Annotated in this window: 63 protein-coding genes and 1 pseudogene (2 of these 64 only partly in view); 27 read left to right on the forward strand and 37 right to left on the reverse strand. The window is 39.6% G+C overall.

Features of this window, described 5'->3' with window-relative positions:
• The 4 genes from ACVHUV_RS02430 to ACVHUV_RS02445 form a co-directional block, all read right to left on the reverse strand.
• Positions 1-356, reverse strand: partial view of a DUF4956 domain-containing protein gene (locus ACVHUV_RS02430; RefSeq protein ID WP_462086022.1) — the 5' portion only. The gene continues 316 nt to the left of window position 1, outside the view; 356 of the gene's 672 nt are visible here — the first part of the coding sequence; the start codon lies at positions 354-356; the stop codon falls past the left edge of the window.
• Positions 325-1116 carry a polyphosphate polymerase domain-containing protein gene (locus ACVHUV_RS02435; protein WP_462086023.1) on the reverse strand — a complete coding sequence of 264 codons (792 nt, stop codon included), beginning with the start codon at positions 1114-1116 and terminating at the stop codon, positions 325-327. The genes ACVHUV_RS02430 and ACVHUV_RS02435 overlap by 32 nt, the downstream gene beginning before the upstream one ends.
• Before the next feature lie 245 nt (positions 1117-1361).
• Positions 1362-1937 (reverse strand): nucleotidyltransferase domain-containing protein, encoded by a 576-nt coding sequence (locus tag ACVHUV_RS02440; protein ID WP_462086024.1) that lies wholly within the window; start codon positions 1935-1937, stop codon positions 1362-1364.
• A 128-nt stretch (positions 1938-2065) separates the two neighbouring features.
• Positions 2066-2569 (reverse strand): GNAT family N-acetyltransferase, encoded by a 504-nt coding sequence (locus ACVHUV_RS02445; protein WP_462086025.1) that lies wholly within the window; start codon positions 2567-2569, stop codon positions 2066-2068.
• 265 nt (positions 2570-2834) lie between these two features.
• On the opposite strand from ACVHUV_RS02445, the gene ACVHUV_RS02450 reads away from it, so the two are divergent.
• The 3 genes from ACVHUV_RS02450 to ACVHUV_RS02460 all read left to right on the forward strand — a co-directional run bounded on the left by ACVHUV_RS02450 (position 2835) and on the right by ACVHUV_RS02460 (position 5541).
• Positions 2835-3629 carry a sodium:solute symporter family protein gene (locus ACVHUV_RS02450; RefSeq protein ID WP_462086026.1) on the forward strand — a complete coding sequence of 265 codons (795 nt, stop codon included), beginning with the start codon at positions 2835-2837 and terminating at the stop codon, positions 3627-3629.
• A 31-nt stretch (positions 3630-3660) separates the two neighbouring features.
• Entirely contained in the window at positions 3661-4458 is a 798-nt protein-coding gene (locus ACVHUV_RS02455; protein WP_462086027.1) for a sodium:solute symporter family transporter, read from the forward strand.
• Between the two features lie 210 nt (positions 4459-4668).
• A complete protein-coding gene (locus ACVHUV_RS02460) occupies positions 4669-5541 on the forward strand; it encodes an alpha/beta fold hydrolase (protein WP_462086028.1) in 873 nt (290 codons plus the stop codon).
• A gap of 389 nt (positions 5542-5930) precedes the next feature.
• Here ACVHUV_RS02460 and ACVHUV_RS02465 read toward each other — a convergent pair whose 3' ends face one another.
• The 5 genes from ACVHUV_RS02465 to ACVHUV_RS02485 form a co-directional block, all read right to left on the reverse strand.
• On the reverse strand, positions 5931-6329 hold the full coding sequence (locus tag ACVHUV_RS02465) for a hypothetical protein (RefSeq protein WP_462086029.1): 399 nt from the start codon (positions 6327-6329) through the stop codon (positions 5931-5933).
• A gap of 32 nt (positions 6330-6361) precedes the next feature.
• Positions 6362-6688 (reverse strand): hypothetical protein, encoded by a 327-nt coding sequence (locus ACVHUV_RS02470; protein ID WP_462086957.1) that lies wholly within the window; start codon positions 6686-6688, stop codon positions 6362-6364.
• The gene (locus ACVHUV_RS02475) at positions 6592-7203 is read right to left on the reverse strand and encodes an RHS repeat domain-containing protein (protein ID WP_514132983.1); all 612 of its coding nucleotides are present in this window, start codon (positions 7201-7203) and stop codon (positions 6592-6594) included. The genes ACVHUV_RS02470 and ACVHUV_RS02475 overlap by 97 nt, the downstream gene beginning before the upstream one ends.
• Before the next feature lie 82 nt (positions 7204-7285).
• Complete coding sequence (locus ACVHUV_RS02480) at positions 7286-7591, reverse strand: hypothetical protein (protein WP_462086030.1); 306 nt, start codon at positions 7589-7591, stop codon at positions 7286-7288.
• A 21-nt stretch (positions 7592-7612) separates the two neighbouring features.
• Positions 7613-8125 carry a hypothetical protein gene (locus ACVHUV_RS02485; RefSeq protein WP_462086031.1) on the reverse strand — a complete coding sequence of 171 codons (513 nt, stop codon included), beginning with the start codon at positions 8123-8125 and terminating at the stop codon, positions 7613-7615.
• Between the two features lie 48 nt (positions 8126-8173).
• Between ACVHUV_RS02485 and ACVHUV_RS02490 the strand changes: the two genes are divergently transcribed.
• Positions 8174-8440: a tyrosine-type recombinase/integrase gene (locus ACVHUV_RS02490; protein ID WP_462086032.1), complete on the forward strand. Its 267-nt coding sequence runs from the start codon at positions 8174-8176 to the stop codon at positions 8438-8440.
• Here the strand turns inward: ACVHUV_RS02490 and ACVHUV_RS02495 are convergent.
• Positions 8372-8869: a hypothetical protein gene (locus ACVHUV_RS02495; RefSeq protein ID WP_462086033.1), complete on the reverse strand. Its 498-nt coding sequence runs from the start codon at positions 8867-8869 to the stop codon at positions 8372-8374. The genes ACVHUV_RS02490 and ACVHUV_RS02495 overlap by 69 nt on opposite strands.
• A 145-nt stretch (positions 8870-9014) precedes the next feature.
• Between ACVHUV_RS02495 and ACVHUV_RS02500 the strand changes: the two genes are divergently transcribed.
• Positions 9015-9149 carry a hypothetical protein gene (locus ACVHUV_RS02500; protein WP_317945667.1) on the forward strand — a complete coding sequence of 45 codons (135 nt, stop codon included), beginning with the start codon at positions 9015-9017 and terminating at the stop codon, positions 9147-9149.
• A 165-nt stretch (positions 9150-9314) separates the two neighbouring features.
• Here ACVHUV_RS02500 and ACVHUV_RS02505 read toward each other — a convergent pair whose 3' ends face one another.
• Positions 9315-9611, reverse strand: a complete 297-nt coding sequence (locus tag ACVHUV_RS02505; protein WP_462086034.1) for a hypothetical protein — start codon at positions 9609-9611, stop codon at positions 9315-9317.
• 594 nt (positions 9612-10205) lie between these two features.
• Between ACVHUV_RS02505 and ACVHUV_RS02510 the strand changes: the two genes are divergently transcribed.
• Entirely contained in the window at positions 10206-10706 is a 501-nt protein-coding gene (locus tag ACVHUV_RS02510) for an FtsB family cell division protein (protein WP_462086035.1), read from the forward strand.
• Positions 10707-11056: 350 nt separating this feature from the next.
• On the forward strand, positions 11057-12703 hold the full coding sequence (locus tag ACVHUV_RS02515; protein WP_462086036.1) for an SLC13 family permease: 1647 nt from the start codon (positions 11057-11059) through the stop codon (positions 12701-12703).
• 55 nt (positions 12704-12758) lie between these two features.
• Here the strand turns inward: ACVHUV_RS02515 and ACVHUV_RS02520 are convergent, their stop codons facing one another.
• Positions 12759-12944: a hypothetical protein gene (locus ACVHUV_RS02520; RefSeq protein WP_317945675.1), complete on the reverse strand. Its 186-nt coding sequence runs from the start codon at positions 12942-12944 to the stop codon at positions 12759-12761.
• 21 nt (positions 12945-12965) lie between these two features.
• Complete coding sequence (locus ACVHUV_RS02525) at positions 12966-14165, reverse strand: MFS transporter (protein ID WP_462086037.1); 1200 nt, start codon at positions 14163-14165, stop codon at positions 12966-12968.
• Positions 14166-14344: 179 nt separating this feature from the next.
• Here ACVHUV_RS02525 and ACVHUV_RS02530 point away from each other — a divergent pair, with 179 nt between their 5' ends.
• On the forward strand, positions 14345-14812 hold the full coding sequence (locus ACVHUV_RS02530; RefSeq protein WP_462086038.1) for a GyrI-like domain-containing protein: 468 nt from the start codon (positions 14345-14347) through the stop codon (positions 14810-14812).
• A 66-nt stretch (positions 14813-14878) separates the two neighbouring features.
• Here the strand turns inward: ACVHUV_RS02530 and tatC are convergent, their stop codons facing one another.
• Both tatC and tatA read right to left on the reverse strand, forming a co-directional pair.
• Positions 14879-15802 (reverse strand): twin-arginine translocase subunit TatC, encoded by a 924-nt coding sequence (tatC, locus tag ACVHUV_RS02535; RefSeq protein ID WP_462086039.1) that lies wholly within the window; start codon positions 15800-15802, stop codon positions 14879-14881.
• On the reverse strand, positions 15741-15938 hold the full coding sequence (gene tatA, locus ACVHUV_RS02540; RefSeq protein WP_317945682.1) for a twin-arginine translocase TatA/TatE family subunit: 198 nt from the start codon (positions 15936-15938) through the stop codon (positions 15741-15743). Before tatA ends, tatC begins: the two co-directional genes overlap by 62 nt.
• Before the next feature lie 248 nt (positions 15939-16186).
• Between tatA and ACVHUV_RS02545 the strand changes: the two genes are divergently transcribed.
• The gene (locus tag ACVHUV_RS02545; RefSeq protein WP_462086040.1) at positions 16187-17200 is read left to right on the forward strand and encodes a PQQ-dependent sugar dehydrogenase; all 1014 of its coding nucleotides are present in this window, start codon (positions 16187-16189) and stop codon (positions 17198-17200) included.
• A gap of 71 nt (positions 17201-17271) precedes the next feature.
• Positions 17272-18093, forward strand: a complete 822-nt coding sequence (locus ACVHUV_RS02550) for a flagellin N-terminal helical domain-containing protein (RefSeq protein ID WP_462086041.1) — start codon at positions 17272-17274, stop codon at positions 18091-18093.
• 68 nt (positions 18094-18161) lie between these two features.
• Here ACVHUV_RS02550 and ACVHUV_RS02555 read toward each other — a convergent pair whose 3' ends face one another.
• The gene (locus ACVHUV_RS02555; protein ID WP_317945685.1) at positions 18162-18557 is read right to left on the reverse strand and encodes a UCP033725 family protein; all 396 of its coding nucleotides are present in this window, start codon (positions 18555-18557) and stop codon (positions 18162-18164) included.
• A 205-nt stretch (positions 18558-18762) separates the two neighbouring features.
• On the opposite strand from ACVHUV_RS02555, the gene ACVHUV_RS02560 reads away from it, so the two are divergent.
• Positions 18763-18960 carry a CsbD family protein gene (locus ACVHUV_RS02560; protein WP_317945686.1) on the forward strand — a complete coding sequence of 66 codons (198 nt, stop codon included), beginning with the start codon at positions 18763-18765 and terminating at the stop codon, positions 18958-18960.
• Positions 18961-19026: 66 nt separating this feature from the next.
• On the opposite strand, the gene ACVHUV_RS02565 is transcribed toward ACVHUV_RS02560, so the two are convergent.
• On the reverse strand, positions 19027-19371 hold the full coding sequence (locus tag ACVHUV_RS02565; protein WP_371391303.1) for a hypothetical protein: 345 nt from the start codon (positions 19369-19371) through the stop codon (positions 19027-19029).
• A gap of 134 nt (positions 19372-19505) precedes the next feature.
• Here ACVHUV_RS02565 and ACVHUV_RS02570 point away from each other — a divergent pair, with 134 nt between their 5' ends.
• Positions 19506-19739 carry a YczO family protein gene (locus ACVHUV_RS02570; protein WP_371391302.1) on the forward strand — a complete coding sequence of 78 codons (234 nt, stop codon included), beginning with the start codon at positions 19506-19508 and terminating at the stop codon, positions 19737-19739.
• Between the two features lie 621 nt (positions 19740-20360).
• Here the strand turns inward: ACVHUV_RS02570 and ACVHUV_RS02575 are convergent.
• The 3 genes from ACVHUV_RS02575 to ACVHUV_RS02585 are packed head-to-tail and all read right to left on the reverse strand — an operon-like array spanning position 20361 to position 22242.
• The gene (locus tag ACVHUV_RS02575; RefSeq protein WP_462086042.1) at positions 20361-21146 is read right to left on the reverse strand and encodes an ABC transporter permease; all 786 of its coding nucleotides are present in this window, start codon (positions 21144-21146) and stop codon (positions 20361-20363) included.
• The gene (locus ACVHUV_RS02580; RefSeq protein WP_462086043.1) at positions 21143-22045 is read right to left on the reverse strand and encodes an ABC transporter ATP-binding protein; all 903 of its coding nucleotides are present in this window, start codon (positions 22043-22045) and stop codon (positions 21143-21145) included. Before ACVHUV_RS02580 ends, ACVHUV_RS02575 begins: the two co-directional genes overlap by 4 nt.
• Positions 22042-22242: a PLDc N-terminal domain-containing protein gene (locus ACVHUV_RS02585; RefSeq protein WP_317945693.1), complete on the reverse strand. Its 201-nt coding sequence runs from the start codon at positions 22240-22242 to the stop codon at positions 22042-22044. The genes ACVHUV_RS02580 and ACVHUV_RS02585 overlap by 4 nt, the downstream gene beginning before the upstream one ends.
• A 141-nt stretch (positions 22243-22383) precedes the next feature.
• Between ACVHUV_RS02585 and ACVHUV_RS02590 the strand changes: the two genes are divergently transcribed.
• The 5 genes from ACVHUV_RS02590 to ACVHUV_RS02610 all read left to right on the forward strand — a co-directional run bounded on the left by ACVHUV_RS02590 (position 22384) and on the right by ACVHUV_RS02610 (position 27113).
• Positions 22384-23271: an EamA family transporter gene (locus ACVHUV_RS02590; RefSeq protein WP_317945695.1), complete on the forward strand. Its 888-nt coding sequence runs from the start codon at positions 22384-22386 to the stop codon at positions 23269-23271.
• Positions 23272-23400: 129 nt separating this feature from the next.
• A complete protein-coding gene (locus ACVHUV_RS02595) occupies positions 23401-23940 on the forward strand; it encodes an RNA polymerase sigma factor (protein WP_462086044.1) in 540 nt (179 codons plus the stop codon).
• Positions 23933-24667: a hypothetical protein gene (locus ACVHUV_RS02600; protein WP_462086045.1), complete on the forward strand. Its 735-nt coding sequence runs from the start codon at positions 23933-23935 to the stop codon at positions 24665-24667. Before ACVHUV_RS02595 ends, ACVHUV_RS02600 begins: the two co-directional genes overlap by 8 nt.
• 791 nt (positions 24668-25458) lie before the next feature.
• The gene (locus ACVHUV_RS02605; protein ID WP_371391297.1) at positions 25459-25818 is read left to right on the forward strand and encodes a hypothetical protein; all 360 of its coding nucleotides are present in this window, start codon (positions 25459-25461) and stop codon (positions 25816-25818) included.
• A 107-nt stretch (positions 25819-25925) separates the two neighbouring features.
• The gene (locus tag ACVHUV_RS02610) at positions 25926-27113 is read left to right on the forward strand and encodes an alanyl-tRNA editing protein (RefSeq protein WP_462086046.1); all 1188 of its coding nucleotides are present in this window, start codon (positions 25926-25928) and stop codon (positions 27111-27113) included.
• Between the two features lie 53 nt (positions 27114-27166).
• Here the strand turns inward: ACVHUV_RS02610 and ACVHUV_RS02615 are convergent, their stop codons facing one another.
• The gene (locus ACVHUV_RS02615; protein WP_462086047.1) at positions 27167-28135 is read right to left on the reverse strand and encodes a c-type cytochrome; all 969 of its coding nucleotides are present in this window, start codon (positions 28133-28135) and stop codon (positions 27167-27169) included.
• 467 nt (positions 28136-28602) lie between these two features.
• The gene (gene proS / locus ACVHUV_RS02620; protein ID WP_462086048.1) at positions 28603-30039 is read right to left on the reverse strand and encodes a proline--tRNA ligase; all 1437 of its coding nucleotides are present in this window, start codon (positions 30037-30039) and stop codon (positions 28603-28605) included.
• Between the two features lie 939 nt (positions 30040-30978).
• Here proS and ACVHUV_RS02625 point away from each other — a divergent pair.
• On the forward strand, positions 30979-31317 hold the full coding sequence (locus ACVHUV_RS02625) for a zinc ribbon domain-containing protein YjdM (RefSeq protein ID WP_462086049.1): 339 nt from the start codon (positions 30979-30981) through the stop codon (positions 31315-31317).
• 18 nt (positions 31318-31335) lie between these two features.
• On the opposite strand, the gene ACVHUV_RS02630 is transcribed toward ACVHUV_RS02625, so the two are convergent.
• The 3 genes from ACVHUV_RS02630 to ACVHUV_RS02640 form a co-directional block, all read right to left on the reverse strand.
• Positions 31336-32160, reverse strand: coding sequence for a cytochrome c oxidase assembly protein (locus tag ACVHUV_RS02630; protein ID WP_462086050.1), 825 nt, complete (start codon positions 32158-32160; stop codon positions 31336-31338).
• Positions 32161-32317: 157 nt separating this feature from the next.
• Entirely contained in the window at positions 32318-34069 is a 1752-nt protein-coding gene (locus tag ACVHUV_RS02635; RefSeq protein WP_462086051.1) for a GMC family oxidoreductase, read from the reverse strand.
• A 15-nt stretch (positions 34070-34084) separates the two neighbouring features.
• Positions 34085-34915, reverse strand: a complete 831-nt coding sequence (locus ACVHUV_RS02640; protein WP_317945713.1) for a gluconate 2-dehydrogenase subunit 3 family protein — start codon at positions 34913-34915, stop codon at positions 34085-34087.
• A gap of 182 nt (positions 34916-35097) precedes the next feature.
• Between ACVHUV_RS02640 and ACVHUV_RS02645 the strand changes: the two genes are divergently transcribed.
• The 3 genes from ACVHUV_RS02645 (at position 35098) to ACVHUV_RS02655 (ending at position 38232) form a co-directional block, all read left to right on the forward strand.
• Positions 35098-35523, forward strand: a complete 426-nt coding sequence (locus ACVHUV_RS02645; protein ID WP_462086052.1) for a GatB/YqeY domain-containing protein — start codon at positions 35098-35100, stop codon at positions 35521-35523.
• A gap of 380 nt (positions 35524-35903) precedes the next feature.
• A complete protein-coding gene (locus ACVHUV_RS02650; RefSeq protein WP_462086053.1) occupies positions 35904-37439 on the forward strand; it encodes an AbgT family transporter in 1536 nt (511 codons plus the stop codon).
• 328 nt (positions 37440-37767) lie between these two features.
• Complete coding sequence (locus ACVHUV_RS02655; protein WP_462086054.1) at positions 37768-38232, forward strand: SRPBCC family protein; 465 nt, start codon at positions 37768-37770, stop codon at positions 38230-38232.
• A gap of 30 nt (positions 38233-38262) precedes the next feature.
• Here the strand turns inward: ACVHUV_RS02655 and ACVHUV_RS02660 are convergent, their stop codons facing one another.
• Complete coding sequence (locus ACVHUV_RS02660; RefSeq protein WP_462086055.1) at positions 38263-38796, reverse strand: hypothetical protein; 534 nt, start codon at positions 38794-38796, stop codon at positions 38263-38265.
• 397 nt (positions 38797-39193) lie between these two features.
• Between ACVHUV_RS02660 and ACVHUV_RS02665 the strand changes: the two genes are divergently transcribed.
• A complete protein-coding gene (locus ACVHUV_RS02665) occupies positions 39194-39898 on the forward strand; it encodes a class I SAM-dependent methyltransferase (protein ID WP_462086056.1) in 705 nt (234 codons plus the stop codon).
• 187 nt (positions 39899-40085) lie between these two features.
• Here the strand turns inward: ACVHUV_RS02665 and ACVHUV_RS02670 are convergent, their stop codons facing one another.
• A complete protein-coding gene (locus ACVHUV_RS02670) occupies positions 40086-40499 on the reverse strand; it encodes a universal stress protein (RefSeq protein ID WP_462086057.1) in 414 nt (137 codons plus the stop codon).
• A 35-nt stretch (positions 40500-40534) separates the two neighbouring features.
• Positions 40535-41944 (reverse strand): SulP family inorganic anion transporter, encoded by a 1410-nt coding sequence (locus ACVHUV_RS02675; protein ID WP_371391285.1) that lies wholly within the window; start codon positions 41942-41944, stop codon positions 40535-40537.
• Positions 41945-42068: 124 nt separating this feature from the next.
• Here ACVHUV_RS02675 and ACVHUV_RS02680 point away from each other — a divergent pair, with 124 nt between their 5' ends.
• A complete protein-coding gene (locus ACVHUV_RS02680; protein WP_371391284.1) occupies positions 42069-42617 on the forward strand; it encodes a recombinase family protein in 549 nt (182 codons plus the stop codon).
• 261 nt (positions 42618-42878) lie between these two features.
• On the opposite strand, the gene ACVHUV_RS02685 is transcribed toward ACVHUV_RS02680, so the two are convergent.
• From ACVHUV_RS02685 to ACVHUV_RS02695, 3 genes and pseudogenes are all read right to left on the reverse strand, one after another.
• On the reverse strand, positions 42879-43460 hold the full coding sequence (locus tag ACVHUV_RS02685; protein ID WP_371391283.1) for a DUF6434 domain-containing protein: 582 nt from the start codon (positions 43458-43460) through the stop codon (positions 42879-42881).
• A 233-nt stretch (positions 43461-43693) separates the two neighbouring features.
• The gene (locus tag ACVHUV_RS02690; protein ID WP_462086844.1) at positions 43694-46783 is read right to left on the reverse strand and encodes an ATP-binding response regulator; all 3090 of its coding nucleotides are present in this window, start codon (positions 46781-46783) and stop codon (positions 43694-43696) included.
• Positions 46784-46977: 194 nt separating this feature from the next.
• Positions 46978-48506, reverse strand: a pseudogene (locus ACVHUV_RS02695) (histidine kinase N-terminal 7TM domain-containing diguanylate cyclase).
• A gap of 398 nt (positions 48507-48904) precedes the next feature.
• On the opposite strand from ACVHUV_RS02695, the gene ACVHUV_RS02700 reads away from it, so the two are divergent.
• Positions 48905-49150 (forward strand): cold-shock protein, encoded by a 246-nt coding sequence (locus ACVHUV_RS02700; protein WP_371391278.1) that lies wholly within the window; start codon positions 48905-48907, stop codon positions 49148-49150.
• Positions 49151-49575: 425 nt separating this feature from the next.
• Here ACVHUV_RS02700 and ACVHUV_RS02705 read toward each other — a convergent pair whose 3' ends face one another.
• Positions 49576-49686, reverse strand: coding sequence for a putative holin-like toxin (locus ACVHUV_RS02705; RefSeq protein ID WP_462086058.1), 111 nt, complete (start codon positions 49684-49686; stop codon positions 49576-49578).
• Positions 49687-49882: 196 nt separating this feature from the next.
• On the opposite strand from ACVHUV_RS02705, the gene ACVHUV_RS02710 reads away from it, so the two are divergent.
• Positions 49883-50224, forward strand: coding sequence for a toprim domain-containing protein (locus ACVHUV_RS02710; protein ID WP_371391277.1), 342 nt, complete (start codon positions 49883-49885; stop codon positions 50222-50224).
• Between the two features lie 351 nt (positions 50225-50575).
• On the opposite strand, the gene ACVHUV_RS02715 is transcribed toward ACVHUV_RS02710, so the two are convergent.
• A complete protein-coding gene (locus ACVHUV_RS02715) occupies positions 50576-51046 on the reverse strand; it encodes a hypothetical protein (RefSeq protein ID WP_371391275.1) in 471 nt (156 codons plus the stop codon).
• 312 nt (positions 51047-51358) lie between these two features.
• Between ACVHUV_RS02715 and ACVHUV_RS02720 the strand changes: the two genes are divergently transcribed.
• Positions 51359-51658 (forward strand): PIN domain-containing protein, encoded by a 300-nt coding sequence (locus tag ACVHUV_RS02720; RefSeq protein WP_371391274.1) that lies wholly within the window; start codon positions 51359-51361, stop codon positions 51656-51658.
• Positions 51659-51906: 248 nt separating this feature from the next.
• On the opposite strand, the gene ACVHUV_RS02725 is transcribed toward ACVHUV_RS02720, so the two are convergent.
• The 4 genes from ACVHUV_RS02725 to ACVHUV_RS02740 form a co-directional block, all read right to left on the reverse strand.
• Positions 51907-53019 carry a hypothetical protein gene (locus tag ACVHUV_RS02725; protein WP_462086059.1) on the reverse strand — a complete coding sequence of 371 codons (1113 nt, stop codon included), beginning with the start codon at positions 53017-53019 and terminating at the stop codon, positions 51907-51909.
• Positions 53020-53075: 56 nt separating this feature from the next.
• On the reverse strand, positions 53076-53879 hold the full coding sequence (locus ACVHUV_RS02730; RefSeq protein WP_371391272.1) for a hypothetical protein: 804 nt from the start codon (positions 53877-53879) through the stop codon (positions 53076-53078).
• Between the two features lies 1 nt (position 53880).
• Positions 53881-54429, reverse strand: coding sequence for a hypothetical protein (locus ACVHUV_RS02735; RefSeq protein WP_371391270.1), 549 nt, complete (start codon positions 54427-54429; stop codon positions 53881-53883).
• A 98-nt stretch (positions 54430-54527) separates the two neighbouring features.
• Complete coding sequence (locus ACVHUV_RS02740; protein ID WP_371391269.1) at positions 54528-55706, reverse strand: nucleotidyltransferase domain-containing protein; 1179 nt, start codon at positions 55704-55706, stop codon at positions 54528-54530.
• A gap of 624 nt (positions 55707-56330) precedes the next feature.
• Here ACVHUV_RS02740 and ACVHUV_RS02745 point away from each other — a divergent pair.
• Positions 56331-57111 carry the 5' portion of a DNA topoisomerase gene (locus tag ACVHUV_RS02745; RefSeq protein ID WP_462086060.1) on the forward strand. It continues 359 nt past the right edge of the window, so the window shows 781 of its 1140 coding nt (coding positions 1-781); the start codon lies at positions 56331-56333; the stop codon falls past the right edge of the window.

Raw genomic sequence — 57111 nt, forward strand, 5'->3', positions numbered from 1 at the left:
TCAAATTGAAATAATCCCGCCGTCATACCGACACAAAGACCAAAGAAAATATAGGCAATATCCTTGGCATTCGTTACCGCACTTCTAAAACGAATTAACGAAAATACGGCGAATAAACCAAATGCCACACCTGCATTTCCACTAACCACATTCATGACGACAGATACGACGACAGACATCATAATAATCGTATGCACGAATGCTTGCGAATACCGTTCCCCTGTAAATGTTGATATGTACACCTTTGTAATGATTAAACTTAATACTGCAGCTAAAGCCATTGCCGCGATACTCATTAAAATCGTTGGCTGCCCTTCTAATCCGTTAAATGAAAACAAGTTGTTGATCTGATGCATCTTCCATTCCTCCAATTGTTGTTTTTTCTCGAACTACCTGTGGTGTCACAACACCCTTTAATAATTCTGTACTCGTGCAAAACTTCGAAGCACTTCGTTGTTCGCACTCCAAACTTTGTAGTATTCGTGCGAGCCATAAAGGCACACTGTGTTCAACCTTCACTTCCAATACGACGAGATCTTCGTCAATGAAATATTCACCATATGGACCGTGTTCAAGCGTCAAGTCGTCTCTTCTACAACGCAAGTCAAAGTCAAACGTCATTCGTAAATCTGCGTTGTCGACACCATGCAATGCGTGTCTGTTGTAGCTAACAATCATTTCTGGTTGCAACTCGTAATACCTACGAAAATAATCAATTTCTTTTAGCACTTGATAATTCGTCGTATCATACTGACTCAAGTCTGAATCAGTATCCGCAGACAAATAGCGATATGCTTCTTTTAGCGGCAAGAGCATACGCCTCTTATTCACTACTTTGTTATGCTTTTGCTTCACTTCAAAAAAAGCAGTGCTTTCTGAAGTTGCCTCATCGTATACGCGCAATCTCAACTTCTGGCGATACTTCAACTTGTTCTTTGTTTCGAAATAAATCGTCCGATCTGGATTATCGAAGTAGAAGCTTGTAACGGTATACCTACCTTCCTGACCGTTTTTGTCATTTCTCATTCTCGGTCCAATTTGTTCGACTAACTGTTCATATTGGTTTCGGGTAATCAAATATTTTTGTTCTTTCCGACAAAATATCTCAATTGCCATTAGACCGTCCCCTTTTCTCTTTTAGTAACTTACTTAACCGATAGCTATAATCATAGACTCACTGAATTTGAATTCACTGTGAGATAGATTAGAAATCGGTGAGGAAATATATAGAAATTTAAAGTTTCATATGCATAAAAAAACCGATTGCAATCATGCAATCGGCTTCTAATAAGTAGAACTGTATGGCACTCGTCTATGTTAATTGAGAAAACCATTTTAACGCTTCATTATCATCATTCGATTCATGCCAGCTCTCCTTGCAACTCAGAAATCCACAAATGACCAGGAACATGAACCTTAAGTGCATCACAAAGCCATTCTTGATCCTCTTTGCCAATCAAATCTTTTACCGCAAGAAAGTCTGCATGATCTTTCGCACGTGCATTTTTAGCCTTATACAAGAGCACGATAGCCGGATGTAAAAAAGGGATTCCATGTGGAGACTTTAAGAATAGCGCTGAACTTGGAAAGCTGATCCTCGGGTCCCTTCTAAAAATCCATTGATCATTGACCACTTCATTCAACAGCAGCTCCAATTCACCATAACCTTGATGCGTTCCATGCAATTCATGAATCGGCAATTCCAATGTCTCTGGACCCCAGTCAACAAACTGATGCTTTACAACTTTTTTGAAAGACCAGTTATGCAGCAATCTTTTTAGTCTATGCTGATCCTCCCGAAGTATGGCAATTTCAATATCTGAATGCTCTCGGGTTACCTGTCCAACAAAAAGATCAATTGCCCACCCACCTGCAATTCCCCACGGTCGGTCGTAGGCCTCCATCCATTTCGCTACTTTTTCACATGGACTTAGCATTATCTAACTCCCTCCAGTTCAAGGCTTTTTTCTCTGACACAATAGCGTGAAACAAAAGTAAGAACTCACTTGAACAAAGATTGATCAAAATGAGTTCTTCATGTCGTTTATTGCACTCAGATTTGTCCTTATTCAGCAAGAAATAAAACCATCAAATCTTCGTCATAGTACTCATCACCTAGTTGTAATGCTCGCTTCTCTGTTCCATAACATGCAAAACCCATTAAAGAATAGAGTTTTTTAGCCGGCTCATTTGTCGATACGACTGTTAAATAAACCTGCTCGACATTTTCTACTTCTTTTGCCTTCGCAATCACTTCTTCTAGTAAAGCTTTTCCAATCCCCATGCCGCGTTTTTCAGGCGAAACATACATAGCTACAATTGTTGCTCGATGACGGAGTTTAATGAGTTTTTCTTGTATGAGCGTAACGACTCCTACAAGTTTCCCCTTGTCAAAAGCTCCAAATGTAAACGACTCTTCGGATTGAAACCGCATTATGTATTTTTCAATAGGTTGTTCTTTTTCTTCATCAAAGCTAGCTGCAAATGCCTCAGGATTTTTTTGTAAAGCTTCTAGCCGTAGATTAAAGTATTCTTCAGCATCAAGTGCTTGTAAAAGTCTTATCTCCATAGTATCGCGCCCCCACGTGTTCGATTTTCTGCTTCTCTACTTCTTATTTTAGTTTACAGCAATTCAAGAAATAATCTAACACCTATATTTCCGACAAAAATATTTAAGTTCATGTAAGGGATTTCATTGTTTTAACAAAGACTTTTATCTAACTATTACATTTATTTACTGTTTTATATTTACTCAGATTACTATTGATATATTGTATACTAGCTGATAGGATTTACACTATTAAATTTAGTAATGGATTTGGAGGGGAAACATCATGGAATGGCACACATATTATTTAATCCCTATTCTCTATTTAATTGCAATGATTGTAATTGGAGTTATGCTTTCCGGGAAACAAGAATCGCGAGCAGATTTCTATGTTGCAGATAACAAGATGAATTCTGCTGTGCTGTTTAGTACCGTGCTTGCTACAGTAGTTGGAGCGAACACATATATGGGTTTTAGTGGATTGGTTTACACGGGAGGATTTTCTCTCATTTGGATGTTGATTGCAGCAAGCACATCTTATTTTGTTTTGTTCTTTATTTCAGGGAAGATCCGGAAAATCGCAGAACATTACGATGTTTTTACGCTGCCAGATTTGATGGCAGTCAGGTATAATCGACCGGTTGCTACCTTGACAACAATCTGTTCACTCATTGCACTGATTGGGAGTGCAGGGGGGAGTATTCTCGGCATTGGAATGATTCTTAATACAATTCTTGGTATAGATCCGATTGTTGCAATAGTTGTTACAGCTGCTATCACGATTGCTTACACTACATTTGGTGGGTTAATGGGGGTTGCTCTTACAGACTGGGTTCAAACAATTATTATGTTAATTGGTCTTATATTAGTTATCTTATTCGGCTTCAAAGCAATGGATCCAACTAGTTCACTATTCTCTGCGTCTCTAAACGGAGGAGAATTACTACACAATGTTCTTGGTAGCCAATTTATGAACACGACTGAAACCGTTACATTTATGTTGGTAATTGGCTGGGTTATTACGTTTATGCCTTTAAACACGGTCAGTCAAACGCAAATCCAGCGCGTATCAGCGAATTAGTTTACTCATTGCATTGTTTATGGGTGTATCGATGGCTTTTGGACTTACATTGATCGGTGGTATTGGTAAATCGTTATTGCCTAATTTAGCAAATCCAGAAACCGTTTTACCTGTTTTATCAATGGAGATCATTAATCCTTGGGTTGGCATGGTAATTGTTACCGGTATTCTAGGTGCTTGTATGTCGACTATTGACTCAAATTTGCTTGGAGCAAGCATACATGTCACGAGAGATTTATATGAACATCGCCTAAAATCGAAAGGTTTACCGATCGACGATAAAAGAACAATTACGCTAGCACGATGGACGCTCGTCATCATCGGCGCAATCTCAACTGTTGCAGCTATTTTAACTCCATCCATCATGGGACTTTTGCTCTTCACCTTAAAAATATTTGCGGGAGCCACTTTTGTACCTATAATGCTCGGACTTTTTTGGCCAAAAGCAAACTCATATGGAGCTATTGCGGGTATTATCGGCGGTGGGTTAACAACTATTCTCTGTAATATTATGCAAACGAATATTGACCCTGTTATTTTAGGATTACTCGTGTCACTCGTAGGAACTGTTCTATTCAGTATCTTATTTAAAGAAGATGGTGACAAAGGACAACAATTTGTATTTAAGACCGTTACGAAAAAAGACTATGGCATTTTCGCAGGAAGCGTAATAATCTATGCGACATTTTTGATTTCCATTAACTTCATCAGCTTATGGCCGTTCTTAATCGCATGTTCATTAATCGGCTTATGTGTTGGTGTCATCGCATTATTTGCTTTCATTCTACCGAAAAGAACGGAAAAAGTAGCTACCGATCAAGTTGAATAACTGGATAATAGCTGCGTTCTAAGTTTGAATGGGTATCTGATGTAAGTGAAATCTAACGATAAGGCAATATCCTAGCATCTAGCTTTTCGTATTCAATGGACGACTTAGTTTGTCCGATAGATAGAAAGACGTGATAAGCTATGCGTCTTCTTTTAGATCTCTTGCACAACCAATGAACATGGATTTATAAAAAAATGGAGGTTAGTGAAGATGTATGCACATATTAACGGTACAAAGATTTTCTATGACGTAGATGGACAAAGCATTGAAATCGACGGAGACCAACTGAAAGAAAAACCTGTGGTATTTGTTATTCATGGAGGGCCTGGTGGCTGCCACATAACATTTAAGCCCTATTTGGATGAACTGACAAAAACCGCTCAACTCGTATATATCGATCAACGCGGTTGTGGGTTTTCCGAAAAGGATCGACCTGAAAACTATACGTTGACACAAAACGTAGAAGATGTGGAAGCACTTCGACAACATCTAGGTTTGAATAAAATATGGATCCTAGGTCATTCCTATGGTGGCATAGTTGCAATGAGTTATGCCGTAAAATATGAAGATCATCTTGCAGGCCTCATCTTAGCGGCTACTGCACCTTCCTATAGCTTCTTGGAAAAAGCGAAAAAGCATATGGAAGACGTTGGTACTCAAGAACAAATAGCAATGGCTGATCGATTGTGGGAAGGCAAATTTGAAACAATTGAAGAGCTCCAAGAATACGATAGAATTATGGCTCCATTATATTCAAAAGCAGTCGCTACATTGGATACACGTGCAACGCCACCTAAGAGACCTACTATTAAACGCAACGTCGAAGCAATAAACAAAGGTTTTGGAGATTTCCTTCGCACGTATGATGTACGAGATGAGTTAAAGGATCTACATGTGCCTACATTAATTTTAGCTGGCTATCATGATTGGATTACTTCTTGTTCAGAAAGCGAAGAAATGAATGCACTTATTCCAAATAGTGAACTACACATCCTAGCAAATAGCAGCCATAACTTATTTTCTGACGAAAACACGTTATCAAATCAATTAATGAAAGATTTTTTAAACAAACATACTAACTAAATCATCCTTTGCTATTTGGTTCTGGCCGAATAGCAAAGGATTTTTTAATCGAAAGTAACTCGTGAAAAATTATGTACAGACAATCCTAACGGGTTCGGTTGATGGGGAGATAAGTGCAACTAACCTGAATCAAAAGTGAAATAACGTAAGCTCAAATAGCCCCCAGCCTTACAAGAGACGGGGGCTATTTGACGCTTACGATCATCGGGACACCATTAAACGTTGAAGCCGAAGCCATAAGACTGGCAGTGGTTTTCTGCCTGGCTTATGGCGGGAGGCATCCGCAAGCGCCGAAGCGTGTTTATGGAAATCACTTTGGACGTCCTGGACTTTTTCAGTGGCCTCGATTTATTAAAAGGGGGAATAGTATAGTTTCCATAAAACAGCAGTTACCTTATTACAACACTTGGAGTGTATGTTGTTAGTATTTCGATTATATCATTTGGTGTAAAAAACACATAATGTTCAACTTGGTTTTGCTCATAAATACCAGAGCATTCATCAAGAAACCAATTTATATACTCAGAGTTTGTTACTTTAAATAAAGTCCATTCGCTATAAAAATCTGTACCGTATTGTTGGTCTAAATAATTAAGTTTCTTCAATAATGAGCCTTCATCTGTATTCCTATAGGATAATACTCCATCTTCAAACTTGACTACAAATTTATTTTTATCTTTTTTGTCGCTAAACTCTAATATTATTCCTTCTTTACTATCAATAAATGTATCATTATATAATTTTGAGGGTACTCCATTTATTGGTGTCCATCTTTCCCAATGTTCCAATTCTCTTCCTCCTATTCAATTAATATCGAAACTTATTTTTTCTTTCCATCTTGAATTTCAATTGTTGGACGTCCGTCACTACTTTTCTTTCTTACTATTACTGTTCTTCCATCTTTCAATGTACCAACTTTTAATTCAGGAGTATTCTTTGTAATCTTTGGTTGTAATGAGCCAAAATCTTTTAATGCTTTATCAAATCCTCCAGATAAGTCATACTGAGAAGTTCTACCCTTAGTAGCTCTCCCTGGTATTGCATTTTTAATTAAATCATCAACAGTTTTAACTTTACCCTTAGTAACAAACCCAACAGCCTTCCCAACACCTTTAAGTTTTCCGGTTGGAAGCAACCCCATTCCCACTGCCGCAGCAACTTCTTTTTGCTGCCGCCTACGCTGTATACTTTGTATCCATCATAGTCAGCCAAAGAGAGATTGATTATAAGAAGTGGGTTTTCACCATCGTGATCGGCAAACATCACTGGATTATTGTCTGCATAGGCATAACTATTTTGAGATATCGGGCTGGTCACTGATCCACTTTGCGGGTCCCGTGATAAAAAGACTCCTGTCGTGGGTTCGTAATAGCGTGCGACTAAATAGTAAAAGTTAACTTCCGTATCGTAACGATAGCCCTTATATCGAAGTGGGTTTTCTTCCGCCATCGGACCGCTTTGTTGTAGAATATTTCCCCACGCATCATACATATATGAAGCAACTGTTGTGCCGGATGAATCCGTCAGGGCAACAATTTCCTTACTTCCATTAACAATATAGTAGTAAGTCTGACCATTTTGGGTCATTGTTAACGGCATGCCGTCATGATCATACGTATAGTAGGCTGTGATTGCGGCCAAAGCGAAGCGCGCTATACACACATAGAGGATTAGTTACCTAACACCGTTCGCTCCACTAAAATAGCCTTAAAAGAAAATAAAACTCTTTTAAGGCTTCTCATTACTAGATGTTATTGATTTTGTCTTTATAAACTTTTAAAATTGTTGTGTTTAAATCACTGATTTCAGAGAAATGCCATTCAAACGTTGTTAGAATTCTATGAAGTTCAAATAGCATTTTCTCTATTTCATCACCATCTTTTTTATTAAAAGAACCAAAATTGTTTAATATAATATCCAAGTCTTTAGTTAACAACCTAAAATCCTCAAGATTCTTGTACTGTACATCTAAATCTTCTTTATTAACAATATTAATACTTGAATTAAGTTTATTTAGTATGTCCAATATTCCCTCTAACTTTTTATCCATATAAAAATTCCTCCACTATTATTACCACCCCTTAACTACTCGTCCAAGGGCTTTCTTAGTTTTGTCAGGGTTTAAAGTACCGTCTAAATTCAATACGTATTTCAAATTTCCCTTCTTATCTATTACTTCTAAATGGTCTTTGTGTAATGCGTCAAGATAAACTCCATAACCCTTTTTCAGATATTGGTTATCTGTTTTCTTTTCTACCTTATAAAGTGATTGGCCATCGTACTTTACTTTTGATTTTGATAAGGAACTACTTATCGTTTTTCCAAATTCCATACCAAAAAATTCATTCATATTTGAAACCTGTTTAACATGGCCTTTAGTAACAAACCCAACAGCCTTTCCAATACCCTTAAGCTTTCCGGTCGGAAGCAAGCCCATCCCGACTGCCGCGGCAACTTCTTTTTTACTGCCGCCTGCGCTGTATACTTTGTATCCATCATAGAGAGCCAAAGAGATATTGATTATAAGAAGTGGGTTTTCACCATCGTGATCGGCAAGCATCACTGGATTATTGTCAGACAGCAACTTACGCTTCTCCAAGAGTTGACCAGGCCAGATCCAAAGGAGCGCGCAATGGTGGAGGCCCTTTATACAACAGGGTGCAGGATAAGTGAATTCCTGAATATTAAGCTCTCGGATGTGAAATGGGATACCCGACAAATTTGGATACGAGAAGGGAAAGGAAACAAAGAACGATTCGTTTTGTTTACGCATGAATGCGCTGGCCGCCTAAAAAAATACCTGGCAACACGAAAGATAGTGAGCGACTATTTATTCTGTAATGAAAAAGGTGATCGGTTTCGTAATTTTAGAAACAGGAATTTCATACTTTGTTTCTAATACGTCATCTAAATCCAAGGAAAAATTAGCAATAGCTTCAAATTCATAAGTACCTGTCTTTAATTTAAGTTTTTCTATCCCTTCAAATTTTACTATGTGAGGTTCATTCTGAATCAGAGTTGTTGTTATTAATGGTTGAGTCATAGCACCAAAATATTCAAAATCACCATCTTGTTGATAGATATTAAAGAAAAAAATACTTCCACCATGATATATATCTTTTTCTGCTGCTTCTCCTATATAAGTAATTGTGGCGTAAACATTAAGGTCTTTTTCAACATTTATTGTTACTTTGAAATCATCTACCTGTTTAGAGTCATTGGTAATTTTCGGTTCACCACTTACATTTTCTTCGTTGTTATTTTTCACACAGCCAAATAGTCCAAAAATCAAAATTATAGAAACAACGATAAATAATCTTCTAATCATTCCCACCCCCTTTTACGATTAGACGGAATCCTAGTCGGTTTGTTTCATGCTTCAATCATAAAAATGAAGTGAATATGGATAACTTCAACCTTTTAGGGCACCTTAACAGAGATCCACAATCCACAGTGAGAAAGGTGGCTTTTTAATGAAGAAAATGGCGATTGCGGCATTAGGCATTGGAGCGGCCTATCTGATGCGAAATAAAGATGCCAGAGGAAAGCTGATGAAACAGTTTGAATCCCTCGCAGAACCATTCACCTCGAAAAACGGATCAGCATAAAAAGTCTTTCTCACAGATAAACGGCATCCTTCAACGGGGTGCCGTTTTTTCGTTAGCGTCTGTTTAGTTTCTCCTCTATTTGAATTTCTATGTGAATTGAGGTTACTTTCACTCAAGATAAATCCTTAGATTGGCCATCTGACGTCTTCTTCCATTTACTATTTGTCATACAGTAGCTACATCACGAGCTATTCCTATAAGATACCATTCTCCGTCTCTTTCTTGGTAGATGAACCGCAGTGATTGGAATAAATGCTCGGTTTCTCCTGGCGAATAGTATTCTACGTATTTAGCATCGGGGTAAAATTCATGGACGGTATTGATAACACCCGCAAAATTCTCTGCTGGTTCATTAAAAGTAACAATACTATAATCTACATCTCTCCATCCCCATCTTCGTAAGAGGAACTGCTGAACATATTCATCTAAAGACATTTGAAATTCTTTTTCTGATTCATCCATTCCCCATACATACTTTGTATCATTTTTTTTACTTATGTCCTTCTTTGATAAGTTGACATATTTCCCTCCATAGCCATTGGGATGACCAAAATCCGCATAAAAATCAAAGGTAACACCATGTTCTGGATCAACCTTTTCAGCTATTTTTTCGTAGTTGGACTCCTTTAACAGGGAAAAAAAGCTAACCGCAATAGAGACTCTCCATATTCATCTAGAATGCTCCCGAAATCATTGTTATTTTGCATGATTAACTGTTAACACCTCCCTGACTTTATCTGTTAGACGGAGTGGAGCAACTTTCGGATTCAAAAAAATATGCTCAACTCTTAGCTCTTGTAGAAATATACTAAAATACATATTTAACAGCATGTCGATACTCAACCAAAGCAACTTACCCAATAGATGGAAGGAAATAAATATTTTTCAGTTTCAATTTCCAGAACAAATTATGACTTGATCATCATTTAAAAATCTTTTCCAGGAGAACGAATTGTTGAAACTTTCAATCCTTTCATACCGTCTAATGTCTACCTACGCTAGAGCAGGTAGAAAAAGATTCACCCTATTATCATAAAATTGAAAGGTTGGATTTACTTGAAAAGAATATGGGCGTTTGCTTTTATTTTGTTGTTTGTAGTCGGTTGCTCGAATGATGATAAATTGAATCAAACAGTTAAAAAATACGAGAATAAAATTGAAAATCAAGAAAAGGAAATCCAGGAGTTGAAAGAAGAGAATGAACAACTTAAAACGGATATTGCAGAATATAGTAGTTACTTACAGGTTGCTGATCGCCAATCGAGAAATATTATGGGCTATATTTCGGATGGAAAGTTCGAAGAGCTAAAAAAGGAATACAACGTAGAGTTTAATCTAAAGGATGATAAAATTGATTTTGGCGTACCAGAGAGCAACCTTCCATTTCCTATTAAACTAGCTGGATATCCTATGCATATAGCTAGTTTTTCTATGCACCCTGAAGGTGTGAATATCAATTACTTTATTTATGATCTTGAGAAAGAAGAAAGCCATTTAATTAATATGTCTTTTGACAAAGACAGAGAGTTTGAATTCATATTCTTTGGAGGTAGATAAAGTAAGCACAAAATATCGGAAGGGTTAAAAGACGACATAAGAACAGCAAAACATGAAGTGGAGAAATAAAAGAAAGATTTATCTTCTTTTAAATCTACATTAACACTTTTAGATGAATATGCTCAAACAACGATGGATTATAAATTTCTACTGCAATTGCTTCCCCTACTATTTTTTGAACGCCCTCTGTTTCCAAACGAGAAGAAGGGTCTTTAAGCAACCAACCGATTGGTTCCCACCTCCTATAATCGACAGCATTTTACTAATTCCAGCTTGATTCAACAATGATAGATTAGTATACTTACTAAAAACAGAATTTAAAATTATCTAACAAAAGGGAGGAATTTAAAGTGTTGTCGTCTACTTGGAACCGTTTATGGGACATGCATGACCAAGCAAAAGGTTTATTTCGGTTTTTCTTTCAGCCAAATTCGTCTGAAGTTGCTTCAGGGGGAGGGGGTGGACAGGCGGTTGGTGTAGGAAATGCCGGTGGCGGCAAAGATTCACGAAGCTATTCTCCAGCACAATTGGTTGGTCTCATTGTAGGACCGCTATTATTTTTCATAACGTTATTGTTTTTCAAACCAGAAGGGCTATCTCTAGAAGGCGTCGCTATTTTAGCAAGTACAATGTGGATTGCGACTTGGTGGATTACTGAAGCCATTCCAATCCCCGTTACATCACTGTTGCCGCTCGTATTATTCCCACTTTCAGGTGGGTTGGACGTGAAGGCGACTGCATCTGCTTATGGAGATGAAACCATCTTCTTATTCATGGGTGGATTCATGATTGCGCTAGCAATGGAGAAATGGAATTTACACCGACGGATTGCGTTGACGATTATTTCTGCAATCGGTACGAATATGGACCGTATTGTTCTCGGATTCATGGTGGCTACAGGGTTTTTATCGATGTGGATTTCCAATACAGCAACGGCCATGATGATGGTACCGATTGGACTTGCCATTATTTATCAAATTTCTGATGCTTTACGTGATGACCCTTCCGTTGATACGTCGAAAGAAAATTTCGGTTTTGGTAAAGCACTCATGCTTGGGATTGCCTACTCCGCATCGCTTGGAGGTGTGGCAACATTAATCGGTACGCCGCCAAATACTTTACTCGCTGGAGCGATTGATAAATTGTATGGCATAGAATTATCCTTTGCAAAATGGATGCTGTTTGGCGTGCCTCTCGCATGGACCTTCATATTTATCGCGTGGTTTTATCTTGTTAAGTTTGCGTATCCGTCCAAATTGAAAACGTTACCTGGTGGGCGTGCAGTCATTGATAATGAAAAGAAAAAGTTAGGTAGCGCATCTGCTGAAGAGATACTGGTTCTTATTATTTTCATCTTGGCCGCTTTCGCCTGGATTTCGAGAACGTTCCTTCTGTCTAAGTTCATCGACGGGATTAGTGACGGTGTCATTGCAATGGTTTTTGCCATTTTGCTTTTCATTGTTCCATCCGTAAACAAGAAGGGCGACCACCTGCTTGACTGGAACACCGCAGTCAAATTACCGTGGGGCATCTTATTGTTATTTGGTGGAGGACTAGCAATTGCTGCTGGTTTCGTCAGTTCGGAATTATCGGTATGGATCGGCTCTCAATTATCGGGATTGCAAGGCGTTCATATTCTCGTCGTCATTTTAATTGTCGCGACACTTGTTATCTTCTTAACGGAAATTACATCGAACACTGCGACGGCATCCATGATGTACCCAATTATGGCTGCACTCGCTGTTGCACTCGGTTTTCACCCATACGCATTAATGATTGCGGCAGGGGTTGCTGCATCTTGTGCATTCATGTTACCGGTTGCAACGCCGCCAAACGCCGTTGTATTCGGCTCCGGCTATTTACGCATTCCGGATATGGCAAAAGCCGGTTTGGTACTCAATATTATCGGCGTTCTGTTAGTAACTGCTGCCATCTATTTCTTACTCCCGGCTGTATGGGGCATTGACCTCCATAGCATTCCGGAAACCTTTCAGTAAAATCAAATGAAGAAACCGCATGGAATCAAAGATTTGGCTCCATGCGGTTTGTTTATTAAAATGCAACGAAGGCAGGCAGTAACAAGCTTGCAGCAAGTAAAATAACCGCAGCAACTTTCGACTGTTGAGCAAGCCGTTCATCACCCGACTTTATATGCTGAAAAAACGTCAAGGTGAAATAAAAACAAAGTACAATGAGGGCGGTGGATAGTATAGATAGCCCGAATAATGCGCTCGTCAATTCCTCACTCCTTCCTACAAATCAACGCACTCCATGCGCTTTCTTTCTTTTATTAAACCGAATAATACTGACATATACGACGGGTAAGATTGCTGTGAATGCAATAAGAACACTCCATCCTCCCGCTTCAAAAAGTGGACTGAGCAACGTACTTCCCATTGCTACACCGATGTAATAGGAGACGAGATACAAACTGGATGCGCTCCCCTTATGATGTGTCGCTTCTTTGCTGACAGAAGCTGCTGTCAATGAATGCGCTGTGAAAAATCCAAGGCAAATGATACATAAGCCGATAACAATCAATTCAAGCGGGGCAAACAAAGTCATTGCAATACCCGTTGATAACAGGATGACACCGACTAATCGTACATTTCTAAGCCCATACTTGCCCGCCAACCAACCTGCAAGCGGTGCACCAACTACTCCAAACCCATACGCTAAATACATATATGAAATGGTGTCTAGTGATAGTGAATAAGGCGGCTCCATGAGATGAAACGGCAAAAACGTCCATACACCTGTGAATGCTAATTGGAGCACAACCCCTAACCCAAAAACGAGCAGCAACGAAGGATTTTTCAAGTGGAACATGAATCCTTCGATATCCTTCATCATTCCATTGGCACTCGGGACAAACTTCTTGGATTTTGGCAATACAAACAGCAGAACCCCCCAGAGGACAGTACCAAATATAGCGAGTATGTATAACGATGTCTGCCACGTATATTGTTCAGCGACAAAACCTGTCAAAAAACGACCAATCATGCCCCCCAAACTATTAAAAGAAATATACGTTGCAGTTGCAATGCTAATGTATCGTACATGTATTTCCTCACTCATATACGCAAGGGCAGCCGCAGGAACACCTGCTAAAGCAAATCCTTGGAGGAAGCGGAACAAGATAATGACAAAAAAAGAATCTGTTAAAGGGATTATGAAGAAAGGGATGACGGATCCAATTAGTGATAACTGTATGTAAAGCCTTCTTCCATTTCGATCGGAGAAAAAGCCAAGAACCACCAAACCAACAATAAGACCGATTGTCGTTATCGACATCGCTGTACTCGCATAGGATACAGATATCCCAAATTGCTTTGTAAATAAAGGTAGCAACGGCTGCATGGAATACATCGCCGCAAATATAAATACAGAGGCCATTCCTAATCCAAAAACAATTTTCCAAAACTGAATATCTTTTGGTGTGTACCCTTCCTGTTGCATGTTCCCACATCCAGTCGTCAGACAATTTTATAGGTTCATTATAGCACTCTCCACCCTCAGTAGAAGGATATTTAAAAATCTTCTAAAGAAACAGCCCTTTGTAAAAGGAATTTTCATACAAGCTGTCGAATTAACGTAAGTAAGTTTTAAAAAAGATTTGAAAGGGTTGGAAAAACGAAATGAGTCACGTACATGCTAAAGAAGAATGTGAGATTGTAACAAAGGAATTCAAGTTTGTCGGAATAAGTATGACTGCCCCGTTTCCATCCGGCTTTCCTGAAGCTGCCATGAAAGTACAACAACAATTTGAAAAGAGAATGCTCGAAGTAGAGAATTATGTGGATCGACAAGTTTTATGTTCTCCATATGTAGGAAACGGAATTGTGACGACCTATTTTGCTTGCCTTGAAGTGACGACATTGGAAGTCATTCCTGAAGAGATGATTGGCTTTACCATTCCAACGATGCAATATGCCAAAACAACTTGTACAAACAAAACGATTGTAAATGGCTATGACAAGATTTTTCAGTGGATAAAGGATAATGGGTATACTCCAAAAGGAAGTGAAGTCTTCCATATTGAACGCTTCCACTTAGACGAGCAGGCTGCGGAAGAACAAGTCGAACTTTTAATCCCCATCCACTAATACAACCCATCACCTCGAGAGCAACAGATTATGGGGCGTGAATCTAAAAAAGGCTGACACAGTCAATCAGTTTTCACTGACTTTCTGTACAGCCCCGTTGTTTTTTCGTTTTTCCATATAGACAACAATCAGTATACTCGCTTCGTAGAGCAAAACCATCGGAATAAGCACGATGAGTTGGCTAATGAAATCAGGAGGCGTAATAAGTGCGGAAATGATTGCGAGTGAGATATACGACCATTTTCGTACTTTTTTTAATGTATCCCCTGTCAGTAAACCGATTGCGGATAGAAACATTGCGACAATCGGCAATTCAAATAGTAAACCAATCGGCATCGTCGTCATAAGCAAAAATTTGGCGTACTCTTGTGCGGACACCATGACGGTAAAATTCATCGCTCCTATGGATACGAGAAAGCGATAACTTAATGGGTTAACAACAAAATACCCAAAGGCCAATCCCCCTATGAACAACAAGAGCATAATTGGCGAGTACAACCCGATGAATTGACTTTCCTTCTCTAGTAAACCCGGCTTTGCAAATTGCCAAAGATAATGGCAAATGAAGGGGAGCGATAAGCCGAACGACAAGGCCAGCGAGAGAGACATATAGAACGTAACAACTTCTAACGGACCAAGCACAATGAGCTCGTGACCTCTCGTAACAACTGGAAACCATAAATTTATTGTTGAAAAAACTAAGATAAAAAAGACGACAAATGTCACCGTACTCTTAATGAGTTGTTTACGCAAATCCGTCAGATGATCGACGAGCGTTGGATCCTCTTCTCCTCCATCGCCACTATGATTTGAAGAGATTAGCGGTGACGAATCAGTTTCTTTGCTTGTCATCTTTGCCGCTGCATTTTGTCCATCGACAGTTGCGGACGGTTCCTTTTCTTCATCATGCGCTACCATTTCATCACCTTCAAGCAATATCGGTTTTCTTCGGCTCTTCCTTCTTGCCTTCTTCATCGTCAATGATGTCACGAGCCGATTTCTTAAACTCTGCCAATGTCTTACCAACCGCCGAACCGACCTCCGGTAATTTTCTAGGTCCAAACAGTATTAAGACAATGACTAAAATGATGATTAAACCAGGTACTCCAATACTCGCCAAGCTCATTTAGTATGCCTCCCTTCCTATACAAATAATCGTGCTTTCATTTTCTGACCCGCCTAAACGATTTGTATAACAGTCCGGTATGAGGAGATTCATCGATAAAAATGGGTATGCTTCCTCGACAATCTTCCTTCCTCCTTCGATGTAGTCATTTCTAGCATGTCCGTTTCTCCCTGGTTTTCATACTCGTTGAATTTGAATTCTGTAGACACGGCACATTTCATGAATATTTGTTGAGAGGACGGTTATCAATGAAAAGATTTGTATGGATACTTGTAATAGTTGTCTTAGCAGGTTGTTCATCGAAAGAACTTGATGCGAACCATAGAAGCATTGAAAAAATTGCAAACAACTTAGAAATACCTTGGGCGATTGCATCAGACGGTGAGAACTTCTTCATAACAGAACGCAACGGAACGATTGTGAAAATCAAACAAGACGGAACAAAAGAACGTCAACGCGTCCACCTTTCAAAATCGTTATCCAATGCAGCTGAAGCAGGTTTACTAGGATTTGTGCTTCAAGACGATTTCAGTCAATCCAAGTCCGCTTATGCATTTTATACGTATGACGAAAACGGTAAGCCCTTTAATCGAATTGTGACGCTCACGTACGATAACAATGCATGGCACGAAAAAGCTATCCTATTGGATGCGGTTGAATCCGGCTCATTCCACCATGGTGGTCGGTTGGCATTATCACCGGAAGGCGTGCTCTATGCAACGATTGGTGATGGATCTGTTCCTAACAAAGCACAGAATCCAACCAGTTTTAATGGAAAAATCTTAAAACTCGAAGCGGATGGAACCTTCACGATATTTAGCTTAGGTCATCGGAATCCTCAAGGACTTGCGTGGGATGAGAAAGGAAACCTTTATTCTTCAGAACACGGACCATCTGCAAATGATGAATTGAACAGGATTATTCAAGGTGGGAATTATGGATGGCCACTCGTCGAAGGACAGGAAACATTGACGGGGACGGAAGCCCCTTTACTTACATCAGGAAACAATGAAACTTGGGCACCTTCGGGAATGACATTTCATAAGGGGTTGTTATATGTAGCTGCACTTCGTGGAGAGGCAATATTGGTTATTGATCCTGAAAATATGAAAATAGTAGATACGATTGAAGGCTATGGACGTATTCGTGACGTATACTCAGACGGAGATTCTTTATTTTTCATCTCCAATAATACGGATGGCCGTGGGACACCTTCACAAACAGACGATAGTTTGTACAAAATTAACAATAAACCTGAATAGTAGCACATAATTGTTAACATTCTCCATATTAGTCCGATACTAACTATAATGACTGTTTAGGGGGAACAGGTATGCTCGGCAAATGGAATGCAATGGGATTGAACATCGTTCGGAATATGAACATGCATCAAAGCCAAATTGCTCTATCTATGGAAAGACTCTCTTCAGGGAAACGCATAAATCGCGCAGCAGACGACCCGGCTGGTTTAGCAATATCGGAAAAGATGCGTGCTCAGATCCGTGGTCTTCAAGTAGCGCAACGTAATATTCAAGATAGTATTTCAATGTTACAAACTGCAGAAGGTGCGTTGAACGAAACCCATGCAATCTTGCAACGCATGCGTGAGTTAAGTGTTCAAGCTGCTAATGGTACGATGACAGATGTCGACCGTGAACAACTTGAACTCGAATTCCAAGAGTTAAAAAAAGAAGTTCAACGTATTTCGAAAGATACCGAATTCAATACAAAACCGTTGCTCGACGGCTCTCAGTCTTCATTCAAAACACAAGCAGGAGCGAATGCTGGACAATCCATAGAATTTACAATCGGGAATATGGGGATCGACGCACTCGCACTGAAAGATGCTTCAATCGCCACACAAGAACAAGCGAATGACGCGATTTCTTTTGTAGACGATGCCATTAAACAGGTTTCCTCCGAACGTTCTAGAATGGGCGCCTACATCAATCGTCTAGAACATGCTTACAACAACGCATTGACGATGGAAGAAAACTTGACTGCAGCAGAATCACGCATACGAGATGTCGATATCGCAAAAGAAATGATGGCACTGACAAAAGCGAATGTGCTTATGCAAGCGAGCCAATACGTCCTCTCGTTGCATATGCAACAAGCTCAATCTGTCCTACAATTGTTGAAACAAGGATCGTAACGACAACTTGCACCGCTTGACCTGCTTGCGAGCAGGAAAAAAGGAAGAGAGTTCCTCGCTCCCTTCCTTCATTCTTCAAATCCAAGTATCGGTATTCGGTCTTCTAAAACCGTAATTTGTTCAAACGGAATCTGTATCTGGTATTCATCTTTGCCATGTGGACTGACATCGACTTTTTTAATTGCATACGGATTATTCGTAACGAGCGTAATCATTCCATTTTGCTCGTTATAGCTTTCCATCGCAAAACGGTAGCCTGAAAGCATTGCATAAGGGAAAATTTCGTATGCATCCTCCAATTCTTGGATTGCAACTTCTTTAAAGAGTACACCTTCCTGCTCTAAGCTGATAAAGCCTTGCTGCGCATCCTCAAGATTTTCTGATTGTAGAAAGTATTTGCGATCTCTTGAAACAATGGGATATTCCTTCCCATTCCAAATTGCAAAACGTCCTTTTCGAATCATGCCATCTCCTCCAAAACATATCGCTACATTACCATTATATCCAACTCGCCCTAGACGAGAAAGATGAGTTTGTCCGCAAAATTACGAACTCTATTAAGTACTTTCCCCTCATGACAACTAGAAAAACAATTTGCTAACTTGCTGCGTTTAGTAAATTTTTCTGTGGGGTATCCAATAACTACAACGATTTAAGGAGAATGTTAACATGAGAGACAATGGATACTCTGAAAAAGCGAAGGGCGCAGTCAATAAAGTCAAAGGCGAAGCAAAAGATCAATTTGGAAATGCAACCGATAATGCAAAAATGCAAGCTGATGGAAAAATGGACAAACTGAAAGGTGAAGCCCAACAAGAAGTCGGTGAATTCAAAGAACATTTGGATGATCATCATAGCCGACGATAATGCATTTTCATTGGTAGGGACAGTCCTCGTCATACCCCCTGTGACGAGGACTGTCCCTTACTCCTTTTAAAGGTTTGTTGTATTAATTCTTGGCACCAATTCGGAGTTGGCATCCCTTGGTTCGTTATGATCCTCACTGGAAAGAACTTCTCCACTTTCAGTCAATTCAGCACTACTATCCCTTTCCTCTTCTTCAGCTTCAATGAAAAGCGATACTGCTCGATCTTCTTGATGTGGATCCGTCATTTTATCGACTACTATTGAAGTGCGTTTCTCTAATGCAGACGCGACATTTTCCGAACTCACTTCCGCTGAAATTTGTTCATCTCGATATCCTTCAGCTTGTAATCCCGTAATTTTTATTATCGCCTCATCTACTCCATTAAATGTTCCCACATGCTTTTTCGTCATTTGGCAAAACGCTCCTATTCTTCTTGACTTTTAGTATACTTTACCCAATTTTCAATCAAAAACACCTGCATGTTTCATCTCACATTAAAACGTGAATAGTAGAAAAAAGCGTAACAAGAAAGGACGTGTCACACATGAACAAAAAACGGAATTTCACGGAAAAAGACAGAAAAGATGCAGAAGGTTCGTTCATGGACAATCCTGAAAACCTGCCAACAGACAAGGAAAGTATTTACGACATGCATGAAGATATGCAAACCGTCGACTCCATCCCACTAGAGGATGTGCGGATGGAAGAGGAAGAGGAAAATCGACCACGGGATACGAAAGACTCCTCCTCAAGTGAAGAAAAATTTTCAACCGAGTAAAACCAATTACACCTGTTAGCAACCACAAAGAACCGCGCGAAGCAATGGCTCCATACACCTTGCTTTCACGCGGTTTTATACTGGACGAGATTAAAAGTCTGAACGAAAACAGCATGCATACTCATGAACGCTCTCGATTACTTGTAAAGCACTAAATCAAAACCTTTTGTTTGGTAAAAGCATTCTGCGCGAAAGACAACTTCCGCCTACAGGAACTCCACGCGGGTTCATGCTGATTGGGAATCCAGTATCCATTTTACTCTGAAGCTTTAGAACACCACATACTTTTCTCAAACGCGGCATATTTCTTGGGAAAGCCGCATAGTTCCCCCGAACGCAGCATAACCTCTTAGAACTCAGCATATTCCAGCAAAACGCCGCATAACCACAAGGAACTCAGCATATTCCAGCAATATGCCGCATAACCCCTCAGAACTCAGCATATTCCAGCAATACGCCGCATAACCCCACAGAACTCAGCATATTCCAGCAAAACGCCGCATAACCCCACGGAACTCAGCATATTCCAGCAATACGCCGCATAACCCCACGTAACTCAGCATATTCCAGCAATACGCCGCATAACCGCCCGGAACGCGGCATTCCCCCCAGAGATCCTCTTTACACAGTCGTCTTCGCAGCATTGCGCTTGGCGAAAAAAATCCCAATCAGGAGTAACCCGATAATTAACCCAACAGTTAATCCGATACTCAGCCAAACCGCTGAAGTCTCCACTAGCGCATCTTGAAAAGCATATGATGCGTACTTCGCTAGTTTCAAAGGTGAAATCGTCCAATACATACCAACGAAAGAATCAATTACCGGTAAAACGATTAACACCAAAATGGAAACGCCCGCTACACCTCCTGTGGAAAGCCATGCACTTAACGCAAGGACGACTGTGACCGCAAAAACAACCCACAAACTATATGTGCCGGCAAACTGCATGACTTCCCCTACATCAACTGGGTTGAATAAAATGTCGATGTAATACCAAGCAGCTAGGAAACCCGCCCACATACTTCCCAGCATAATGGCGTTGACAACTATCCATTTGCTGAGAAAATAGCTTCCAAAATCCATCGGTCGTACATAAAGCAACGTAGCCGTCCCATTTTTTCGTTCACTAGCGATAGACCCCATAAACGCAAGAATGAGAATAAGCACTCCGATCATCTGGTATTGCCCCATTAAAGATACAAATATATCTTCACCTCGAAGTTCCGGCCACACGAATTCCGTCCCCTCAGGCATATTCCCGATACTTTTCATAATTTGCGGAAGAAAGTGGTTTGTGACTGGTTCGATGATTCCGAAGATGATGAACACGACAGGTATCCAAAATAGCTTATAATTACGGACGTTTTCCCGCCATTCTTTTTGCAATAAAACCCCCAAATTTCTCATCCTTCGACCACCACTTTCATAAAGATTTCTTCTAAGCTCGCGGTTTGCAGTTCAACTTTTCGAACGATGCAAGAATGGGTATGCAAGAACGCTAGCACTTCTGACATATTCGTTTCTTCCGTTATTGGATCGATTGAAACACGTTGACGTTCACTCGTTGCCTTCCATGGCGCAAGTGCGACGAACCTTTTGACTTCCGTATCTAATTCAAACTCAATAAGAATACGAGGATTCGCATATTTTTTACTAACGTCTGTGAGGGAACCATTTTCCACTAGCACACCTTTTCGTAAAAATAAAAGCTGGTCTGTCATTTCTTCTGCATCATTTAAAATGTGCGTTGAGTATAAAATTGTCGTTTGTTGCTGCAATTCTTTCAGCAAATTCATGACTTGTCGACGCCCTACTGGGTCAAGCGCTGATACTGGTTCATCCAACAGTAAAAGTTCAGGTTTGTGTACGATTGCTTGTGCTAATCCTAAACGTTGTTTCATACCACCGGAAAAAGTGCCCACTCGCTTTTTTAATGCGTCGCTAAGTCCAACAAATTCAAGTGTCTTCTGCGCCTCTAATCGCGCTTGTTTCGTTTCTACCCCACTTAAACGAGCGGCCATCTCCGTGAATTCCAAAGCCGTCAGCCATGGGAAAAACTTAGGATATTGCGGCAAAAAACCGATAGATGAGCGCAAATCCTTCTTTTGTTCATTATGAAACAATACCGTTCCTTCTGTAGGTGTCACTAACCCTGCCAACATGGACAATGTCGTCGTTTTGCCTGCCCCATTTGGTCCAATTAACGCGGTGGAAGTTCCCTCTGCTAATTCAAATGAAATTCTGTCTACCACTCGATGATTGCCAAACACCTTAGTAAGTTGTTGCACGTGAAGAAGTTGAGTCATTCTTGACGCCTCCCGAAGATGAAATACAAAATAGGACCGATTAGATTGAGAAGTAAAATAATGAATAACCACATAATGAACGAGTCTTTTGTCCGCTGATTTTTGATGAGGTCAATTAAGGCTATTACCATTAAAATGAACTGCAGTACAAGCACCGGCGCGATAAGCTTCCACGGGATATTTGCTAACTCTTCCATACCACTTACACCCTTCCTTTTGTTTGTTCTATAAATAGTATAACACCTGTTGTTCTAGTTTGTATAGAACAACTAAAAGATTTTTCAATGCTTATTCCATTCAGTCCGTGCTATACTATTTCGTGGACTGGAGGAGCATACATGAAATTTTGGATGTATCCATTGTTCGTCATTATTGGTGCGAGCAGTTATGGTATTCTATCGACGATCATTAAATTGGCTATCCGTGATGGCTATACAGCTGCCCAGGCAGTGACTAGCCAATACTATATTGGATTTGTATTAGCAGTAATCATTTTCGTTGTGACACATCGAAAACTCCCAAAGTTTGGGGGCGGTTTTACGCTTGTCATCGCTGGTTTATTCACCGCCTTGACTGGAACTGTTTACGGTAAAGCAATTAGTTACATGCCTGCTTCTCTTGCCGTGGTCATGCTTTTTCAATTCACATGGATTGGGATGCTCTTCGACTGTATCGCGCGTCGGCGATTACCTAAGCGGATTGAAGTTATTGCATTGGTCTTTTTGTTCGGAGGAACCCTTTTAGCGGCCGGAGTCATTGATGCAGACCTAAGTGGCATTCCTTGGCAAGGTTGGGCTTGGGGGATGGCTGCAGCAGTGAGTTTTTCTGCTTTTTTAATGTCTAATTCACGTCCTGTTGAAGGGATGGATATGCAAACACGGCTACTGTTCATGTCTTTTTTTGCTGCAATTGCTATCACATTTTTCCAAGAGCCGAAGATTTTGTTTGATGGCACATTGGTCGATGGATTGTGGATATACGGACTGATTTTAGGTGTCTTTGGTATCATCTTGCCCATTTTACTGTTTTCAATCGGCATTCCGAAAGTGGGGGCAGGGGCTGCTTCCATTTTGAGTGCAATTGAACTACCGGTAGCTGTCACAGCTTCTGTGCTTTTATTGCAAGAACATTTGACCATCTTGCAACTTGTCGGCATCGCCATTATTTTAGTCGGCATGACGTTGCCTAGCTTCGCAAATCGTAAAATTGCACTAAAGAAATTATAACGACTTAGATTTCACAGAACCGCTTTGGCTCTTGTGAAATCTTTTTTTGTGCTGAAAACTTTTTAAACATTCGAAGGGTATATATAGTGAAGACAACAAAATTCGTTGGCAGTGAAAGGAGTGCGCCGCGTGAAGGACAATACGTGGGTCAAACAAATACGTTCCGGAAATCAACTTGCTTTCCGTCAATTTTATGAGGCGTATGCAGGCAACGCAATCCGCACCGCCTCCGCAATTACCCGCAACCGAGAATTAGCAAAAGATGCGGTGCAAGAAACGTTTATCCGTGTTTTTCGGCAAATTGATAGTTACGATACAAATTTACCCTTCGACCCTTGGTTTTACCGAATACTGACAAATGAATGTCTACGGTTAATGAAGAAAGAATTTTCATTGGTGAACATTTCACCCTCTGACTTAGCGAACAATGCCGCATTGGCAGAAGCTTCATTCGACCATTTGGCGGATCTCTACAATGTCATTCAATCTTTAGATGATGGGCATCGTATACCAATCATCTTAAAATATATTAAAGGATTTTCTGAAAAAGAGATTGCGGACATTTTAGGGTTGAATCAAAACACCGTCAAGTCGCGATTATTTAAAGCAAGAAAACGGCTGAAGGTTCAATTGGAGCCGTTTGAAAGGGAGGCGAATCCGGGTGAGTAACTTTGAGGAGCATGTGAAGAAGGCATTATACAAGCAGACAGATGATGTTGTGAATGAATTGCAAGAAGACATTTGGAGTCATTTGGATGAAGAGCTATTTAAAGGGAGGAAGCATAAAGTGAAAAAACGAAAAGGATTGATTTCCGCCGTTATTGTCGCTGCAGCGGCAGTGATTATTGCGTTCACTCTGCAAACGGACACTGGCCTAGCCCTTATCAAGAGTGTAAAAGATATGTTTGTTACGGAAAAGGAGATTATTCAAAGTCTTGAGGGGAAAGATGAGGCGACCAACGTTACGTTAAATGAAGGCGCCAATTCTGAATATGTTATATACGTGGATGAATCACGTTATAAGATGATCAATGGAGAAGAAGCGGATGTCATAACAACGATTGAGCCACTTCCTGAAAAATATCCTGAAGTAAGTATGGAGATTAAGCAAGTCGCGTCTAAAAAACCGGAGCTGTTGGTAAAGGAAATTGAGGAGGAGTTGAGAATGGACTTTCCTGAATTGCGACCGGTCGAAACGGTGACGGAGCCAGTTGAAGGTTTTTGGTTACATGGCCTGACTGAATCGACATGGGATGGGAAAGTTGTGGATGTATACGTGACTAGTAACGGTAAGGACGGAAGCTTTGTCATTACGCAAAAGTATTTTCTTGAAGCGGCCGAGGGGCACGGCGCGAGATTTACGCATATGCTAGAGAGCTTTGAGATTGTTGAATAAATACTGATTGGAGAGGGTGAACTTTTTTGTTCATCCTTTTTGTTTTTGGGGTTATGCGGCGTTCTGGGGAATTATGCCGCGTTTGGAGCGGATATGCCGCGTTCTGAGGAATTTTGCCGTGATTGCTTGTATTATGAGCCGTTAAGGAGAAATTTGCGGCGTTTGAACACTTATGATCGCGGGGATTTTTTGTTGGTGGAGTTGCTGTCGCGCTGAATGCCTTTGACAAACAAGGGTTTTATTGACGGATATGCGGCGTTTTCAAGAAGTATGAGTTGTTTTGGGCAAGTTTGCCGCGTTCTACGGAGTTTTGCCGCGTTTGCGTGGAGTATGAGCCGTTAAGGAGAAGTTTGCCGCTTTTGAACACTTATGATCGCGAGAATTTTTTGTTGGTGGGGTTGCTATCGCGCTGAATACCTTTGACAAACAAGGGTTTTATGAACGGTTATGCGGCGTTTTCAAGAAGTATGAGTTGTTTTGGGCAAGTTTGCCGCGTTCTGCGGAGTTTTGGCGCGTTTGCGTGGAATATGAACCGTTAAGGAGAAGTTTGCCACGTTTGAACACTTATGATCGCGTGGATTTTTTGTTGGTGGAGTTGCTATCGCGCTGAATGCCTTTGACAAACTAGGTTTTTATGAACGGTTATGCGGCGTTCTGAGGAATTATGCTTCGTTTGTAGGATGCTAATCCCTCTTCATTGCTCGGGCCTTTTCTTTTTCTTTTTGTCTATGAATATTTTGCGTGGATATCGGGTATAGATTGTAAAAGTAGATTAGCAAGGGGGCTTGAAAGTGGATAAATTCTTGGTCGTTTTAGATACGTTAATTATTGTACTGTATATACTCTTGATTGGCTTTATATCGCCTTTCATTATTCAATTTATGAAAAAGAGAAATTATGATTTATTCATCCAGCTACTGCCTATCGTGTCAATTATGTTACTTGGTAGTATTGCAATTTCCATCGCAATTGGTGGACTGAACGAGATGTTGTTTTTTAAACTGACGACGATTGTATCTAGTATTCTTCTAGTGTCACTTCTATTTTTAACGATTGCGATGAAGTCGTTATGGAAGGACAAATATGATCGGTTGATGGAACGGATTGTGACTTTTTTGCAAAAAAATGAACGGAGCTTCTCACTGAAATAGTGGGAAGCTTTTTTTATTTCATGTACACTTACACTACGTGAAGCATTAAACTGTCATTATATTGTAGATGGACAGTGCTATTTACACATTCCAAGGGAGACGTTTCTATGTTAAAAAATCGATTTTATTATGAAGATGCGTATCAAAAGTCGTTTCGTGCATGCATTGTACATAGTGGTGAGGATGAAAACGGGCGTCCCTATGTTGTTCTTGATAATACGGCATTTTATCCGACGGGTGGAGGACAGCCGCATGATACGGGGACCCTTGAAGGGATTACGGTTATAGATGTGGAGGAAGTTGACGGCGAAATTCGGCATTTTCTTGATGAGCACTATCTAGGTTCACCAGAAGTGACAGGGGAAATTGATTGGCCGCGCCGTTTTGACCATATGCAACAGCATGCGGGCCAACACATTTTGACGGCAGCGTTTGTTGAGCTTTTTGGCTTCCAGACGGTAAGTTTTCATTTAGGTAAGGAGCTCGTTTCGATTGATTTAGACGTGGAGTCAATTTCAGTAGATCAATTGGCAGCGGCTGAAAAATTGGCCAATTCGATCATTCTTGAAAATCGACCTATTGAAACGAAGTGGGTGACGGAGGAAGAGTTAGCGCACTATCCTTTACGTAAACAAGTCGCTGTAAACGATGAAATCCGTCTTGTCATCATTCCAGAATTTGATTATAACGGTTGTGGGGGAACGCATCCCCGCTCAACAGGTGAAGTTGGAATGTTGAAAATCCTATCTACGGAAAAGCAGAAACGGAAAGTTCGTGTACATTTTGTATGTGGTGAGCGCGTACTAGATGAGCTTCATCGTAAACATGAAGAACTTTCAACAGCTTCAAAATTATTAAGTGCCCCGGAAACCGGTGTTAGTATAGCGATTGAGAAGTTACTATCTTCACAACAACTGTTGGAGAAATCGCTTGAAGACGCCAAAGAAGCATTGTTGACATTTGAAGCGAAAGATTTATTGGCCTGTCAGCATGATTCAATTGTGAAAGGTACATTTGAGAATCGATCGATACAAGAGCTACAAAAACTAGCGCGTCTTCTTGTCGGCTTGGATAGTGAGGTCGTTGTGTTGCTCGTCGCTGTGAATGAAGATAAATTACAATTTGTTGCAGCTCGTGGCTCTTCTTGTGAAGCAAATATGAAACAAGTATCGGCTGCGGCTTTGCCATTAATGAATGGTAAAGGAGGTGGAAATGAATCGTTTGTACAAGGCGGCGGAGAGCGTGCCATTTCTAGTAAAGAAATTTTACGGGTAATGGAACAAAGCTTGAGCTAATGAAAAAACCGCGTGAACTCTCTTCGTTTCACGCGGTTTTATTATGCTATGACTCAGTTTTTGCCGAGCACTTCATTCCAATCAATTGTACCGTTTTGGATTTGCTCACGACGCTCTTTATCAATGATATCAGTTGGTCTTCCGCCAGCTGGCCAGTCCTTGTCATGATTTTTCCATTCCGGGCGGTCGTGTGATAGGATGAATGCTGCTAAATCACTTGCCTCTTGATCAGTCAAAGTACCTGCTGCCCCGATCGGCATATTATGTTGAATGTAACCTGCCATTTTGGACATTCTTGAAATCCCTGCGCCGTCATTGAATGATCCGTTACCCCATAATGCTGGACCTGTATTAGAGCCTGTACCTGCCCCATCCGCGGCGTGACAAGCGATACAGGATTGCTGATAAAGCTTTTCACCATCCGCAACGCTAGGTACCGGGACGTCTTCCATGTTACTTTGGTGTCGCCATGGAAGGTCTGCACCGACAGGAATCCCTTCAGAAATATACGTTAAATATGCGACCATTGCATCTAGATCTTCATCGTCGTCCGCAAACTTTTGGCCATTCATACTTCTGACCATACATCCATTAATCCGCTCTTCCAAAGTAACAATTTGTCCTGAACGTCCGATGTACATGGGATATACAGATGCCATCCCGACGAGTGATGATACTTCCTCTTCCATACCTGCTCCTGCGTGACAGCTAGTACATGATAATTCATTAACACGTGCCTCACCATCTGCGGCAGTTGGTGCTTCGCTTCTCAAAACGTTCGATGTGTCATTTGTTAGTTCATAACCACGTAAAATGGCTTCTCCTAATGGGCCGTCCGGTACATCATCCAAAGATGGAGGATTATGTACAATGCCCGCTACTTGTGTTGGTGTTTCTACAGTTGTTTCTTCTTTTTTGTTCGCCTCTTCTTTGTTGGCTTTTAATTGATTTGCCATCATGCCAACCATTGAAAATGCCACTACTAATAGGAATCCTAGAACGAGTGTTGAAGTTTTTCTCATTTCTAATACCTCCTTTTCTATACTTTAACCCTACCCTGTACTTCATTCTTTTTCTATGCATTTTTCTATATGTTTTAAGATTGAAACAACTTTGTGGCAAATTAAAGAAACATGGGAACTATTATTATTTAGTATGGTAAAGTTGGTAGAATTATAATGTATGACCCATTTATTATGCTCATATCTTTCTTTGCGCGGTATGCAATCGACCAACTAAAGGTTTTTCATCATGGTTTGCGCTTTTTATCAATCGAGTTCACAATTTATTCGATTGGATACGTCGACTTATCAATCGTATAGTGAAAGTTATCGCCATTTCATGACCTTCGTACTACATCACCCCGACAACATGCACTCCCAAAAACAGAATAAAAAAATCCCCCATTCAGTCGGAAAACTGAACAGGGGGGTATATGTTATATTCCATGCACTTCAATGTGGAACTGCCTAATTCACTAAGCTTTTTATTAATAAGCTCTCGCGAACCACACTGTATGCTTAGCGTCTTTGCCACAATTAATGCATGTCGACTTTTCTGCTGGTGGATTGAATGGGATGTTACGTGTTGTAAATTTCGTTTCTTCCTTCACGTGCTCTTCGCACGCGTCGTCTCCACACCAGCCTGCAAGGATCCATCCAGGTATTTCGCCTTTGTCTACTGAGTCCGCAATATGCTTTGTCAACTCGTCCAATGTATCAATATGTGTATGGGAATGCTCCGAGCGGAATGCGCGTGCCTTTTCAAGCAAACGCGTTTGCATCGTTTGTAATTCCTTTTCTACACTTTCAACAACTTGAGACAATTCAACTGCTACTTTCTCGCCTTCATCTCGTGCTTTCATAAGTGCTTGGTTGTTTTCCAAGTCACGTGGTCCAAGCTCAATACGAACAGGCACGCCTTTTAGTTCCCACTCGTTGAATTTGTAACCTGGCGATTGATCGGAATCATCCAAACGGACGCGGATACCTTTCGCTTTCAACTCCGCAAAGATTGCGTCGAGTTTTTCCATGATGGCAGGATTTTTCTTCCATGGTCCTACTGGGATTAACACGACTTGTGTTGGTGCAATACGTGGTGGTAATACGAGCCCTTGCTCATCACCATGTACCATAATGACAGAACCAATGAGACGCGTGGACGTACCCCATGATGTCGTATGGACAAATTCATGACGGTTTTCCTTCGTCAAATACTTGATGTCGAACGCTTCCGCGAATTTCGTACCTAAATAGTGGGACGTTCCTGCTTGTACCGCTTTTCCGTCCTTCATCATCGCTTCGATTGAATACGTGTCAACCGCACCGGCAAAGCGTTCTGATTGCGTTTTTTGACCGTCATAGACAGGAATCGCAAGCAATTCTTCAACCACTTCTTTATAAATGTTCAACATTTGCATTGTTTCTGTACGTGCTTCTTCTTCATCCGCATGTGCTGTATGACCTTCTTGCCATAAGAATTCGGATGTACGGATGAACGGCAATGTTTTCTTCTCCCAACGGAAAACGTTCGCCCATTGGTTAATTAACACTGGCAAATCGCGGTAGCTTTTAATCCAATCCGAATACAAATGACCGATCATCGTTTCAGATGTAGGACGTAGCGCCAAACGCTCTTCCAACTGCTCGCCCGCAGCTTCCGTCACCCATGGTAGTTCCGGTGAAAAGCCTTCAATATGATCCTTCTCCTTTTGGAAGAACGATTCAGGAATTAACATCGGGAAATACGCATTTCGGTGTCCCGTTTCTTTAAAGCGCTTATTCATCTCTTCTTGGATGTGCTCCCAAATTTCAAAGCCATCCGGTTTAAACGCGATACATCCACGCACTGGCGTGTAGTCCATCAAATCCGCCTTTTGGATCGTATCGATATACCATTTTGAAAAATCGTTCTGCTGATTGCTCATAATTTTTTCCTCCCTAGACATAGTAAAAAGCACAAAGCTGTCCCTCAAATAAGGACGTCTTTGTGCTGGATAGACGTGGTACCACCTTCGTTCAGCTTATAACGTTCATAAGCCCTCGGACGTTTAGTAACGAAAACGACTCGGTTATGTTTGCATAACATCTCCGTGGTAGGGTTCAATGAAAAGCGGTGGTATAGCTCTCAACATTCGCTATACTTTCTGTTTCACAATTTCCATCTACTTGGCCACTTCTTAGATTCCATATTGCTTATAATATACCAAAGTTTCACGGTTCATTCAAATTGATTCACTTTTCTTTACTTTCACACCTTAGAGTAACGATTCTACGATATCAGGCGAGTTGGTTAACCAATTTGTGAGATATAATAATATCCAATTTCCCTTAATCCTCGATAAACACCGGATTTCCGCTCCAGACGGCGCGTTCCCCGGGCACAACTTCAGCCAAGCCAACTGCGCAGGGTGAGCTTTGACTTAAATTCTGTGCATTTTACAGAACTTAAGGCAGCCTCGGTGAACCGTTGCTCCTAACGCTACGCTTTTACTCGCAAAAGCTGTTCTTCGTGACAGCTTTCGCCGCCTTTTGCTCCAATCCTGACGAGCATTTTTTAAGTTGAGAGGAAAATAAGTTGTCAGCACAAGCTAGTTGGCTGGAGTGCAGGCGCCGACTCCTGCGGGGGAATAGCACGAATGGTGAGACCCCGCAGGGAGCAAAGCGGACGAGGAGGCTCACCCGTGCCCCGCGGAAAGCGTGCGCCGGAACGCAAGCCAACGGGTTCGAAGAAGTATACTTGTAAAAAATAGCTAATCAACAGGCCTGCTACGATAAACAATTAATCCATATTCTCTACCACCACTTGGCTTATTTTGTTTGTTTGATATAGTAGAGAGGAACATACCGGATGGAGGAATCAGATGATGAGTACATTGCCAAATTGTCCTAAATGTAATTCAGAATACACATACGAAGATGGAATTCTGTTTGTTTGCCCTGAATGTGCATACGAATGGACAGCTGAATCCGAACAGGAAGCGCAGGAGGAGAAAGTGTACCGTGATGCGAACGGAAACGTCCTGCAAGACGGAGACACTGTTACGGTCATTAAAGATTTGAAAGTGAAAGGCAGTTCCAATGTTGTCAAAATGGGAACGAAAGTGAAAAACATTAAATTGGTGGATGGCGATCATGATATTGATTGTAAAATTGATGGATTCGGCCCCATGCAACTAAAAACTGAATTTGTGAAGAAAATCTAAAAAAGCTGCTGTCCGGAGTTAATCGGGATAGCGGCTTTTCGCTTCTATATGCCACTCATATTTCATAACCATTCCTAAACTAACCTTGTGCAACCCGAGCATGAAAAAACCCGAAAGTGCTTGGTCGTACTTCGTATTGAAGGGGGATGGTAATACATCGGTGGAACCGAGACTTGGTGGCAGGCATAAATGGACCGTAAGTTGGTTGAATAAAGCATTATTGCCACTATCGATAAAAGCAGTCAGTATGAATAATAGGCAAGCAGGTAAAAGGATGTACCCACTGTTCATAGCGTATCGCTTCATTTGATTGGCAGCTAAACGTTTTTTGGGGTCCGGCGAAACCATCGGCCACCACATCCCGAAGGAAAGAATGAATAGCACAAACAGATACGCATTTTGAAGCATCGGTATTTTTACTAAAACAGTAAGCATGAAAGGTAAATGATAAAGCAGAAAAAGTAGCGCAAACAGGTAGAGGCTTGCGATCGGAACGTTTCTGAGGCGAGAAGTTGTTTTGACAAAACGCTTACTTGTTAGTTTTTGGAACAGTGATTCGGGAATCCCAAGGAGAAGCAGTGGTGGAATGAGGAAGTATAGGATGCTCATTTGAATCATATGTAAGCTGAAGGATAGGTGGCTGATGACGGCTAAAGGGCTACCGACGATGGCATACAAGAAAATCATGCTAACTAGAAACAGCATCGGTTTACAGCTGAGCCATTTTAACGCTGTATAGTTATGAATAAACCATATATACACACAATAAGTACATGCGCATGCAATAAATAAATACCAATTCCATGTCATTTGTCCACTCAGCAATAGCCAGAAGTCTGGCATAACAAGTACCCCCCTCTTTAAATGGCACGTTACCTGTAGTATATGTATTTTTAATTGAACTGGTTCCGTTTTGAAGCAACAAAAAACCGCATGAACCAACTATAAATAGGTTGGTTTCATGCGATTTATTCGTTCTAGATTCGGTTTTGGACTGCTGTTACACTTGCGTACTCACTTCTTTTTTAGCGACCAGCATACCGCCTTCTTTCAAGTACTTCTCAATTCCTTCTGAAGCACGATAGGCAAGCGCACCAACGGTTTCTGTCGGGTGATGGCCTGCGAATTGAGGGAACGCGGACGCACCGATAACAAAGATATTTTCTGCATCCCACATTTGTAGATAATTATTTACGGCAGACGTCGTAGGATCTGTACCCATGATGACACCACCTGCGTAATGGCCACCGTCATAGACGTGGTCGAATTCTTGAGGCACTTCATCCTCATCCACAATGTCTGCGCCCATCGCTTCCATAATTTCACGAGATTTCTCGATACCGAATTTAGCGATATTGCGGTCTTGGTCAGTATATTTAAAGGTTACGCGTAATAGCGGATCACCGTTGTCATCCTTGTAAGTCGGATCTAAACTGAGGTAATTGTGCCACCACGCCATGTTTGCGGATGTGTACCAAACGACCAATGATCTATTTGTATAATGAACAGACTTCTTTTTGAATTCTGCTCCCCATGAAGGTGTTCCTTTTGGCACTTTGTTCGTTGCGATAGGGCCGGAACCGTATTGACGCATTTCAATACCGCCACCGTTGAGGAAATTTAAATTCGTATGGTCGAAGTTATCCGCTGCATAATCGCTGATGACGCCCCCTAATGCTCCTGCACCTGCATAGTAATTGAATTTCTTCTCATCGAAGAAGCCACGTGCACCTAGGAACGTAATGCCGAATTGACCGTTGTAATTTCGACCGATGACCCCTTTTCGCGTTTTCGGATCATACGGCTCGCCGATTCCAGATAGTAAGAGCAAACGATTGTTTGTAAAGGTGAATGCTGCGAGCACGACTACGTCTGCAGGTTGTTCGTATTCCTCACCCGTCAATGTGTTCACATACAAGACACCTGTCGCTTTGCCATTTTTGTAGAGGACGCGTCGGACATTCGCTCCGACTCTTGCTTCAAAGTTCCCCGTCTTTGTCGCAGTTGGAATGACGGAAACAAGCGGGTCTGATTTTGCTCCGAAGTCACAACCGTATTGCGTACAATAAGAACAGTACATACAAGCATTCATCGCTTCACCATCTGGATTTGTGTATGACTGCGATAAATTTCCTGCTGGTACTTGGAAAGGATGATAGCCCAACTTTTTTGTTGCTTCTTTAAATAACTTAATAGGTGGTGATTCTTTCATAGGCGGGTTTGGATAGTCACTGGATCGTTTGGCGGCGAGTGGATTTGGATCCTTTTCACCTGAAATACCCGCTGTCTTTTCCCATTTGTCGTAGTATTTTTCCATCTCATCATAGGTGATGCCCCAGTCTTGAATCGTCATCCCTTCAGGAATCTTGCCTTTGCCATAGCGCTCAATCGTTTTGCTTTTAATCTCAAAATCATACGGTGTCCATCGGTAGCATGCACCTGCCCAGTGAACGCTGCCGCCACCTAAGTCCGTTCCCGCCATCATTTCTTTACGCGTTCGAACCGGAAGAGCGACTTCGTCTAAATTATTACGAGATGTAATGGTTTCAGAAGAAAGGTTTTGCATCATTTCATAGCGATTTGTATAGCGGAGCTCATCTTTCACTCCGATGTAATCTTCCCTCGTCTGGTTTTTCCCTCTTTCCAATGCGACTACTTTATAGCCAGCTTTTGAAAGTTCAGCGCAGACAACGCCTCCTGCCCAACCAGTTCCAACGACGACGACATCCACTTTTTCTAATTTAATGACCATCTATGTTTCCTCCCATTAATGACCTTGATAATTGCGTAAACTCTGTGGTTCTAACTTTACAAATTCATCTACTTCAATTTGTGCCATGTAACTTGCTCGCGGACCGGGATATTCCTTCATCTTCCAGCCCATCATGTTTTTATTCCCACCATAAACGGGATCTGCGTAGGCTCCTTCTAATGTCGTTTGTAGCAACATATTGAAAAAGTTTTTCGAACCGATTCCTTTTAAATCCACTTTTCCTTCATCGAACATGCGCAGCACTTCGTCTTGTTGTTCTCCTGTCAGTTTGACAAAGCTTGCACCAAATTCTTTTTGTGCAACGTTATCCATTTCACGGAGCCCCGTAACAAAAATCTCACTTCTCGTCATTTTTGTTTGGTAACGCGGCGTTGGAGCAGGTACTTGTGTTTCAGCGTTTGGACCTTGTTGGCTTTGATTTCGCGAGTTATTATGCGTGCCTGTATTGGTCGTATAGACGGCAAAAGGCCCTTTCATATATTCCTTGGCGTTAATGCCCCATTCTGTGCTCAATTGTTTGTCAATGAAATACGGAATGCCAAGTTCAATTGCCCCTGGTCCTAAATCATCTTTTGGAAAAATACGCTCTGTGGCGGCAGCTAAAATATCAAAATCTTGTCCGCGACTGAAAAACACACGCGCATCTTGGATAAGTCCATTTTCTTGTGTCGATTGTACGGCGGGCTTATCTTGCAACTGGTTTGTCAGTAGACTGCCAAATAGCCCCCCACCGACTACTCCACCCGCCACAAGGCCCGTATTTTTCATGAACGTACGGCGGCTCATGCCTTTTTTATCTTGTACGCCTTTAGGATTGTCTGCCATTTCGTTTTCCTCCTTCAAATAATGACCGCTTTCTATTCATAGTTGCCAGAGTCATCAATTTATATTCAAATTGTGTATGTAGTGATGACGAAAGTTGATTTTGGGAAATATCTCTTCTATACTTTTTACACATAGCTTTGTGTCGTTCATTTCTAACGAAACAGAGAGAGGAGAGAAACAATATGTTAAAAACAACTGTGTTCGAACAATTGAAAACTGCAATGAAGGAAAAAAACACTCTCGCAAAAGGTGTACTAACGCTTTTAAAATCCGCATTGGATTCTGCTGAAAAAGAGAAAGGGTCTGCATTGACAGAGCAAGAGGAAATTGCGGTTGTCAACCGTGAAGTCAAGCAGACGAACCAAGCGTTAGATGGCGCAAAACAAGCACAACGCGACGATTTGATTGAGCAAGAGGAGAAGAAATTGTTACTATTGAAATCCTTCTTGCCAAAGCAATTAAGCGAAGAAGAAGTAAAAGCGATGCTCACTGAAGCAGGTGTTACAAAAGGCATGAACATGGGTGATGCCATGAAAATTGCGAAACCGTTGCTAGCGGGTAAAACAGATGGCGCGACGATGTCGAAGGCTGTCAAAGACTTGATTTAATCTGTAGAACATGAATAACCCACCTGAGCATATGACTCCAGGTGGGTTTATTAATGCCATTTTTTAGTAATATGTTTCTATACTTGTTCTCCGTAGGTACTATTTATTTTTCCACGATTAGAATATCCACTTGTCGCTAGCCACTTCAAAGAAGCCACTCCATAGAATTTTTTATACTATTTTTCGACACCCTAAATAAATGAACCCCTACAATACAACAATTAAACAACTTACTAACTAGTAGGACATTTCCTTAAATTTAATCATTTTACTCTACTATTTATCTTCCAATGAAAGTTTACTATACTAAAGTTTAACCAAAATACAGACAAAATTAACAGAATAATGAAATGTATTCTGATGAGAGAAAGGAGTCTTCCATGCATACAAAACGTACAGGGTTCTTCCAAAAGTTTTTAGATATGATCGAAAAAACAGGGAACCGTTTACCACATCCAGTGACATTATTTGCGATCCTTGCACTTGTTGTCATTGTTCTTTCAGCTGTCGTATCTTCCTTTGGGATTAGTGTTCCTCACCCAGGGAAAGAAGGAGAATCGATTGAGGTTACGAACCTTCTCAGTGTAGAAGGCATTCACTATATCATTACCAACATGACAGCTAACTTCATCGGTTTCGCACCACTTGGCGTCGTGCTCATCACAATGCTCGGTATTGGACTAGCAGAAGGGTCTGGTCTAATTAGTGCGTTACTTCGCGGATTTGTCATGTCCGTTCCAAAACGACTGATTACACTTGGACTCGTTTTCGCAGGTGTCATGTCGAGTGTTGCTTCTGACGCAGGCTATGTTGTACTACCACCTCTAGGGGCTGTCATCTTTGCCGCACTCGGACGACATCCGCTTGCAGGTCTTGCAGCGGCATTCGCTGGCGTATCTGGTGGTTTCAGCGCTAACTTATTGCTCTCTGGGACAGATGCTCTATTAGGGGAATTAACAATCATGTCCGCTGCAATTATCAATCCAGCTTATGCGGACGGTATGAATATCGCCATGAACTATTATTTCATCGCATTTTCTGTTGTAGTTCTTACAGTAGTAGGGGCTTGGGTGACGGAGAAAATTGTCGAACCACGTCTTGGAGAATACAACGGTGAATTCCGTGAAAAGGTAGAAAAACTTTCAGCTATCGAGAAAAAAGGGTTACTATGGGCTGGACTTTCATTACTCATAGCTGGAATCCTTGTCTCTTTACTCGTATTACTACCAGGTGCACCGCTACGTGGAGATGAAGCGGATATGCCGATTATCAAATCACCATTCATGAAATCACTTGTACCAATTATCGCGTTCCTCTTCTTCGTACCTGGACTCGTTTACGGGAAAGTGACAAAAGAAATACGGAATGACAAAGATGTTGCGAAGATGTTATCTGCCACAATGGCTGCAATGGGTACTTTCATTGTATTGTCCTTCACAGCGAGCCAGTTCGTTGCATTCTTCTCAGAATCAAACATGGGACTTGTTCTCGGTGTTTATGGTGCAAAGTTCCTTGAAAGCATCAACTTGACGGGCATTCCATTGATTTTATTGTTCATTGTTATCGCGGCATTCATTAACCTGTTCATCGGTAGTGCGTCCGCAAAATGGGCAATGATGGCACCAGTATTTGTTCCAATCATGATGGAACTTGGCTATTCACCAGAGCTCACACAGATGGCATACCGTGTAGCAGATTCATCAACAAATATTATTTCACCACTGATGACGTACTTTGCAATCATCATTGCATTTGCACAGAAATACGATAAGAAAATGGGTATTGGGACACTCGTATCGGTCATGTTCCCTTACTCGATGTTCTTCTTGTTGTTCTGGAGCTTGACGCTCATCGTCTGGATGCTGTTCGGCTTCGACCTTGGACCAGGATCTCCAATTCATTACGATGGTAATTAACACGAAAGAGGCTGAGACAAAACTCTACTTAGACCGTTTCTCTGCGCTCCAAAAGGCACGCTTTCCGCGGGGCGCGCTTGAGCCTCCTCGTTCGCGTCGCTTCGCTTTGCTCCCTGCGGGGTCTCAACAATCGCGCTACAGTCCCGCAGGAGTCGGCCTTTTTCCGCTCCGATCCACTCATGAATATGAAAAAGAGAAATTGTAAAAGCAGAAAAAAAGCATGAAGGCGAATTTTGCCTTCATGCATTTTTTCTGTTTTGTCCCAGCCTCTTTATGCACGGCGTTATTTGGTATACTCCTAACATTAGCATGCAAGGAGGGTGAACAAATGCCGACCATTGAATACGAGATCTATATTGAAGCCCCTATTCATACTTGCTTCGACCTAGCGCGCAATGTCGAAGTGCATACGTTGACGACTGCAAAAACGAAAGAGCGGGCAGTCGACGGCGTTACACAAGGATTGATGGATGAAGGTGACACCGTGACATGGGAAGCTGTGCACTTCGGCATAAAACAACGACTAAAAGCGAAAATTATTCAAATGAATGTGCCCTATTCATTCACAGATGTCATGCTCTCAGGGGCTTTTCATTCATTTACACATGTGCACACATTTTACGAACGTGGCAGTGGAACGGTGATGAAAGACTCGTTCACTTACAAGTCTCCATTTGGAGTAATAGGTCGATTTGCAGATAAGTTATTTTTAGAGCGGTATATGAAAAACTTCATCGTAAGTCGTGCAAAAGAGCTGAAGCATATTGCTGAACATAGAAAAGAACTGCATTGAGTAGCAGTTCCTTTTTCATTCTATCTCTTATTACGCGCTAATCACTTTTTGTTGTTGTATTGTGGCATACATACGAATGAGCAAAACCGCTTCAAGCAACAATAAGACAATCATTGGCAGGAATGCGTAGGAAGGGGTAAAGAAAAAGCAAATACCCGCCACTATAAACGTAGCAAACACGCCTCCTACTAACCTGTCTACCTTTGCAAATATGCCTTCCTGCAGTAGTAAATGCAGAATATAAAAGATTATGCTCATTCCTACTAGTGCCAGTGCAAGGAGGAAAAATCCAACAAACGATGAACTAAATGTAGACAACGCATGAGTCTGAATTGAGTTCCCAGTGCCATTGAGTACGACAAAAAATACACTATGCGCAAGCATGAATCCTATCCATAATCGAATTCGCTTGAATTGATCACTTTGCAAGTGCAACTCACGAACACCTACATACATGAATAGATAGCCAATTACATTCGTTACATAGAACAAGATTCCTGTATCGACAAAAGATACATTTGTCGTAAAGAAAATGAAAAATAGGCCTAACACAATCTTTTCCATGTCTTATTCCTCTCCTCGCAGATAGTAACCTGTAAATAATTGTAACATAAAGAATAATTTCAATCTATTTTATATTCAACCGAACTATTTTACTTGTGTCTGATAGCATGTAATCGTTTTGCAACATTTGTAACAATTTATTCGCCACTCTTGTTAGATGCACACGTTCTAACACTACTACTACACACGCTTTCCTACTTTTACTCCTCCGACACCCATAACACCTGTTTACCTGCCTGAAGTCACACTGCTGATTGTAAAGCGCTCATACCCCTTTCCAGTACCGTCAAAGCAACAATGGAAGCCATCATTTTAATTATTTTGTAACGGCAATGACCTATTACCACTCAAAATTTTCAGTATAATTTATATATAGATGAAGAAAGAAGGGATTTAGTTGAATGAGACAATTAGTAGCTACGATGATGTCGTAGAGATGTTAGATTCTTTATTAAGAGAACCTACAGATTTTTGGAATGCATTTTATGAGGACCGTGATAAAAAAATCCCCTTTTTCGTAAATAAACCGGATGAGAACTTAGTTTCCTATTTTGAAAATCAATTCATCCAGCCTGGAAATGTCCTTGAACTTGGCTGTGGCCCCGGTAGAAACGCTCTATACTTTGCTGAAAAAGGATGCACCGTTGACGCTGTTGATTTATCTGAAGAATCTCTTCAGTGGGCGGAAGAACGCGCTATCGAAAAAGAGGTCTCTGTAAATTTCATTCACAAAAACATTTTCGAGCTACAACTTAAAGAAGAAGCCTACGATATTATTTACGATTCTGGTTGTTTTCATCATATAACACCACATAGAAGAATGAGCTATCTTAACTTACTCTCTCATTCTTTAAAACCCGGTGGCTACTTTGCCATTACGTGTTTCGTAAAAGGTGGTGAGTTAGGTGGGGCTGATATAACGGATTGGGAGGTTTATAGAAGGCGTAGTCTACAAGGAGGCTTGGGCTTTACTGAAGAATCCTTGCGAACAATCTTTAATCGTTTTGAAGTTGTTGAAATACGGAGAATGAAAGATTTCGAAAACGATCAGCAATGCTTTGGAACTTCGGCTCTATGGACTGCGTTGTTTAGAAAAAGCTAGAACAGGTATCTCACTGACTTTGTTTTAGAAGACACTTATAATCTAATGAATATTTCTGTAACAGATTAGGGAAATAGACGGCTTACCATATTTTTGCGAAGCAATTAGAAAGATACACAAAAAGGTACTTGTTAGGAACTCAAGCGGCTTGTTTTATGCCCCTTGCTCCTTCAAGTACCTTCTTCACTTACTTCACAACCGTTACTGGACAGTCCACGTGCTTCATCACTTTGTGGCTAACGCTACCGAGCACCATTTCTTGAAACGTATTCAATCCACGGCTGCCGATAACAAGCTGGTCAATGTCTTTTTCATTCACATATTTAATGATTTCAAGGCTTGGCGTCCCCTTCAACATGGTAATATCAGCCTTCACACCTGCTTCTGTCGCCAAATCTAAAACTTGGTGCACTTTTTGTTCCCGTTTTAACGAAAGACTTTCAGGGCTTTGTGCTAATAACCGTTCGTCTTTCGCCTTGTTATAATCTGCAACATAAATGATTTCCAACTGTGCATTTGGAACGTATTGCGCAAGTTGGATTGCATGTTTTGCCGCACGTAACGCGTTCTCTGATCCATCAATCGCTACAGCAATCTTCATGTGGGTTCCTCCCTCAATGTACCGTTATACTTACTTTACAGTAACTTTTCGTATAAATGCTTACTTGAAGCATTCAACCCTTGAATCTTCACGTTCACACCTTTTTCTTCAAGCTTCTGAACGACTTTAAAAATTGCACCGACTGCCGATTCATCCCATAGCTGACTATCTTCGAAATTAATGATGATGTCCTGCTCCGTCACATTATCGAATGACTGAATGAATTTCGTCGTGGACGCAAAAAATAACGGTCCTTTAATTTTGTACTCCCCTTCATGATTCGTTACGGTCACACGGGAAATTTTCGCTACGAAGAATAACGCACTTAAGATGACACCGACGACGACACCGATTGCCAAGTTATGCGTGTACAAAATAATTACGACAGTAATGAGCATAACTAATGATTCCGTTCTCGGTGCTTGTTTTAAAAACTTAAATGAGCCCCAGTTAAACGTTGTCATACTTACCATGATCATGACCCCTGCAAGAACGGGCATCGGAATTTTCGTCACCAGATCTCCTAAAACAATGATCAAGAACATGAGGAAGACACCAGCGGTCAATGTCGATAATCGACCACGACCACCCGATTTGATATTAATGATGGACTGGCCAATTAACGCACATCCTGCCATGCCACCGAAAAATCCGGTGATGAAATTCGCAATCCCTTGTCCGCGCGCTTCCCGATTTTTGTTACTCGGTGTATCCGTCATATCATCCAATACTTGAGAAGTAAGCAATGATTCCAACAAACCAACAATCGATAATGCCAATGAATACGGTAAAATAATTTTCAACGTTTCTAAATTCAATGGGATGTCAGGAAAGAAAAATGTCGGTAACGAATTCGGCATCGTCCCTAAGTCACCGATTGTTTGCATCTTTACACCGCTCATAAGCGCAATCGCTGTCATGACGACAATTGCGATTAAAGGCGCAGGAATAGCTGTGAAAAACCGCGGAATCGCATACACTAAAATCAGTGTAATCATTGCGAATAAAAATGCAGAAGTTGTCGATCCAAACCAATATTGCACTTGCGACATGAAAATCATAATTCCTAGCGCATTTACGAACCCGAGCATGACCGAGTTCGGGATGAAGCGCATTAAGTTCGCGACACCGAGCCCGCCAAGGATAAATTGAATGATCCCCGTGAGAATTGTCGCAGCCAATACGTATTCCAAACCGTGGTCTGCCATTAAACTGACAAGCACCAAAGCCATCGCCCCGGTCGCCGCGGAAATTAACCCTGGTCTGCCGCCTACAAATGACGTAATGACGGCAATTGCAAACGAAGCATATAACGCAACACGCGGATCGACGCCAACGATAAAAGCAAAAGCCAATGCCTCAGGAATAAGTGCCAGTCCTACAACGACACCCGCCAACAGGTCAGCACGAACATTCCCAAACCATTGTTGTTTTAAACTATACATATTCTAAAAGTGCCCCTCTCATGATGACTAAACTTACAAATAGAATTCCCTAGTGGTAGAATGTTATTAGCATATCATTTGTCGTCCCATAAGTGAATAGTTTTGGGAACAACGAGGTGAAAAAATGAAGTACGGATACAGCCGACCGATTGTACAAGATCAGCAAGGAACACAACAGCTTAAAGGACTCACGCTTGAACACCAATACCGTGAAACCCATGGACTTGCGAAGAAACGAACTGCACTTGAGCAGTTATTCATGACTGTCCGACAAGGGGATGAATTATATTTCCAAAACGTCGAAGCGTTAGCCGATTCGTTGCAACAACTACTCGACGTATTACGGCTCGCCGAACGCGATCAAATCACCATCCATTTCTTAGATGAGCAACTGACCAATCGCACCATCCAGCAACACACTTTCCTTCAGAGTGCTACATTTTTCATGAACATCCAATCGACCTTTTTAAGCCATTCTTCCACCTTCGCCTTACAAGAAGCAAAAGAACAAGGCAAATTGATCGGCCGCCCTCGGAAATCCGATGAGAATCTACAACGTGCGTTTGCAATGTACGACAGCAAAAAATACTCACTCTATGAGATCAAAGAAGCTACAGGCATCAGTAAATCCACATTGTACCGGTATTTAGACGATCGCTCTGCGGGGAATTAAATGCGTAAAAAAGGTACCACCTACCTCTTATATATGTAGGGTGGTACCTTTTTTAATTTCCTCTAAGACTAAATTGATGGTTCAAAACGTTAGACGTAGACTCTACTTTAATAAAATTTTTGAAAGTTATTCGGTGTGATGGTGAAGCCACTCTACAATTACAGAAAGTGAATGTTTATATTTTTAACAATTAAACTGTTTTAGCAATAAAAATCATTATTTTATTAAACGCAAAAATAACCATCTATCTTTATGTTATTCCTATATTTCTTGTTCATTCCCTGGAATATACTTATTACTCCCCGGTAGCCTTTTAATTGTATGCCAAGCTTCTATTGCATCTGCTCGACTCTTATGTTTGTTAGTGGGATCTGCAAAATAGTCTCTAGTGAACTGGTTGTATTCAAACTGTGAACCAATTTGCCTTTTATACGCCGGGTCTTTTTTTCGCTCTTCTTCTTCATGCCATGCGTTGACAACGTCCGAATAGGTCTTCCCTGCGTTTTCTCTAAAATAGTTTTGAATAAACGTTGAGAAATGAAAGTTCGGAATGACTGATTGAAAAAACGCTCGTACGGCTTGACTACAGCGGTGGTTATCCGAAATGATCGTGTCCAAACTGAGATTGGTATTCATCGCTTTCTTAGAAGGAGATTTTTCTTTCTGGATGGGTCTTTGAATTTCTCCTGTTTGCAAAAAGGCTGAAATTCTCTCCGTAAGCTCCATTTTCGATCCAGAAACACGCATTCCATTCTCTCTACAAAATGTTTGCAGCTCTTCTTTTAACCAATAATAATTGCGAAAATCTTGCGGGTATAACTCTTTGCTAAGTATCGGTCTCACGCAACGTACCTCCCTATCAAGTTACCATTATTATAGAACATTTGTTTGTTTTAGTCTTTGATAATACTCGTCAACGGTTGCTTTCATGCTATAGACTTGCTAAACCTACTTCAAACTAGTCCAGCACGGACAATACAATTTAGTGGGAGGATGATAGAAAACACCTCTTCGCTGCCTAGATGCTGGGTATTACCCACTTTTTAGCGAGAGGTGTTTTCAAATTTGAATATTATTTATTTCCCTATGTCATTCGGAACCATAAAGGATACCTTTGTCCCCTTATCTTTAACGCTTTCAATTTTTAGCCCTTGACCAAATTGATGTTTTAACCGAAGGTCCGTATTCAATAAACCAATGCCTGATTTATGACTAGCAGTTTTCTTCAATAACCCCTCTACTTTCGATTTCTCCATACCTACTCCATCATCTTCCACGCGTATTTCTATATGATTTTCCAATTGTGAAATACATATCGTTAACTGCCCACCTTCTGGACGATTCATAATGCCGTGATGAATCGCATTATCCACGAGTGGTTGTATCGTTAGTGAAGGAATAATGACTTGTAAATCATCGTCTACCTCCCATTTAATGTGTAAGCGATCTGCAAATCTTTCCTTTTCAATGAGTAAATAGGCTCTGACTAGTTCCAGTTCATCTTCAAGTGGAGCAAGTTCATTCAAATTAGTAAACTTGAACTTCCCGCGTAGTAACTGGCTAAATGCTTCTAACACCTTTTGCATTCGATCAAGATCAATCTCACTTAATGCCATAATTGTATTCAAAGCATTAAATAAGAAATGGGGTTGAATTTGTGCCTGGAGCCAAGCTGCTTCGATTTGGAGTTTTTCCTGCATTGCTTTTTTTACACCCGCCAACGCTTGAACTCTTGATTTGAATTCCAATGCATCTACGGGTTTCTTGACATAATCATTGGCACCTGCCAAAAAACCATTTTCAATGTCTTTTGGTTGACTCCTCGCCGTTAATAACAAAATTGGAAGCTCCGTTAGTGAAAAACGTTCACGAATGCGCTTTGTTAAATCATATCCAGATATTATCGGCATCATCACATCGGAAATCACTAAGTCCCATTCTTTTTCTTCTAGTAAGGCAAGTGCTTCGGTGCCGTTTAAAACTGTCTTCACGTTATATTTATTAGCCGCAAGCATCGTCTCAATTACTTGCAAATTAATCGGATCATCATCAACAACTAGTATTCGAGGTCGCTCAACATCAACTTCCGTCTCCGTTTGAATGATTGAATCCTCAAAACTTGTTTTCTTCATCTCACTTTCACTACTATATTCCATCGATTGTACGTGCGGCTGCATTTGACGAATCGCTTCTGAATGCGCTAAAGGCATTTGAAAACTAAAAATCGTCCCTTCATCTAGAACAGATTGAACATGTAATGTACTCCCATGCAACTCAACCAATTTCTGACTAATGCTTAAGCCTAAACCAAACCCGCCATCTTCTCTGCTAGCTCCCTGCGTATAGGGTTCAAAAATATGCTTTAGAACCTCTTTTTCCATCCCAATCCCTGTATCTGCGATTGAGATTTGTGCCTGACCTTCTTGCATACACGCTTGTATGGTAATGACGCCATGGTTTGTAAATTTAATGGCATTATGGAGCAAGTTAAAGACAATTTGAATGAGTCGCTTTTCATCTGCCAAAATCAAAGGAAAATCTATCGGTATCTTATTCACTATTTGTACTGGTTTTCCCTCAACCATATATTCCAGCATATCAACGACGCCTACAGTAACGGCTTGAAGTGAACAAAGTCCAAGATCTATCTTTGGATTTCCTTCTTTTAAATGGGTCATATCAAGTAAATCATCGACCATTACCGACATCTGACGACTGACTGATATAACGGCTCCTAAATCTTTAACACTTCTTCCTTGCAATGTGGACTGTTCTCTCTCAAGAATTGCTTCGGATATATTTAAAATGCTATGTAATGGATTCCTTAATTCGTGGGATGTATTCGCCAGAAATGTGTCTTTTATTTTATCCACACGTTGAAGTTCTGCTGCTAACTGATTCGTATTCATAAACATTTGATGATATTGCTTAAACCAAACACCCGCAAAACAAATAACTGCAATAATTAGATCGAATGGATAGTAAACTACCTTTAAACCTGTATTTAACGAATAGGCCCACCAACCAATATGACTCGCTAAAGCAATACTTGACAGCGCTAACCATATTCCACCGGTATATTCTTTCTTTGTAATGAGTAGAGCTAACGCTGAGATGGCTGCTGATAAAATCACGTACGAAAAACTAAACGTTGACGCAAAATCCAGCAAATCTAGCGGTAAAATCATAACAATTACAATAACACCTATACTAACTACCGTGTAGATTGTTACAAATGGTTTGACTAAAGATTGAATTTGCGGCTTCACACAATGGATCATCGCTAAACCAAATAGTATTAACAGTGAAAAAGACATTTTAAAAGAACCTGTGTAATCCATCTCGATATAGTGAAATAATACTTTTTCGTCGCCACCCATCAAATTCGAAACAGAACTTACAAGTAACATTAAAGCAAAGTAAAGAAGACGACGATCTCTAATACCAATTACAAATAATATACAAGCAAATAAAGCATGAATGATAAAAACAACTGCGGTAATCACTTGTAACAGCGTCGATAGTTTTACATCTGATAAGATGTTCTCTTCGTAACCGAATTTAATTGAACGAACGAGTCCACTTGAACGGGGGTCCACGAAGTTTGTTGCCTGTAAAACAATCTCTATAACACCCTCTTCATCCGCCCGAATAGAAGACGATACATATGGAACATTTAGTGCATGGGCATCTTCTTCATTGTCTGCAACCTCTCCCGATTTCCCCGAAAATAATCCATTAATATACAAGGCGGAGGAACTACGAATGCTTGGAACCTGCATTCCATATGTTTGGTTTTGATCAGGATTAACTAAAATGCGTAGATGATAAGAGCCATACCCATACGGACTATGGTCTCCTGGATTCAATACTTCTGACCAATCTCCCGGTGTTTGTATATAACGTTCTGTCACATTATCGCTTGCCCTCGGTATTGTTGTAATGTGTTCATAAGGGGAGAACCCCCACTCGCCATTCAGTGATAGGACTTTTCCATCCGAAAAATCCCACTCACGTAAATCAAGCACCCCATTCTCAATAATTGGCTGATCTCCTGTTTCGTTAAACGTATTAATCCACTGTAATCGAAAGCCTGTAAGTAGTAACGCAAATAAAAGAACAGCAACAACCATTGATCCTACACGCCATTTTTTCGTGATTTTCACCAATGAACTTCACCTCCTTAACAGTAAATTAGCTTTCTGATAATTTTTCCGAATCTTAATTTCTATTATAAAGAAGAAATTTCACTGTATGATGGTAAAAAAATCAATTTAAAAGGTTTGGGTTGCAGGCATTCAAACAAAAATAGCTTACTGAATGTGTTTCCCCATTCGGTAAGCTATTCTTGTGTTCCCCTTTACCTGGCAACCTCCAATTTATTACTTCGTTTTGCGACATACATCACTTGGTCCGCATGATGCATAAGTGTTTGTTCATCCTCACCATCTTCAGGAAATTGACTGATGCCAATGCTAAGCGCAACAGGTACATCAGGATGGGTTGTCGTTATATATTGTGAAAATGTTGATTGTAATTGTTCGATAAACTGACTTGTTAGCTGTTTGGAATGTACCTCTCGTAGGAAAAGAACAAATTCATCCCGCCTAAACGTGCAACATCTCCTGTATCCTTTACCGCATCTTGCAATATTTGTGCGGTAACTTGAAGCAGTTCATCCCCTACTTGATGACCATACGTATCATTTAACCTTTTGAAATTATCGATATCTATCAAAAGTAATGTAAGTGATTGCTGTTCATTTCGACATGTTTCCATTGCTGCTTCTAGTTGTTTAGTAAACAACCGCCGATTTGGTAAGCGCGTTAAGGCATCATGGTAAGCAAGAAATTCGATCTCCCTTTGATATTGTTTTTGCAACGTCACATCCTGGAAGATTAATAGAATATGCATCTGATTGTCCACCAGTATATAATCTGCATTGACGAGCAATAAAACTTCGACATCATTATTTGAAATACTCAGCGCATAATCTTTAATTTCTTTTTCGCTTAAAAGCTGTTCTTTTAACTGATCGTCTAGTAAAGCAAATAGTTGCTCTTGTCGAAGATTCAAGTTAGCAAGCAATTGTGTTGCTGCAGGATTTGCATCATGAATAATTCCTTTAAAGTCTAGAAGCAAAATAGCATTTGGATTTAAATGAAACAATTTTTCATATCGTTTATCGTACAAATTAAGAAAATCATGTTGTTTCATTATCCGGCGTAGAAAATAGCACCAAACGATACCGGCGTATATATAGGAATAGGGCGGCAGCATGTTTTCGTAATTTATAAAGCCCAATACAATATTTAATATAATTGCTACCCAAACCCCGACGATCAGTTGTTGGTAGATTGCCCGTTGTTCTTCAAGTTTCGTCCTATATTTTGCAATTACTAAAGGGATTAAGTAGAGAAAATCTATGATCGTACCAATGGTCATGACAATGTAATAGTTCATATTGTAAATTGGATATTTCCATATTCCCACTTCAAAAAAGTCTTGTGTATAAGTCAAGTTAGCACCAGTGAAAATATTTAAAATAACAAAAATCAGAGGTACATAAAAGATGTACGGATACAGAAAACGAGGCCACTTCGTATAAAGACCTGTAAATTTGATAAGAAAGTGAAAACATAAACCAGGAATAATTGTACCTACACTACTTAGCCAAAGAGCAGATAGAATAGGGCTATACTCTATCGGAACCTGATTTCTCACATACTCTTCTACGAATAATAATATAAAGCAAACGGCAATAAGGCTTAGTAAAATGTGTTCTGTTTTTCTTTTATTGCGAAGAAGAATATCCGTTGCCATATAGGTCAAAAATAAAATTGGTAGTAAGTGGGTCATCATCAATAGTATTGCCTCGTTCAATTCCATGCATCCAATGTCCTCCTTTCATCATAAATGAAACTCTATAGTAAACGATCCCACAATTCACTTCCCTAATATTAAAATTTTCCGAAAAAATTATGTATGGGTTTTATTGAAGTCAGGGGTCTATCCCTGTTCATTATGCACCATTCACTATAAATTTAGCTATCTACGATTATATCATTCATAATGTTTTGCTAGAAGCTAATTAATACTACTATTAGAAATCATCCTCTACATCTTCCTTACATAGCAACCCACCCCAAAATGTGAGATAATCAATCCAACAGAACGAACGTACTACAGATCAATTGAGGTGCTCCGATGTAACTGGCGCACACTCAGTCAGAATATCAAACAGCTATGGGTCAACTCGTTGAACAGCAAAGGAAGGACGAATTGATATGAAACGAGAGGGAATTGTTAAGTGGTATAAAGAAGATAAAGGCTATGGTCGCATTATGCTTGACGGGGAAGATGGGAATCACGTTTTTGTTCACTTCAGCGCGATTTCTCCTGATAATGAAGCTTTCAATAATGGATTTAGATATCTTATACAAGGTCAACGGGTTTCTTTTGACTTAGTCGAAAACCCAAATTCTACTGACCAAAAGCAAATAGCAGAAAATGTGATGATTATCGCTGATTAAGAAGTTTTTATCGCAGATGTGTGTAGAAACGTTCGCATGACTCATTAAATGTCAGGCTGTGTTTATTGGGTCCTCTTCAGATAAATTTCGCTTCATCATAAGCCAACCCATTTACTCATATTATACTATGGTGATCTCTTGTTAACAGTTTTATATCTACAGTTATATAATATCGCAATAACAAAAATAGGGAGCACAAATTCATTATATAATTAGCAGACTGCGCGATATAGACTTAAAACAGAACAAGCTCTCCAGTTGATAAACTGTATATTATTACTTATAATGAACATATACTAAAAAAGACTGGATGCGCGAACACCCAGTCAATTGCAACTTACATCCGCTTGCAGAGCGGTTGGCTAGAAATAAGAATGTTAACAAGAAAAAGTAACTATCTCACCTATGCCAATAGCGGAGGATGGTTACTTTTTTCTATTGGTGTAGAGAGCAATTATTGCAACGATAGCTGTTGCCATCATAGCGAGGAACATTCCAAATTGTAATAGCATGTCCATTGCTTCGTAAGTCACCATGTAAACACCCCCTTTCACAAAGGGAGTGCCACCGCCCATCCGCTAGAAATGTAGCTGCGACTACAAGTATATCATTAATATTGTTTTGCTAGAAGGTAATTAATACAGCTATCTTCCTTACATAGCAACCGCCCCCAAAATATGAGATAATAAATCCAACAGAACGAACGTACTACAGATCAATCGAGGTGCTCCCATGAAACCAGTTATTCTAGCTGAAAAACCTTCCCAGGCGAAAGCGTATGCAGACGCTTTTTCGGTGCGTAAATTTGAAGGATATATGGAAATTCAAGCGTGTCCGATATTCCCAGAAGGGGCTTATATTACATGGGGTGTCGGCCACCTCGTTGAATTGAAAGAGCCTCATACGTATAACCCTGCTTGGAAACGTTGGTCGCTCGGCAGCTTACCGATTTTGCCGGACCGTTATGAGTTTCAGGTGGCAAAGGGAAAGTTTAAGCAGTTTCAAGTTGTGAAGAAGCTCATTAAGGGGACGGATACGGTTATCAATGCTTGTGACTGCGATATATCTCCATAAATGTTTTTGCACATAATATAAATAATTATCCTTATTCATGCGTTACCTAGATCCTTATTAATAATTTTACGTGCACATTACCTTTTAGGTGCACATAAAGCTATAAACACCTATGATTTATGTGCAATCTAACCACAAAATAAAGAGACAATTAGGTGTAGATAATCGTCTCTTTACTCTTATTAAATATGAATTTTGTCCTTAGCAATACAGATTGTTAATCAAATAATAATTCAATGGAGCTACCCCAAATACAGAGGCACAGCTCTATTATTTTAAGCAATAAACTCGGTTTTCTTTCCACGGTATCACTTTTCTGACTTTTTACGTTCTTCTATTTTCAGTTCAAATTTATTGTTGACGGTATATACTAGTTTTCCGGGATTTTTTCTTCTTTGTTTTTCTTCTTTGTTTTTCTTCTTGTAGTTCCGAGATACGTTTTGCAAAAGTTTCATAGGTGTGAAGTGTCTTTTCTTTACTGATAACCAAGGGTTCATAGCATTCTATTTCGTATTCCTTTTTTAAAATATAATCAATTAGCTCGATGGTTTTTGGGCAATCAATAGCTATGTTTTTTCCATACGACCATTTTTTGAATAGATCCTTAAGGTCTATTTTATCTTTAAAAAACTTGTCTAAATTGAAATCCACGAGATACTTCTTATTAAATTCATTTAAAAGTTCTTCCCCCCTTAAACTTTCTAAGATATCGAAGGCACTACTGATAGAAAATAAATTCTTTGCCTCTTCTTTAGAATCAGCATCAATAATATCGCTATATTTCCATCCGTCATTTATTTCAACACTTGCCCAGTAAATCATATGAATTAATCCTCCATTTTTGTTAGTGAGGACAAGTTTATCATTTAAAATAACTATTTGAAACTTCACGCTTGTAAAGTGAATTTACCAAAATTCCATTTAATGGATTACTTTTCTACTCTAAGTAAACTTTTGACCTTTTAAAATTGGAAAACAATTAGTGAGGGATATATATATCTACTAAGAGTATAATATCGACAAATACGTGAACTTTTTTATCATACCGTTATTCCATAACATTTAACTAATTAAATGTTATAATTATTGTACAATTCGAATGTTCATTATTAAATTACTATACCCAACAAAGTATTGCATCCTGTTGTTTTCCGTGAATTAGAGGGATTAAAGAACAACGTTGATAGTACAACCAGATATAAGGCGCAAAAGGGCTTCGTCATCATCGAAAAGTATCGGAATTACAATCGTTTATTTTTGGTACGTGAAAACACAAGAGATATAAAATACTCAACAGCTGATGAACAAATTATTTCGGATTTACTAACTAAAGTTGAGGAAGGTTCAAAACTAGTTTTTGCCTCACATGATAAGGGTGCTAGAATTCTTGCCCGTAGGTTAGACATATCTATAATCAATCCTAAAAAAATGTAAAGATTAATTGTTCCTCATCGAACATTGTTTTATAGGCCTGCAATCCATTAGTAAAAGGCGCAACTTTTGAAGGACAAAAGCCAAATTCCCCGCTAGAAATAAATAGGTATTTGGCCTGTTAATCTTTCAAAGATTTAAACGTTACCCTTTTGGTAAATCATGTAACAATAGTCGGTAATGTCACGGAGTACCTTTCAAATTAATTAACTTTTCTAGGTATCATCATCTCATTCCCACCCCATGGCCCCTTAGACCCCTTTCCTTATAATAAAGTTTCCTTTCTCTTCATTTGTATAATCAGGATGAGTAATCGTTCCCCACCAAAATAATATTTTAAGCTCACTTGGTAATATATTCTCAACAGCCCTTACAAGATCGGTACATATATTTAATGCTTGTATGATTTCTTCATGGCCGATATTAAGCAAAGGCAATAAATGTGATTCTCCATTCTGGTCGAATGCAGAAGCATGAATAAAACGATTTCTTTTCTTATTCAAATCATCGTACTCTTCAAATAACCTGCTAATCTCCTTAGTATTTTCTTCATTATCGTGGCAAAACTCGGGAATAATCAATTGTTTAATAACTTGTTCATCTTCGACCTTCATATTTTCCATGAATCTTCTTACCGATTCAGTTTCCAACGAATAATTACTCTTCTTCACATCATAAAAAACATGGTATAAGTATGCCTCCACGAAGGTGATTGCACTTATATTTAAATACTTCCTAAGCGTTAGTAAATCATAGTTCAATTGCTTATGAATCCTATTATATGGTTCGTTAAATTTATTCGAATAATCTTTTTCCTGTTTGATTTTATCTAGATACATCCCCCATAAATTTATTAAATCTCCGTAAGTTAACAGATCGGGATAAGTAGGCGTTATTCCACGAGATAAATCTATATCTACCCATACGTGTGGACGCAAATTGTTGTCTTCAACATTTCTAAAAACCTTTCTAAAATAATTTCCTACTTTAAAAGTTTGTTCCAATTCTGAAACTCGTAATAGTACTTTTTTATTCTGAGATGACTGTTCAAAGATTTTTCTTGTTAATTGGATAACCTCATTTATGAAATCCTCCTGCTCTTTTCCGTCAGGTATTAAATCATTAATTTTAGTTAAGCAAGCTGATTTAAAGCTTAAGAATTCATTTTGATCAGTATATTCCATTGGAAAAAGCAAGATATTTCTACATTCATTTAAAAAAAAATAAACGCTTTCGAATCTAATACCCCTCAACATTTCAAAAGTTAATAAAGTCAAATTTAGCTTGTAAAATTTTTTAGGAATCCTACTTAATCTCTTAAGGGTTGCCCTACTATATAACTCTTTTATTTCTTTGTAGTTCATTTAAAGCCTCCAACAACTAATGATTAATAAAAGGTCTTAGTCACAGGATTATTAAGTCATTGAATCGCATGAGCTTTGCTAAACTTATAATCCTTTGAATTTTGTTCATATACATATATTTCATTAAAACCTGTTCGACCACCATTTTTAAAGGACCCTAATACTATTTCTTTTGTGTGTTGGGTATTGGTAGTTGCAAAGATATTTACACGATTATATTGTAATCGGTAATTATTTGTTTGTTCTCTGACGACAGCCGTAAACTCTTGGTTATATGTTCTAACTCCTGAAAAACTAGTGCCACGTTCTATTAAAACTGTTGGTAACGACCTTTTTTCAATAGGTAAGTCATCTAACTGAATTTGATACGTATCAGATAATATAAAGTTAATCTCATCCGATTCATTATCAAGATTAAGTGTCACCACTTTAATTTTATCCGTCCTAGTAGGATGTGTATCAGAAATCATGCAATCAAATACATCATTGAATAAAAGTTTAAATTGCATATATAACGGGACTCTGACTAATGTTATTTCCTTGTAGCCTAATCCTCTACGACCTGCCAAAACAAAATATCTCATAGGGTAATCAAAATAATCACTACCTGTATTAAAAGTTTTGTTCTTGTTAATATGCCTTAGAAAGCCAAATACCATTACAGTAAGAATGAAGCCCAACCCTAAAGAAACAAGCTTTTTGTAAGATACAACCCCATATATCATTTGCTTCATATCAGTTAAGTCGCCTAATTTAATACTCACTATCCCCCACAACAGATCAATGGGTAATACAATTGAACCTAAAAGGGGAATTAACACTAAAATATACTGTATAATAACTTTCCATTTATTAATCATTTTAGTACCCCCGTTTTATCAATGTATACTGCTCTTCCCATTCACTTCGTGGTAATAGCTTGCGCATTTGCTGTACATTCTTAAAGAACCTACAGGTTGAAACGCGTTTTTTGCATCCGCAAGGACAGAGTAAACGATTCGCTTCCCTTTTGCTTGTACCTAGCAAAAACAGCATATGATAAACTTTCTTCTCTTCTGATAAATTAAATAGATTTTTAAAGTCTTCTATTAAACCTAGTTTTCCATGTGCTAGTTCTCCAAAAACAAAAGATTCACCCTTATAAATCTTCAAAGATACTGCATATAAATAAGGAAGTATACAGTTTTCAAAAAAATAAATTAGACTTGGATTTTTTCTCATTGTCATCTTTAATCGAATAGGGGCACCCAAACAAAGGGAGCCATCATAATTCACATGATTTTCAGGAATTCTTTCCACTTTATTCGATGTTTCAAAGACTTTTGGTAATGAGTTAGGGTATTCCACTGGAATTTGAATTTCCAGTTCAAAATCGACTTGGATATCCCCGTATTGCTTGTTAACTAGCAATCCCTCATACTTCCCTTCTAAAACTAGTTCGTTTCCTGTTGTAAGTTTCATCCTAAACGTAGGGTAATGTTGGATGAAACTTTCTACATACCTAAACATTATAGACTTCTCCACGGTCGAGCCGAAGGTGTCCTAACTTCATGTTGCTGAATCAAAGATTTTTTATAACCAAATTTACTTTGTAACGTTTCTTCACTGAAATTTAATCCAAAACCTTTCTCTAACACGTAACTTAGTTCTTTAGAGCGCTGCTCGTTAATTAGTTTTGTGAAGTCCAATTTGGCTTGTTCTAACCATAAATAGAAATTCCTTTCTAATTTCAAATATGCAAACTTAGGGTCATCCCAGCGATCCGTAAAGTCTTCTTCGGGTTTTACAGGGTTGGAAATTCTAGGAATAACAGGATTAATATACTGAGACATCGTATTCAAAATATTTATAAGTGCTTCTTCAATACATTGCTCACCTTTATAGGCTTTAGCTGCCAAAGTAGTAATGATAATAGAAATAGGCTTACTTTCTTTTACTATTTCATTGGCAAACATAGTGTCCCTATGACGTTTTAGTAATTGAATACAGCGCTGCAATACAGATTTTTGTTTATACTCTGGGATGGTTTCAATACTCGCTTTCCGAAGGTCTTGTTTATCCGGCGCCATCTTATTTTGAAACCATAATAAGTATCCTTGTTGATTACTAATGTGCCACTGGTCCGAAATTACATTATAATTTTCCTTCTCTTTATCGGGAATATTTACTGCATATATAGCTAAGTCGGAAGCAAATTGTTCATCCTCTTGATAAGATTTTATTAAATTTGAACGGTATTCATTTTCCTTTTCTTTTCCTAAAGGAATACAAGGCACAAAATCTAAGTGAAACGGCACTTCATCTTTGTAATATAAGCGTAAACAACGCCTTTTTTCTTCAATTTTATGATGAATACCCACTTTCTTACGATACAATTCGAGTTCGTCTTTCACCATCTGCAAAAGTTCTTTTTGTGTATGCTTTTCTTTAAAATCGAAGATATTTACTTTGCAACTCATATCTAAATCATATTCTTCTCCTTCTTGCAACGGTTTTATAGTAGTACCTTGTCCAAATGAACCTTGCACAGAAATAACAACATCTTTTAATGTACTCTCTTCTCGATTGAACCATTCTCCAAGTGAATAGTATCGTTGTCGCACCTTTTCTTCAACGGATTTTGGTAGGTCAAGCTGTTCAATCATCTTTTCTAATAGCGTCTGTTCTTTTACTGTCGGTTGAGTCAATAGTAGTTTCCCTTTTCTTCAAGATTTTTAAATAAGAACCACTGCTCACACTGGTCTTACGACTTTAAATTGGCATCCCTTTATCCAAATGTATTCTTGTATAGCCGTCTTTCATATGATACATTTTAAATTATTAATTATTTATTTCATCTCGCTTTTGGTGAAGCGATGTGAGCAGACAGAAGTTGTCGCTTCTGTGAATTTAGGAGCTATGAATATTCTCTTTGATACTCAGGGATTATTCATAGTTTTTTCTTTCTCCCGCAACAACGTTTGTTTCAAAACTGTTTAAAACTTTACAATAAAATCCAAGTAAATCTATAGTAGAACAACTCCTACATTTTCCCAACCCCCTCCAAAACACACTATATTGTATGCCTGTGTAAATTAACATACAATATATAGTTGTTATTATCAAATTTTTAATTATTAATACTTTGGAAAGTCATCATGACTCGTATAGATTAGATAATACTATTATTCTTTCATTAACAATTTTAATCCGCACCCTTTATTATGATAGAATTAAATACGAAAGCTAGTTCGTATAGATATTAATAAAGATTAAACTTTTTAAGCATAACGAATCTGTCTAATATCAAACGTTTTGAAAAGGTGATACCAATGACAAATATAGCAATTTTGGCTGAAAAACCATCTCAAGCAAAAGCATATGCTGACGCTTTTTCAGTAAAATCCCGTCATAAAACACATATTGAACTGAATCCATGCAGTACGTTTCCTAACGGTGCTACCATTACCTGGGGGATCGGACATTTAGTTGAATTGAAAGAGCCAAAAGAGTATCGAAAAGAATGGGCTTCATGGAGCTTAGAATCTTTGCCTATTTTACCCGCTAAGTACGAGTATAAGGTTTCCTACGACAAGCGAGTCCAGTTCAATTTTATTAAACGGTTGTTCAATGAACCTACCGTAAATACAATTTTGAACGCCTGCGATTGTGACCGTGAAGGATCTAATATTTTCTATTCCATTTCCTACATGACCGGTGCAAAAAACAAGACAATTAAACGACTTTGGATTAACTCATTGGAAGTTGAGGAAGTGCGAAAAGGATTTAAGAACCTTCAAGATAATAAAAAAGATCTTTTACTCTATTATGAAGCGAAAACACGACAAATCAGCGACTGGCTCGTCGGTATGAATGGGAGCAGACTTTATACCCTACTACTGCAACAAAAAGGGTTCAATGAAAGTCTTTCGATTGTACGAGTACAATCTCCAACGGTTTATCTCATTTACCAACGGCAAAAAGAAATAGAGAACTTTGTTTCCACCCCTTTTTATGAGATTGAGGGGAATTTCACAGCTAAAAATGGGACGTATAAAGGCAAGGCAAAAATCAAAAGCGATAAAAAAGAGGAAGTTCTTCAATTATTGCAAC

Source organism: Sporosarcina saromensis, from assembly GCF_054901285.1.

Bases quoted from the DNA above. Each gene is read 5' to 3' on its own strand.
- ACVHUV_RS02435 (WP_462086023.1), bottom strand. From the start codon at position 1,116: ATGGCAATTGAGATATTTTGTCGGAAAGAACAAAAATATTTGATTACC.
- ACVHUV_RS02440 (WP_462086024.1), bottom strand. From the start codon at position 1,937: ATGCTAAGTCCATGTGAAAAAGTAGCGAAATGGATGGAGGCCTACGAC.
- ACVHUV_RS02445 (WP_462086025.1), bottom strand. From the start codon at position 2,569: ATGGAGATAAGACTTTTACAAGCACTTGATGCTGAAGAATACTTTAAT.
- ACVHUV_RS02450 (WP_462086026.1), top strand. From the start codon at position 2,835: ATGGAATGGCACACATATTATTTAATCCCTATTCTCTATTTAATTGCA.
- ACVHUV_RS02455 (WP_462086027.1), top strand. From the start codon at position 3,661: ATGGCTTTTGGACTTACATTGATCGGTGGTATTGGTAAATCGTTATTG.
- ACVHUV_RS02460 (WP_462086028.1), top strand. From the start codon at position 4,669: ATGTATGCACATATTAACGGTACAAAGATTTTCTATGACGTAGATGGA.
- ACVHUV_RS02480 (WP_462086030.1), bottom strand. From the start codon at position 7,591: ATGGATAAAAAGTTAGAGGGAATATTGGACATACTAAATAAACTTAAT.
- ACVHUV_RS02490 (WP_462086032.1), top strand. From the start codon at position 8,174: ATGGTGGAGGCCCTTTATACAACAGGGTGCAGGATAAGTGAATTCCTG.
- ACVHUV_RS02495 (WP_462086033.1), bottom strand. From the start codon at position 8,869: ATGATTAGAAGATTATTTATCGTTGTTTCTATAATTTTGATTTTTGGA.
- ACVHUV_RS02500 (WP_317945667.1), top strand. From the start codon at position 9,015: ATGAAGAAAATGGCGATTGCGGCATTAGGCATTGGAGCGGCCTATCTG.
- ACVHUV_RS02505 (WP_462086034.1), bottom strand. From the start codon at position 9,611: ATGGATGAATCAGAAAAAGAATTTCAAATGTCTTTAGATGAATATGTT.
- ACVHUV_RS02525 (WP_462086037.1), bottom strand. From the start codon at position 14,165: ATGCAACAGGAAGGGTACACACCAAAAGATATTCAGTTTTGGAAAATT.
- ACVHUV_RS02530 (WP_462086038.1), top strand. From the start codon at position 14,345: ATGAGTCACGTACATGCTAAAGAAGAATGTGAGATTGTAACAAAGGAA.
- tatA (WP_317945682.1), bottom strand. From the start codon at position 15,938: ATGAGCTTGGCGAGTATTGGAGTACCTGGTTTAATCATCATTTTAGTC.
- ACVHUV_RS02545 (WP_462086040.1), top strand. From the start codon at position 16,187: ATGAAAAGATTTGTATGGATACTTGTAATAGTTGTCTTAGCAGGTTGT.
- ACVHUV_RS02550 (WP_462086041.1), top strand. From the start codon at position 17,272: ATGCTCGGCAAATGGAATGCAATGGGATTGAACATCGTTCGGAATATG.
- ACVHUV_RS02555 (WP_317945685.1), bottom strand. From the start codon at position 18,557: ATGATTCGAAAAGGACGTTTTGCAATTTGGAATGGGAAGGAATATCCC.
- ACVHUV_RS02560 (WP_317945686.1), top strand. From the start codon at position 18,763: ATGAGAGACAATGGATACTCTGAAAAAGCGAAGGGCGCAGTCAATAAA.
- ACVHUV_RS02565 (WP_371391303.1), bottom strand. From the start codon at position 19,371: ATGACGAAAAAGCATGTGGGAACATTTAATGGAGTAGATGAGGCGATA.
- ACVHUV_RS02570 (WP_371391302.1), top strand. From the start codon at position 19,506: ATGAACAAAAAACGGAATTTCACGGAAAAAGACAGAAAAGATGCAGAA.
- ACVHUV_RS02575 (WP_462086042.1), bottom strand. From the start codon at position 21,146: ATGAGAAATTTGGGGGTTTTATTGCAAAAAGAATGGCGGGAAAACGTC.
- ACVHUV_RS02580 (WP_462086043.1), bottom strand. From the start codon at position 22,045: ATGACTCAACTTCTTCACGTGCAACAACTTACTAAGGTGTTTGGCAAT.
- ACVHUV_RS02585 (WP_317945693.1), bottom strand. From the start codon at position 22,242: ATGGAAGAGTTAGCAAATATCCCGTGGAAGCTTATCGCGCCGGTGCTT.
- ACVHUV_RS02590 (WP_317945695.1), top strand. From the start codon at position 22,384: ATGAAATTTTGGATGTATCCATTGTTCGTCATTATTGGTGCGAGCAGT.
- ACVHUV_RS02610 (WP_462086046.1), top strand. From the start codon at position 25,926: ATGTTAAAAAATCGATTTTATTATGAAGATGCGTATCAAAAGTCGTTT.
- ACVHUV_RS02615 (WP_462086047.1), bottom strand. From the start codon at position 28,135: ATGAGAAAAACTTCAACACTCGTTCTAGGATTCCTATTAGTAGTGGCA.
- proS (WP_462086048.1), bottom strand. From the start codon at position 30,039: ATGAGCAATCAGCAGAACGATTTTTCAAAATGGTATATCGATACGATC.
- ACVHUV_RS02625 (WP_462086049.1), top strand. From the start codon at position 30,979: ATGAGTACATTGCCAAATTGTCCTAAATGTAATTCAGAATACACATAC.
- ACVHUV_RS02630 (WP_462086050.1), bottom strand. From the start codon at position 32,160: ATGCCAGACTTCTGGCTATTGCTGAGTGGACAAATGACATGGAATTGG.
- ACVHUV_RS02635 (WP_462086051.1), bottom strand. From the start codon at position 34,069: ATGGTCATTAAATTAGAAAAAGTGGATGTCGTCGTCGTTGGAACTGGT.
- ACVHUV_RS02640 (WP_317945713.1), bottom strand. From the start codon at position 34,915: ATGGCAGACAATCCTAAAGGCGTACAAGATAAAAAAGGCATGAGCCGC.
- ACVHUV_RS02645 (WP_462086052.1), top strand. From the start codon at position 35,098: ATGTTAAAAACAACTGTGTTCGAACAATTGAAAACTGCAATGAAGGAA.
- ACVHUV_RS02650 (WP_462086053.1), top strand. From the start codon at position 35,904: ATGCATACAAAACGTACAGGGTTCTTCCAAAAGTTTTTAGATATGATC.
- ACVHUV_RS02655 (WP_462086054.1), top strand. From the start codon at position 37,768: ATGCCGACCATTGAATACGAGATCTATATTGAAGCCCCTATTCATACT.
- ACVHUV_RS02660 (WP_462086055.1), bottom strand. From the start codon at position 38,796: ATGGAAAAGATTGTGTTAGGCCTATTTTTCATTTTCTTTACGACAAAT.
- ACVHUV_RS02670 (WP_462086057.1), bottom strand. From the start codon at position 40,499: ATGAAGATTGCTGTAGCGATTGATGGATCAGAGAACGCGTTACGTGCG.
- ACVHUV_RS02675 (WP_371391285.1), bottom strand. From the start codon at position 41,944: ATGTATAGTTTAAAACAACAATGGTTTGGGAATGTTCGTGCTGACCTG.
- ACVHUV_RS02680 (WP_371391284.1), top strand. From the start codon at position 42,069: ATGAAGTACGGATACAGCCGACCGATTGTACAAGATCAGCAAGGAACA.
- ACVHUV_RS02700 (WP_371391278.1), top strand. From the start codon at position 48,905: ATGAAACGAGAGGGAATTGTTAAGTGGTATAAAGAAGATAAAGGCTAT.
- ACVHUV_RS02705 (WP_462086058.1), bottom strand. From the start codon at position 49,686: ATGGTGACTTACGAAGCAATGGACATGCTATTACAATTTGGAATGTTC.
- ACVHUV_RS02710 (WP_371391277.1), top strand. From the start codon at position 49,883: ATGAAACCAGTTATTCTAGCTGAAAAACCTTCCCAGGCGAAAGCGTAT.
- ACVHUV_RS02715 (WP_371391275.1), bottom strand. From the start codon at position 51,046: ATGATTTACTGGGCAAGTGTTGAAATAAATGACGGATGGAAATATAGC.
- ACVHUV_RS02725 (WP_462086059.1), bottom strand. From the start codon at position 53,019: ATGAACTACAAAGAAATAAAAGAGTTATATAGTAGGGCAACCCTTAAG.
- ACVHUV_RS02730 (WP_371391272.1), bottom strand. From the start codon at position 53,879: ATGATTAATAAATGGAAAGTTATTATACAGTATATTTTAGTGTTAATT.